Genomic DNA, 57,671 nt, shown 5'->3' with positions numbered 1-57,671 from the left:
AGGAGCAGGGCGTGCATCGCCGTGACGGTCGGGGTGCGGGCGGTCATATGGGCGACAGCCGTACCCAATGAGATACGGGAGGTGTGGGCGGCGATCCAGGCCAGCGGGGTGAAGGCATCCGATCCCCAACAGGTGGGGCCCCAGCTGTCGGAGGTCCACACCGAGTCATAGCCGAGCCCCTCGGCTTCTCTCGCCAGGTTGGCGAAGTCGACAGGAGACGCGTCTCCTACGTAGCCGAGTATGAGACCGAGGCGCATGGCACTCCTTCCACAGCGAAAGCGTCTCGGGAGTGTGTCGCATGGCTACCTGCGACACAACGGCACCTACGCGCCGGTGACCGGATCCCGCCTTGCGAAGTTCGATCGGGCGCCGGAGCGGAACGATGCCGGGTCCTGCGTTGCTGCGGCCTCCTGCTGCTCGGCTTGCGCCTCAGGGAGATCCACAGTTTCGCCGGGATCAGCCTGTCGGCATGTCCCTGTGCGGAAAGTGCAGCGGCGTGGAGTCAGATTGGGATGGTGGTCACGTGAGGTGGTGGGGGCGCCCCAAGTGAGGAGGACAGAGCCGTTACCTCCGGATCAGCCGTCGGTGCCAGCCCGTCTGCCTCGGCCGTCTATTCCGATGTCCTCGGGCAGGTATTCGCTGTGGGCGCAGTGCGCGGTGCTCCGTTGCCGCCCTCGCCGACGCCTTCAGGGAGCGTGATGGAGAGGTTGTTGGCAGGGGGGGCCGCCCCTGCCCGCCGGTGCCTGCGGCTTCCTCCAGCGGATCAGTAATTGTCGAAGGACACTGCCTGCGGGGCGTTCACCCATCCGCTTTGGTTCCTCTGCGCCATACCGCGCACTCGCTGGGACTTGCCGGTGCAGTCCTCCTTCTCCCAGACGATCAGTGTGACCCTGGTCTGGTTCCTCACCCGGATGACCTCGTCCTTGACCGGGTCCTACTTCGCCGGGAACGGGATGCAGGTCTTGGCGGGCTTGTCGTTGTTGATCGAGCCGATCTGGTCGTTGCCCCACATCCCGAAGGTCTCGTAAACCATGTACCCCCTACCCGCTGACGGCAGGAGCGCCGGAGCCACACCCAGAAGGAGGAGGAAGGCAGACGGCAATGCCAGCAGTGGGAGGATGTGGCCGATGATCCGGGCGGCCGCCGACTTCGAAACCCCGAACAGCAAGGCCAGCTGGCGTATCGTCAAGTTGGTGCGTCAGTAGGCCGCGACCAGAAGAATGCGGTCCGCAAGCGGCAGCGGTGGGAGACCAGGTCGTGGAAGGTGCGGGCCAGGTCACAGACCCTGGCGATGTCCGGGCAGGCGAGCCGGACTTGAAGGAGCCGTTCTTCGTCCTTCGGGCGTAGGTCTTCCCGTCGGCACATGATCCACGAGGTGATTTTCCGAGGGCTGGGAACGTCGGCGCGGACGGGTTCGGCGGTGCCGTCACCAAGGGCGGCGAAGTGCTTGCGGATGGCTTGGACGCTGCCGCGGTAACCCTGCGCGCGGACCTCTGCAAGTACCTGAGGTGCAGTGATACTGCCGCCGGTGTTGGTGAACCGTGCGGTGGCGTATGCCTTGAACGGGGCGAGGGCGCCGCTGGGGCGGCGATCGCGGGCGGAGGCCAGGAGGATGTCGAGGTTGGTGTCGCGGAAGCGGCGCACGGTCTTTCGGTCCAGGTGGAGTCGGCGGGCGATGGCGCTGATGGTCCAGCCTGCTCTCACGAGTCGCTGGACGTCGGCGTGACGCTGACGGGTCCGCTCGATGATCTGGGTGCGGGGCAGCTCGGCGGGCGGCAACTCGGTGATCGTGACGAGCGCCGCGGCCGGCACCTCGGTCTCCTCCTCCGCGTGTTTCCGCAGGCAGGAACGGTGTTGATGGCATGTCTTCTCCACGGCCGCACCGAGGTTCTGCAGCAGGTGCCACCGGTCGGCGACCTCCAGAACGTCCGGCGCGGCCTCCTTGATCGCCTTGCTATAAGCGGTGGCACGGTCTCTGCAGATGACCTCGGCGCCGGGATGCGTGGTGAGCCAGGTGGCAAAGGTGTCCGCCTCGCGGTCGGGCAGGACGTCGAAGACACGGCCGGATTCGACGTCGACCAGCAGCGTGCCGTACCGCTTTCCCTTCCGGAACGCGAAGTCGTCGACACCCAGCACATGTGGCGCCCGCTCGGGGACGGCAGGCTCCGTGAGCAGGCCCAACAGCCGGGACCGTCCCGCCTTCAACTGCAGCCGTCGGCACAACCGTTGACCGGGGCGCCCACCGAGCTCGATAGAGACCGTGTGCTGCCACTGCTTCAGCCCGAGGCTGGGACGACGGTACTGCTCGCTGAGTTGGGCGACCTGTTCGACGAACGTCCGTCGCGGGCACCGGTCGCGGTCGCAGAAGAACCGCCGGACCCGTAACCGTATGGCCAGGCCCCGCCCGTTCACCGGCAGCCCGGCCAGCCCCCGTTCGTAGGAGGAATGCACCCTCGGCGCCCGCGATCGGCACCCCGGACACCGCGGTGGCGGACCGCATGCGACTGCCTCGACGACCAAACCCTCGGCGGACTCAGTGACGCGCGTCAACCGAACATCGAGACCGGAGAACAGAACATCAGCGGGCGATTCGACCCCCATGCGCAGGATGTCCCCCGGAGGAACGTTCCGGCGTGCCGCACCAAGTCCGGATGAGTAGTGACAAGCTGTCGGCGCCCTGGACGCGACGGCCTACCCCACACCTTCGTCCCGTCGCGCCAGCTACGCCAGGGCGTGAAGCCATCCAGGTGACGCGCCCTTAAGTGCCTGACGCTGTCGGGGATCTTGGAATGCGGAGTTGTCGAACGGGATCGGCAGGCCGAAGGGGCGGCCCGTCCTTCCTGGTCAGAGCAGTGGCGGGGTAGGGGGAAGGGCGGGCGGGAAGTTGCTGGCGGGACGGTGACGGTTAGACGAACGCATCGTTCGTGTCCCCTGTTGCCGGTGTGGTGGAAGTGGTCGGGGCGTCGATGGGGTTCACCCGTTCGTGGTGGCCGTGCCGGGAACCATGGGTTCGGCGAGTTGCGCGGGTGGGACGGTTGGCGCCTGCGACTTCGGAGGTCCGAGATGTGGGGGCGTTCGCGAGTAGCTGTGACCTGCGGCAAGTCGGAACTGTGGAGATCGCTTCCCACCCGGCGAGTGATCGTTCCCCGTTCGGATCGTCGATCAGCCCTGCCGGGGTGCCCGCACTGGTCGGGTGGCCAGGACATTCAGGGCGGGCGCACTATAAATCAGCCGGGTGGCGGACGTGAGGTGGCCGGGGAAGTAGAAGTGCTGGCGTAGGGACAGCTCACCGCCCACGATTTCGTCCTGCGGTTCGGCCACGGGTGTCTGGGGAGGGTTTCTGTCGATCTCGATTGCCAACGGCAACGGGGCACCGTCCGGACGGTGCCCCAACTGCCAGCCAGGTCCGACGAGTTCATGACCGCTGGCGGCATCGGCTCGGGCTTCCATCGCACTGATGACACCGTGCGGTCCCTGGACCGCGCCCACGTGCCAGACCGTGAGCCTCTTCCAACCTGAGGTTGATGCCCGCGAGTTGGACACCGCTGCACCACGACAAAGCTCCTGGTAGACGGGTTCTCGACCAAGATCACCCATGTCCGCCAGGAGCTTCACGTGCTTGTCTACCCGTCCTCGATCGATCTGTCGAGCCGCACCTTGCGGTTCCTGGCCGGACAACTGTCAGCCCGGCAGGCAGAGACCGGGACACGGTGGCGGCGCCTGTCGGCCGGGCGCCAGGCCCTCCTCGCGCTGGCTCACCTGCGGTGCGGTGATACCTACGCCCAACTCGCTGCAGGGTTCGGTATCGGGATCGCGACCGTGTTCCGCTATGCACGCGAAGCGGTCGACGTCCTGGCCGCTCTTGCGCCGTCCTCGTCCAGGTAGACCGACGTCACCATCACGCCCTCGGCCCCCTCGCCGGCCTCTGGGGGGACGGCGCACATCCGGACCTCCGAACCGCTCCCTGAACGGGCCTGCTTCCGGGCCAGCGTGGCAGCCAGGAGCGGTGCCGCATCGCACCTCACCACCCCGTACTCAGGATCGGCCTGGTCTCCTGGGCGGCCGTGGTGTCGGGCGAGGTGAAGACAATCCGTGCCCCGTATGCGTCGTGGCCGGGTTGTACGCCGAGCGAACGGGGCCTGGGGTACAACGGCATGGCGATCGCCCCGGTGCGCAGAGCGCCGAAGCAAAGGACCGCGAAGGTCGCGGAGTAGGGCAGCCGTAGTCCTACCCGGTCGCCGGGACGCACGCCGTGGGCGAGCAGCCCACCGGCGGCCCGAGCGCTCAACTCGTCCAGTTCAGCACAGGTCAGGGCTCTGTCCGTACCCCGCACCGCCAGGTGCTGCGGGTGCCGCCAGGCTGTCTCCACCAGGGTGGTGGCGAGGTTGCTCACGTCGATGTCCCTTCCCTTGCCGGGGGATGCCGGGATGCGCGCCGCCCCCTGCGTCCGGCGCTGGAACGACTCTGCCCTGCCCGGAGCGTTCCTCTGGCACTTTGCGGGCAAGATCGGTAGCCCCGGCGGAACAGATACGTATGGGCCGGAATCACCTACGTGCACGTACGGCCGGCGAGTCGGACGGTCGAACCGGCAGCCAGTTTGAGGGATAGTCAGTTCTGAGCAGGGTCTTTCCAAATGTCCGCGACTACGAACGCCTGCCCAACACCCTGAACTTCATCCGAGCTGGGTGAGCAGGACCTCCTCGATTCCGGGCCGGTGCCCGGCGGTGCCGCGATCGGTGGCGAGCCGTGCCGCCGCCCGTGCCGCGATGGCTTCGCCCTCAGGGGCATCGATGGTGTCGTCCTTGAGCGCGGCCAGGATCTCCCGCCATGCGGTCAACACCTCCTCCTCGGTCCGGGCGCAGGCCAGAGGACCGCCGCCTCGCCGGGACCGCCGCAAGACACGGTGCAGGCACGCTCGTGGGTGACGCGGAGGCAGGCTCGGGTGAGCATGGCGGCGTCCATGCCATAGTGGGGCCGGTCGAGGAAGAACCTCGGCTCGGACGCGTGGTGGGCGGCGGTGGTCGTCTCGTCGATCGGTGTTCTGGTGGCCGGGGCGGTGTCGTGCAGCGCGCGATGGCTGAGTGTGATGTCCCGGGTTCCGGGCGACGCGTCGTCGGTGCGGATCACGACGGCCGGGTCGTGATCGGCGCGGTCGACCACGTCGGTGTGCTGCGGCCAGAACATCACCTGGTCGCGGAAGTCGTCACCGACCTGGACGAGTGCCGTGTCGCTCGGCCTGGTCTCCTGGGCGGCCGTGGTGTCGGGCGAGGTGAAGACAATCCGTGCCCCGTATGCGTCGTGGCCGGGTTGTACGCCGAGCGAACGGGGCCTGGGGTACAACGGCATGGCGATCGCCCCGGTGCGCAGAGCGCCGAAGCAAAGGACCGCGAAGGTCGCGGAGTAGGGCAGCCGTAGTCCTACCCGGTCGCCGGGACGCACGCCGTGGGCGAGCAGCCCACCGGCGGCCCGAGCGCTCAACTCGTCCAGTTCAGCACAGGTCAGGGCTCTGTCCGTACCCCGCACCGCCAGGTGCTGCGGGTGCCGCCAGGCTGTCTCCACCAGGGTGGTGGCGAGGTTGCTCACGTCGATGTCCCTTCCCTTGCCGGGGGATGCCGGGATGCGCGCCGCCCCCTGCGTCCGGCGCTGGAACGACTCTGCCCTGCCCGGAGCGGTCCTCTGGCACTTTGCGGGCAAGATCGGTAGCCCCGGCGGAACAGATACGTATGGGCCGGAATCACCTACGTGCACGTACGGCCGGCGAGGAGGGCCCCTGCCTCTGCGGCCGGACGCGCGCCCACGGCGCTATGCGACCGGGTCCTGCCAACTCCGCTATCCGCAGGGACTGCAAGGAGCTGCGGCATCTGTTCTCGATACGCGCGGGGGCCGGTGAAATCGAACGCGGCACATGCCGTCCCCGGGTCGTGGGATTCTCTTGGTGACGCAGAGGGAGGGCATTGTGACGCAGTGGACATGGGCTCGGTCCGGTACACGGAATGAGACCACCGGATTCATTGGCCGGGCGGCCGAGCTGGAGGCCGTACGGAAGGCGGTGACACAGGCCCGTCTGGTCACGCTCACCGGCCCCGGTGGGGTCGGCAAGACCCGCGTCGCGGTGCGGGCGGCGCATCAGTCGTCGGTCGATTTCCCGGACGGCGTGAGCATCGCCGAGCTCAGCGGTCTGCGGGATGCGGAGTTCCTGCCCAACACGGTGGCCATCGCCGTCGGTCTGCCCGAGATCGCGTCACGAGCGCCGATGGACCAGCTCATCGACCATTTCGCGGACAGGCAGGCGCTGCTGGTGCTGGACACCTGCGAGCATCTCGTGGATGCGATGGCCGTGTTCGTCGACATCCTTCTGGGGCATTCCTCCAGGCTGGTGTTCCTGCTGACCAGCAGGCAGCCGGTGGCGCTGCCCGGCGAGTGCGTGCTGCCGATCGCGCCGATGCCCAGCCCGGAAGCGGACGCCGACGAGCACAGTAATGACGCCTTGGCCCTGTTCGTCTCCCGGGCCAAGGCGTCATTGCCGTCTTTCGAACTGACCACCGAGAACCGGTCCGAGGTCATCGCGCTCTGCCGCCGCCTGGACGGCATTCCGCTCGCCATCGAACTGGCCGCCGTGCGGTTGCGGACCATGCCCCTGGAGCAGATCCTGAGCCGGCTCGACGACCGCTTCCGGCTGCTGGCCGGCGTGCGAACGGCCCAGGCTCGCCACCACACCCTGCGCACCACCATCGAATGGAGCCACGGTCTGTGCTCATCGATGGAGCGGGAACTGTGGGCACGGCTCTCGGTCTTCGCTGGCGGCTTCACTCTGGCGGCCGTCGAACAAGTGGGCGTCGGTGGGGAGTTGGCGGACTGTGATGTGCTCGACCTGCTCGGGGCGCTGGTGGACAAGTCGGTGGTGCAGCGGGTCGAGGGCGACGTCGAGTACCGCTACCGGGTGCTGGACACGATCCGCGAGTACGGCGCCGAGCAACTCGAGAACAGCGGCCGTACCAAGGAGTACGCACGACGTCACCGGGACTTCTTCCTGCACATGGCCCAGCGGGCGGGCGAGGAGTGGATGGGCGACCAGCAGGTCGAGTGGGGCAACCGGCTCGCCGCCGACTTCGACAACTTCCGCCTCGCCCTGGAGTTTGCCGTCGCCCACCCCGGTGACCAGTCCGCGCTGCGGCTGGTGAACGGCCTGTGGGGACTGTGGCTGGGCAAGAGCCGGCTGACCGAGGCCCGGCGCTGGATCGACAAGGCCCTGACGGCCGAGCCGGAGCCGACCGTCGAACAAGGCATCGCCATGTACCACGGCGCCTACTACGGGCTGCTGCAGGCCGACCGGCAGGCGCAGGAGATGGTCCGGCGCTGCCGAGCTGTGGCCGAGTCCCTGGACGACGACTTCCTGCGCGCCCGCGCCCTGTACGTCGAGACCTACGAGATGCTCATGTGGAGCCGGGACATCGAGCGCACCCTGGCATCGTACGAGGAGTGCCGTGGGCTCCTCACGGCGTCGGGCGACCTGTTCCCCCTGGCGGCCGGCTACATCAACACCGCGGTGTTCCACGCCGCGCACGGCGACCCGTCAAGGGCCCTGCGGGAGGCGGATGAGTGCCTGCGGAACCTGTCCCACATCCCCCGTGAGCGCTGGGTGCGCAACTACATGACGGTCACCCAGGTGTTGGCGCTGTGGGCGGACGGCAAGCCGGATGAGAGCCGTGAGCTGGGACGCAAGGTGCTGCCCTCCGCCCTCGCCCAGGGGGAGACGATGAGTCTGGCCGCCACGGTGGAATTCCTGGCCTGGGGCGCCTGCAGCGCGGATGAACACGAGTACGCCGCGACACTGCTCGGCGGCGCCACGGCGCTGTGGCGCCAGGTTGGCGCCGTCCTGTGGGGCGTACGGGCACTGAACACACAGCGCACCGAGAGGGAGAACGCCCTGATGCTCAGCCTGGGGGCGGAACGCTTCACCCAGGCATACACATACGGAACGAAGCTGGCGATGTCGAACCTGGTCGACATCGCCTGCGGGAACGTGTGTGCCGCAGACGACACCCCGCAGCCACCCGCCGGCGACAGCAGCCCCCTGGGCCCGCTCACCCCGCGAGAGCGGGAGGTCGCCGGACTGGTCGGCGAGGGGCTCACCAACCGGCAGATCGCCGAGCGTCTCGTCATCTCCAAGCGCACCGCCGACACCCACGTCGAACACATCCTGAACAAGCTCGGCGTGACCTCCCGCACTCAGATCGCCGCGGCAGTCGCGCCCGACAAGCCGGTTCAGACATGACACCCAAGTACGGTGTGTCGCACCCTGCGAAGAGCGAGGTCATGGGAGCCGGTCCGAGCCGTCTCCAGAACCGGACTCCGCCACGGAGCACCTCCTTTGGGCGCGCGAATCATGCACCCAATGCACGACACTCCGCAAAGGACCAGGTCACGTCCTCATGAGGTAGATCGGTGGGCGTACCCCGCCTCTGCAGGTCTGCAGCGCCGCGCCGTTCATGCAGTAGATGCAATTCCCCGGGGTTGCGCTTCGACCTCCCACTGCACCGGGCGGGCAGGGGGCGAAGCCGTAGCGATCGGCGAAGACCAGACACCGTGGGTCGGCCCGGAACTCCTATCTCTGTCCCAGGTCTTACGCGTGTCGATTTCGGGTACGTCTCCGCTGCGCAGAGAGGACATCGGCGCACGTCTTGGGATGAGACAAGCTTCGCAGGATGAGACCGGCAAGTCGGGCCTCCCGGGCGGCCCATGGAGTGCCTCCGCACCTGTTGTCCCTCAAGTCACGCCCTGTCACAGGTGCATGTTGGAATCAAACAGGCTTCACGGATGAAAACGACCTCTAAGACGCCATTTCAGTTGGCGGGATCTCGCGGCAGTCTGGGGTGATGGCGGTGTCACTCCGGGACCGTCTGCCTGAGGCCCTCCGCGAGGGAGCTGACGGCCGGCCCGGTGCGTTTGCCGAGCTGGGCTACGGCCCCTTCCCGCTGCTCGCCTTCGCGAGTTCGCGAGAGATGGCGTGTTCATCCTGTCCGCGCACGGCCTGCTCCAGACTGTGGTCGTCGCGCTGCGAGAACCGCTCGCCCTTGGCGAAGTCGTCCTCGCTCAGCACCTGGCCGCACCACTCCCCTCGCCCCGCCACATGGTCGTCGAACGGCACGGCCGCGCCCTCGCCGAGGACAATCCACTGGTCGGCGTCCCAGCGCAGGGCGAGGACGTAGGTGTGACCGGTCTCCAGCCGGGGCGCCTCCGGGGCGGTGCCCTTGATCCGCTTGCCGTTGCGGTACACCGACCAGCCCGGGGCGGTCATGTCGAACTCGGTGCCCAGCTCATGCCGAGGGGTGGCAGCGGACCACAGCACCTTCTCCTTCCGGAACGTCACCGCCCGGTCGACCGTGTACCGCACCGCCCCCTTGGCGACGTCCTGCCTGTTGCTCTCCCGCTCGGAGGCCGGCACCGCCACCACCACGTGGTCCGCGCCCGCTTTCCAGTCCGCCGCGGTCTGGGAGGGGTAGGGGTCGTCGGCCGTACCGCAGCCCACCACAGTGCGCAGCCCCTCCCGGCCGAACAGCACACTCGCGGTGATACCGACCGCGGCCAACACAGCCACAGCGGGTCTGCCAGACAACAGGGGACGGACCGTGAACCTCAACTCAAGACTCCCGTTCTCGAACAGCATCGGGCCATTCAGTGCCTACACATGCATTGATCACTTTCCTCGCCGGTTGGTTCCGAGCGAGCTGCCACGAGGGGCGACCTGCGCAGACGAGGCAGCGCGGGGAAGCAGGAGGCGGGCGCCTGACGGCAGCGATCGGGCCCGACAAGGGCCTTGGCGAACAGCCCGTGTGCGAATCGCAGCAGGGGACGCCCTTTCAGTTGGTGAGTCTGCGGTGGCATATGAGGGTCGAAGCAATGGCTGTGAACGCGAGGAAGTGTTCCGGCACCCGCTCGTAGCGGCGATGAAGACGTCGGCAGCCTGACAACCAGGACACGGTTCGCTCTACGACCCAGCGGTGTCGTCCCAGTCGTTGCGATGACTCGATGCCCTTACGGGCGAGGCGGTGCCGAATGCCGCGGGAGGCCAGCCAGCGCCGCAGGTGCGGGTAGTCGTAGCCCTTGTCTCCGTGCAGCTTCCCGGGCCGGCGGCGTCGGGGGCCGCGACGTGAGCGGATGGGCGGGATTCCGCGGACCAGCGGAATGAGGGCCTGGCTGTCGTGGAGGTTCGCGGCGGAGATGCCGATGGACAGAGGCAGCCCGCTGCGGTCAACGATGAGGTGGATTTTCGATCCGCTCTTGCCGCGGTCGGTCGGATTCGGTCCCGTCAGCCGCCCCCTTTGAGGGCCCGGACGCTGACGGAGTCGATCGCGCATCGCGACCAGTCCAGCACGCCCTGAGCCCCGAGTTCGTCCAGGACCAAGCGATGAAGCTTGGCCCACACCCTGGCCTCGGTCCACACGGTGAACCGGCGAAAGGCCGTCACCCCCGACAGACCGAAGCCAGGCGGCAACTGATTCCAGGTGCACCCCGAGGTGGCCACGAAGGTGATCGCGGCCAGCACCTCGCGGTCTCCTCGGCGACGATGCCCTCCACCTTGCGGCCGTTCCGGGGCCGGCGGGACCACGCGCTGGAACAACTCCCACAGATCATCCGGCGCCATCCGTTCGACAAGCCCAGCAGCCATCACCCCAGACTGCCGCGAGATCCCGCCAACTGAAATGGCGTCTAACTGAGTGTTTGGTCCGGTGATTGGTGTTTGGTTCCGGGTTCAGGTTCCGCGCCAGTTGGGGGTGGTTTCGCCGGTGAGGCGGCGGGCCATGAGGTCGATCATCGCGAGGTGGATCATGGCTTCGGAGCGGTGCGGGTGTCGCTCGTAGTCGCGGGCGAGTCTGCGGTGGTGCATGAGCCAGCCGATGCTGCGCTCGATGGTCCAGCGGCGCGGAATGATGGCGAACCCGCGGGCGCCCGGCGGGCGTTGGACGGGCTGGACATCGATGCCCAGGCGGGCGCCGTGCTCGATGGCGGTGGTGCGGTACCCGGTGTCCACCCATGCCGTGGTCACCCGGGGGTGGGCGGCGGCGATGCGGGACAGCAGGGTCCGGCCGGCCGCGGTGTCGGACACGCTGGCCGCGGTGACCAGCACGGTCAGCAGCAGGCCCAGCGTGTCGCAGCCCAGGTGGCGCTTGCGGCCGATGATCCGTTTCCCGGCGTCCGTGCCCTGGTCGGCCAGGGGCACGTTGGCGGAGGTCTTGACGGTCTGGGAGTCCAGCACGCAGGCCGACGGCTCGCCGTCGCGGCCCTCGGCTTGGCGCACGAGCCTGCGCAGCAGCCCGGTGAGCTGCGTGAAGACGCCGTCCTGCTGCCACCGTGCGAAGTAGCCGTAGACCGTCGGGTGGGGCGGGAAGTCGCGCGGCAGGTAGCGCCAGGGGATCCCGGTGCGGTCCACATAGAGGATGGCGTTCATGATCTGCCGCAGGTCGTGTTCGGGCGGGCGCCCGATGTCCAGGGCGTACTGGCGGCGTTGGACCCGCCAGGCCGTGAGGACGGGTTCGATCAGTGCCCAGCGGGCGTCGGAGAGGTCGCTGGGGTAGCCGTGCTGCCCGGTCATGTCTTGGATGTACTGCGGGATGGCCGCCCTGGCCAGCGGTCAAAAGAGGGCGGGCCAGGGCGCGTTGGAACGAGACAGGAGGAGTTCGGGCGAAACAAGCCTCTGCTGTCACCGGCTAGACGGGCACCTCACCGCTCACGCCAGCCCCAGAACATCAGGGCCAGAGAACCGCACCAGGTCGCCAAGAAACAGGACCAAACACTCAGTACGAGGTCGTTTTCATCCGTGAAGCCTGTTTGATCCCAACATGCACCTGTGACAGGGCGTGACTTGAGGGACAACAGGTGCGGAGGCACTCCATGGGCCGCCCGGGAGGCCCGACTTGCCGGTCTCATCCTGCGAAGCTTGTCTCATCCCAAGACGTGCGCCGATGTCCTCTCTGCGCAGCGGAGACGTACCCGAAATCGACACGCGTGAGACCTGGGACGAGTTAAGAGATACATGAGGCGGCGCAAACTAGCTGAAAACGACCTCTAAATAGAACCTGGCGCCCAGAGGCGTCGGCCTTCCATCCGCAAGCCGCTCCTGTGCCGAGGGTTGGGAGCATGTAGCAACTTCACCTGCCTGACCTGCCGCGGCCACTTTTCGGGCAGACCGCCCGTGCCGGGACCGCCCTCGCCCAGGCGACGTCCCACAAGCGACCTCCCAACCTGACCCGGCTGCTCCGCGATACGGCCTTCCGCAGGCGGCCCCGCCCCGCGGAGCGTGGTCGGCTGAGGAAGCTGCCCGCGTACAACGGGACTCCGCGGCTGGTCTGCCTCAAGCCGAAGGTCCACGCGGTCCCCAGCGTCGTGGTCGGGGCGACCACCGTAGTGTCGGCGGTACACCGATGGGGATGTCGGTGGCTCCCTCGTGCACAGCGCGTTCGGCCTCGTCCGCGTCAGCACCGGCGAAGACCAGGATGTCCCCGGCGACCAGTCGTACGCTTTCCCACACGGCGACTGGAAGAGCCGGGCCCGCGTTCGGGATGCCACGGACGACATCGAGGGTCCACCTGGTCACGTTTCGGCGTACGGCGCGACTTGCAGGGGCGGCTGCCAGCGCTCCCAGGACCCCGGACAGTCCTCGCACCGTGTGGGCGACTGCCTGTCTGTCATCCGTGTGCAAGGACGAGGCACCGCGGATGAGGGTGAGGCAGCTGTTGCCGAGCAGGTCCAGGTATTTCGTGGACGCGATCTCCTGATTGATGGGTTCGCGCCGGCCCCGCCAAAGGGGGGTGCGCCGAGCGACGGCGATGGTGTCGTCCCGTGTTCCGCCGAGGTCGTTCAGCAGCGTGTAGACGGGACGCAGCTCTTCCCACCGCTGAGCGTCGCGGCCCTTTTCCGACTCGTCCAGTGCCCGCGCCGTCAGTTCCAGTGCGCGGCCCAGCCCCTTCAGCGTGACGGCCTCGGCGCGTCTCAGCAGGGCAATCGGGTGCGGCGGGAAGAGAAGCTGGCTGAACACAAGCGCCACGCCGGCCCCGAGCAGCGCGTCCTGTACGCGATCGATGCCTGCCCGCTGTCCAGCCGCGACGGAGATCACCGCACCCACGGCTGCCTGGGCCATTGTGATGCGCTCTCCGTCGACGAGGAGCGCGACGGTGAGCGCGCACAGGACAGCCACGCCGACAGACGGAGCCCCATGGCCGAGGACGTGGAAGGCCAGTTGCCCAACGACGACGCCCGCGATGACCCCGGACAGGACCCGTACGGCGTTGGTGCCCCGCCCTCCGACGGGCGCGTTGAGCGCGACGAGGGTGGCGATCGGGGCGAAGAGGGGGATGTGATGGTCGAAGACGTTCCTGGCGATCCACCAGGAGAGCGCGGCGGCCGCGGCCTGCTGGAGCACAGGCCACAGGTTGTCCCTGAGGCGTAGCCACGCTTCGTGCATCGTCCTCATCGGCCGTCGGGTGGGACGCCAGGGGCATCCCGTGCGAGCTCTCGAAGCCTCGCCTTGCAAGGCGGTCGGCGCATCCACTGCGCGCCCGGGTGACGCAATCCGTTCACTCGGGTGGCACCGCATGCGCCGGACGCTCCCTAGTCGTCGTCGAACAGGCGGTGGCCCAACTCGTGCCAGCTTTGCAAGCCCGGAAGCCGGTCGGCGGCCTCCGGGCCCCAACTTCCCATCGTGTACGGCAGAGGCGGCTCGTCCGGGTCGAGCACCGGCTCCACGATCCGCCAGCACTCCAGGATGGCGGGGAAGAAGGCAAAACATTCGGGATCGCCTTCGATGGCCCCGTGGAGGATGTTCTCGTACGGGAGTTCCTGCCGTCCCAACACCCGCGCGAAGTCGACACCGATGGGGACGGTCATCGGCCCGGTGTTCGTCTCGGGCTTGCTCAGCATCAGGTCCGCCCTGATCCCGGTGTCGCCGTCGATGCGGAAGCGGATGAGGTTCGGTGGCGTCTGCGTGTTGTCGCCGCCGAAGAGTTCCAGGGGCGGTTTGCGCAGCTCCACCACGACCTCAGTGGCGGTGACGGCCAATGCCTTCCCACTGCGGAGGTGGAAAGGCACGCCTGACCAGCGCCAGTTGTCGATGAACATACGGGTCGCGAAGTAGGTCTCGGTCGTGGAGTCCGGCTCAACACCTTCGACGTGCCGATAGCCCTCGTACTGGCCACGAACGGTGTCGGCGAGGTCCATCGTGCGGGTCGCGTGCAGTACCCGCCACTTCTCCAGACCCTGTGCCCGGGCGTTGTCGGCGCTCGGCGGGTCCATCGCCAGGAAGGCAAGGACCTGAAGCAGGTGGTTCTGGACCACGTCACGCAGGCAGCCCACGTCGTCGTAGAAGGAGCCTCGGTCGGCGACGTCGAAGTCCTCGGCAAGGGTGATCTGGACGTTGTCCACGTAAGCGCGGTGCCAGATCGGCGCCAGCAGCGTGTTGGCGAACCGGGAGACCATCAGGCTCTCGACCGCACGGTTGCCCAGGAAGTGGTCGACGCGCAGAAGGTGGTCGTCGTCGAAGTGGGTGCTCAGTTCGTCCTGCAGCTTCCGGGCGGAGTCGAGGTCGTCTCCGAACGGCTTCTCCACCACCAGGCGGGCGTTGCGGTTCAGGCCCGCCCCGGCCAGTGAGGCGGCGACCCTGGTGAACAGCGACGGTGGGATTGCCAGGTAGTGCGTCACGAACTCGCGCCCTGTCACAGCATCGCGCAGCCGGGCGAAGGTGGCGTCGTCGGCGAAGTCTCCGGTGACGATGGACAGGCCCGCTGCGAACCGGGCGAAGACCGCCTCGTCGATGTCCGTGCCCGCGGCGATGACCGCCTCTCTCGCGTGCTCGCGCAGCGCGTCGTCGTCCCAGTCGGTGGCCGCCACCCCGATGACGGGCACGGTCAGCTTGCCGGACTCGGTGAGCCGGTACAGCGCCGGCAGCAGCATCTTCCGGGCGAGGTCGCCGGTGATGCCGAAGAGCACCAGAGCGTCGGAGCGTTCGAGGACAGGAGGGCTGAGGGGGTTATCGCTCATCGTGAGCGCCTTTCTCGGGAGTCACGCGGGTTGGCCGCCGGTGTCCATAGGCCGACGCAGACGCTTGTCGGCCGACCGCGATGGGGCTCGGTCTCAGGAGGCCTTCGTGCGCTGCTGGTCGGGCTTGTGCCCGAACCGGGCCTGCAGGGCCGCCTCGATCTGGTCGGGGTCTCGATCACGGGTCTCGGGCAGGTAGCGGCTCACGAAGAAGAACGCCAGCACGCACACCCCGGCGAAGATCCAGAAGGTCTCGCCCTGGCCGATGGCAGCTGCCAAGGGCAGGAAGGCGAGGCTGACGACGAAGTTTGCTACCCAGTTGACCGCTGTGGCCACGCTCGATCCCTCGGCACGGACGGACGGCGGGAAGATCTCGCCGAGCAGCGTCCAGAACACCGGCCCGAGACCGCCCGCGTACGCGGCGATGTAGATGACCATGAACAGCAGTGTCAGCACCGAGTTCATGCCGACCACGAACGCGAGCCCCAGCATGAAGATCGAGACCGCCATGAGGGCCAGCGAGACGAGAACCATAATGCGGCGGCCCGCCCGGTCGACCAGGCGGATCGCCACCAGCGTCATGACCAGGTTGATCAAGCCGATGAACACGGAGTAGAAGATGGAGTTCGACGCGTTCAGACCGGTCTGCTGAATAATGGTCGGAGCGTAATAGATGATCGTGTTGATGCCGCCCAACTGCTGTACGGCGGCAAGCGTGAGCCCGACTACGAGAGCCGGACGCACGTCGGGGGTGAGAAGTCTCCTGGCCCCGTGGTCAGCCGCCCTGGAGTTGCGTGTCTGCTTCTCGCGCTCCGCGGCGATCCGGTGCTGGGCCCGCGTGATCAGTTCGTCCGCCGTGGCCTCGTCGGTGACCGAGGCGATTCCCTTGCGCGCCCTGTCGACCTGATCATGGGAGATGAGCCACTGCGGTGATTCGGGAAGAAACCAGAGGGTGGCCGCCACCATGAGGGCGGCCGGAACCGCGCCGACGGCGAACATGGCCCGCCACATCTCGCTGCTCGAGAAGGCGAGATTAACCAGGTAGGCGATCAGGATACCGAGGGTGATCATCAGCTGGTTCATCGTGAGCAGACGCCCGCGGATCTTCGTCGGTGAGATCTCGGACAGATAGACCGGCACCGTCGCCGACGCCGCTCCGACTGCGAGGCCGAGGATGACACGGCCCGCCATGAGCACCGCGTATCCGTTCGCCGCGCACGCGATCGCCGTACCGATGATGAACACCGCGCCGATCGCGCCCAGAGCCCTACGCCGGCCGACTCTCTCGGACAGGCGGCCGGCCGAGGTGGCGCCGATCACCGCGCCGATGAGCAACACGCTGACCACGCTTCCCTGCTCGAAGGAGTTCAGATGGAAGTCCTCCTTGATGTAGAGCAGGGCGCCCGAAACGACCCCCGTGTCGAAGCCGAAGAGGAAGCCGCCCAGAGCGATCGCGGCCGCCCAGTAGGTGATCTTCCGCTGCCCCTCCGGGGAGACCTCGGTGAGTGGTCCGTGGGTGCCCGGTTCTTTGGAGAAGCCCTGAACCATGTCATTTCCTCATGTCTCGCTCATGCCTCGCTGTTCTGTCCGGTCAACGTCACCACCCTTCGGGAGTTCTAGGCATAAAAGCGAAGCAATCGGGTGGTTCACGAGGCGGAGGTGATCGCGACGAATGGGGGGCGACCGTAAGTGGCTCGGCACCGCCTTCGAACAGGCGCCTTCCAGCGCAGGGGCGAGGGGCACAGTGGGCCCTGACGACAGGAGCGCCCGCCGATGAAGAGGAACATGACCACCAGCTGGCCGATCACGGAACTCGCGTGACTTCACAACCGTGAGCGGAGGCCGGGTGGCCGCCCCGCGCCGGTCCTTCCCCCTCGTGAGCCATGCTCGCGGCGGGGCAACGACCGCTCAGCCACGCCACCATGGCTCGCGCACGTACAGGCTCTCCTCGCCCTTGCACCCCAGACCGTTGGAGATCTCCTCCGCGTCCAGGTTCCAGCCCACGACGCCGTTCCCCTTGCGGCCCAGCTCGATCAGGCGGTTGCTCTCGGCGCGTGTGCCCTCGGTGACCTGGCAGCGGACGATCGAGGTCCACGCCTGCCCGTCCACCGCAGAGACGAAAGACAGGACCGGGAGCGCGATGGTGGTCAGGCCCAGTGCCACCCACTGTTCGAGAGCCGCTGCCCGGCGGAGCCAGGGCGACGGCCGGTAGTCTCCGTCCCGGCGTGATCCGGCCGTCGGCGGCCGCCCAGGACGGTGTCCGTGCGGCCGCCGTCTGCCGGTGCGGTACTCCACCACGACGCCCTTGCGCAGCGCGTAGGCGGCAAGCCCGGTACCCAGTCCCCACAAGGGGCCGAAGAAGCACGCGTCCACCACCCCCACCGCGACCGGGTTGACGACGGTCAGCGCCGCCCGCTGGAGCGCCCGCAGGACGCCGCCTCCCACCGGGACCGCGCCACGCGCCGCGAACAGGGCGAACACGACCCGGGAGACGACGACGGCCAGCACGGAGGCGAGAAGTGGGTCGGTGAGCACCATGCCGATCAGGACGTCTGGCCAGTTCGCGGGTTCCATGCCGACGAACACATCCCGGGCCGCGCCCCCGCCCCCGACCGTATAGGCGACCTTCGTCACCGGAACCGCGACGGCTAGAGCCAGCAGGACCGTGTGGCCGGGGCCGCCCCTGCGGTCGACCGACCGGGCCGACTCCTCCTCTCCCCGATCGGTGCTCCTGCCGCCACCCGTCTCCGCCTTCTCCTCCACGGCGCCTACAGGTAGTGGTGCACGACGGTTGGCCTGCCCGGGGCCAGGTCGGTGAGAATGCGGCTCGCCGCGACGACCTCCCGTACCGGCAGATCCGCCGGCGGCGCCAGCGCGTGCTCGAACAGCTGGAGGCGGGCCGGACGCGTCCACGCGCCCTTCACCATCAGGTCGGTGATCTGTGCCCTGCCGAGTTCGCAGATACGCGGCTTCCCGTCGTAGCCGGGCAGCTCCCGCTCCAGGAATGTCATGATGCCGCAATCCGTGTGGCCATCCGACATGATGTCGACCCCGTTCTGCAGAAGCGGCATGGAGCAGTGCGTGTTGAGCACCCGCTCGGAGTGCTCAACCCGGTCGATGAACTGACTGGTCGGGTACGAGGAGGAGTTGCCGGCCAGGAACGCGTCTGGTGCCGCGACCCGGTCCAGCCGGCCCAAGATCTCCTTCTTGAGGTCCAGGCGCTCAGGTACCGCCTCGGCGACCAGCCAGGCATCCACAAGCGCCCTCTCCAGGCCGCCGTGACCGAGCCCCGACCCGGTGAGCCACCCTCGATGCCGGTGGGGAGTGTGAAGGCCATGCGTTTTCCTGCTTCCCGGACGACAAAGCACCGCCGCGAAATCACCGTGCCCGCTCAGCAGCCTCCACTGCTCCCCCCACACCGGCCACCGGCGCTACTCCAGCCGGGCAGCTCCGAAGTACTCCACGATCCGGTCGCCCTCCATCACCAGACACCTGGACCGCGATCTCGACGGTGCACAGCCGGTGGGCGACCACCACCGCCGTGCAGCACCGTGTCGGTGCGCTGCACCGCCCGCTCGTCTAGTGGTGGACTCGGCCCGCGAGCGGCTAAATACTCCAGCCGTGGATCGCTGGTGCGACCTCCGACCGGCCGTGCCTACGGGTGCGTGTCCGTGTTCGCGATGACCTCGTCGAGGCGGTCCAGAGCGGCCTGCAGGTCGTCGACCTTGGCCTGGATGCGGTCGCGCTCGGCGCGCAGCATGGCTCGTTGCTCGGCGTCGGTGTGCCCGGTGTCCCTACATGGAAGGAGTTCCGCGATCCTTCGGCTGGTCAGACCAGCGGCGAACATCTGCTGGAAGAAGCGCACCAGGGTGACGGTGTCCTGCCGGTAGAGGCGCTGGCCGGATGGGCTGCGCTCCGCGCTGAGCAGCCCCTGCTGCTCGTAGTAGCGCACGGCGCGTACCGAGACGCCAGCACCCCGCGCCACCTCGCCGATGCGGACCAGCCGCTCGGCCGCGGCCTCCGTGACGGTCATGGTGATTCCTCTCACCCCGGTCCTGACGGCCAGCACTTGCCTCTGACGCCAACGTCAGGTTTTAGCGTACCGGGCATGGACATCAACAACTCAGTTGCCCTTGTCACCGGAGCCAACCGCGGCCTGGGCCGCGCCTTCGCCCAGCGCCTGCTCGAACGCGGCGCCCGCACGGTCTACGCGACGGCTCGCCGGCCCGAGACCGTGGACCTGCCCGGGGTCGACGTGCTACCCCTCGACATCGCCGACCCCGCATCCGTGAAGGCCGCCGCCGAGGCCGCCCCGGACATCACGCTGCTCATCAACAACGCGGGGATCCAGACGGGGACCGACCTGGTGACCGGTTCACTGGACGCGGTACGGCACGAGCTGGAGACCAACGTGTTCGGCCACTTGGGAATGATCCGGGAGTTCGCGCCGACGCTCGCCAGGAACGGAGGGGGCGCGATCATAAACGTCCTCTCCGCCATGTCATGGTTCGGGGTCAACGGCGCCAATGCCTACCACCTGACCAAGGCCGCCGCCTGGGCCATGACCAACGGCGTCCGCCTGGAACTCGCCGAGCAGGGCACGCTCGTGACAGCGGTGCACCTCGGCCTGGCCGACACCGACATGGCCGCAGGCTGGCCCGTGGCCAAGATTGCCCCGTCGGACCTGGCCGACGCGGCGCTCGACGGCGTCGAGGCGGGCTCCGCCGAGGTCCTCGCCGACCAATGGAGTCGGGACGTCAAGTCCCGACTGCCGCTGACGCCGGAAGAATTCAACGCCGCGATGGACCGCGCCCTGGCGGCGCTAACGGCGGCCTGAGGGCCCTCGGGGTGCGCTGACTTCGGTCGGATGCTCCCTACGGTCAGTCAATTGATACTCCGTCCGCAGTTGTGGATTTTCATGTTGTGGCCTCGCGTCGGCGGTAGTGGCAGTCGTGGGCGCGGCCTGGTGTCGGCGACGCCATAGAGACCAGCGCAGGCGTTGGTCGCGTTGGTCGTTCGGGTATGCGGCGGGCAGGGCGAATAGTCGCTGTATTTCGTTGCAGGTGAGGGGGATGAGTCCGGTGGGGGCGGGGTGTTTGCGGTGCTCGTCGGCGCGGATGACGGCCAGGAAGGCATGGGCGAGCATCGCGAGGGTCACCCAGCGCAGCCAGGGGGTGTGGCGGCGGACCTGGTGCTCGTCCAGGCCGGCGAGGCCCTTGCCGGCCTGGAAGGTCTCCTCGATCCGCCAGCGGGTTCCGGCGACGCGGACCAGGGCGGGCAGCGGGACTGGCCGCGGGCTGAAGCAGCGGTAAAAGGCCACCTCGCCGGTGGTGCGGTTGCGGCGGATCAGCAGCTGGCAGGTGCCCGCCGAGTGGGCGGGGACCAGGTCGACGGCGGCCCAGTCGTAACAGCGTGGGCCTTTTGCGCCGGCGCCCGCGGACAGCTGCTGCCAGCCGCGCCGGGGCACCTTGCGCATCAGCACGTCGACACGGAACTTGCCAGCAGGGGTGTGTACTTCGGTGCGGCAGGAGACGGCCATAACGTATCCCGTCCCGTGCATAGCGATCATCGACAGCAGGGCCGGATTGCCGCCGTAGACCTCGTCGCCGGTGACCCAGTCGGCCGTGTGACCGCCGGCCCAGAACCTCTCGAGCATCGCGGCAGCGAGCTGCGTCTTGGTGGCGAATCGCACCTCGTCAGGTTCCAGGCCCGCCCCGCGGCACCGCTCGGGATCGTCGGTCCATACTCTGGGCAGGTACAACTCACGGTCGACGGCGGCGTGTCCGCGCGGCGTGGCATGGACAAGATGGACCGCGGCCTGGGAGTTCTCGATCCGCCCGGCGGTGCCGGTGTGCTGGCGCTGCACCCCGACGGTCGCGTTCCCCTTCTTCACGTCGCCAGTCTCGTCGACGACGAGGACGGCCTGCTCGGCACCGAGGCGATCGACAACGTACTCGCGCAGATCATCGCGGACTGCGTCCGCGTCCCACCTGGCCCGTTCCAACAGATGCTGCATGCCATCCGGCGTGGCCTCACCGGCCCACTCCGCGATCGTCCAGCAGTTCTTGCGGGGCAGATCAGCCAGCAGTCCGCGAACGAACTTCCCCACCCGACGCCGTGGTTCAGAACGGGCGAACCGCCCGGCTATGCGCTCCATCAGCCCCTCGAACTCCTCGTCCCAACGGGCAGGGCCTGCGCTGTGACCTGCGGCCACCGTCTGATCTTCCGTCTTCACACACGATGATCACCGGTGGCCGCACCCGTCGGCACCGCCTCACCCTCCAAGATCCACAACTACGGCTGGAGTACTAATCCGTGTGGTTCTGTCCCGGCTCTCGGGTGACTCGTTCGGGCAGCTGTTCCCCCTCGAATGCAGCACATCACTCTCGCGTGACGTTCGTTAGGTGGGCGTGACAGAGCAAAACGATTTTGAAGAAACGATCCTTCCCTCAGTGTTCGGCGGTGACGTGTTGACGGGGGATGGAGGGCGGGTCCGTATGCACTCGGGTCTGCTTGACGATTCCCTGAACGCGATCGTCAGTTCCAGAACGGGATACCTGAGGGCGGGTCAAGGCATTCATGGTGGCGTCTTGGCCGCAACTGCGGTGATGTCCGGGTCTCGTGCGCTCTACCTAACGTCCTGAAAGAGGGCACGGAGAATATTCAGATGGACAGGTTCAACAATGAGGGTTACTTCGACACTGAGCCCTACGTTCCGTGGGCGGGAGAGGATCCGCTGAGTCAGTACGACAGCATCCCTGTCCCGGCCCAGCAGTCCTGGGACAACGCGCCGCCGGCCACGGTTGCGGACAGCTGGAACCCGGACGAAGAGCTGGCGGCCATGCTGTCCCCATCTCCGGCACCGGCACCGGCACCGCACCCTCAGCCATTTCCCGACGCGTTGGGCGGACCGCTCGGAAGAAGTGACCGGCGGCGAATGCAGAAGAAGCCACACTTCCTGGCCGGTCGACGCATCACCCAGGCCACGATCCTGATTTCTGCGATCTGCGTGTGCGCGGCGTTGCTGCTGGGCTGGTCGGTCGTCTACACCTACGGGCAACTCCGTGCGGTGGCCGAGGTCATGCTGCCCGACACAGTGGCGCGATGGTGGCCGCTCGCGGTGTACGGGCCGTGGTTCGTGGCAGCTCTCTCCATTCTGCGGGCCACGGTGCAACACCGATGCGCGCGTCGCTCCTGGGCTGTCCTCCTCACGGCCTCGGCCATGGCCGCAGCCCTGTGCGTCGGCTACTCCTCACGCTCGCTCATGGCATTCGTGATGTTCGGAATCCCGCCCCTCACTGCCCTGGTGTGCTTCTGGGAACTCATTGGCCAGGTCTCCTCCAAGCGCTGGCCCCGGCAAGGAGCGCATGCGCAGCGGAGTCCCCGCGCATGAGGAACTCCGTCGCCTGACTGGTCAGGTGAGCGATTCACTGGCCCGGTGCTCCATGCAGGCCCGCGGTCTCCGAGCCCGCGGGTCCCTGCGTCTTTCGTCGAGCGAGGCGGTGACCCGTAGCCCGCACAAGGTGCCGTCGGGCTGTATCGCGGAGTGCGGAGGTGGCAGCCAACTGCGTTCCTCACGCGGCCGATTACAAAAGCTGGACTTGTGTACAGCAAAATAACCCTTCTAGATGGTTCAGCCGGAGGCAAACACAGGTGAATCAGGACACTGTCCCCACCACGAGTCGGAGCGCGAATGTGCTCCTCAGGCGCGCACGCGCCGAACTCCTGGCGGCAGCGGGGCACCGGGCCGCCCCGCCCTCCTGCGGCGCGCCCCGCACCGCCGCGCAGAACCCAGGTGAGGCGGCCGTGCCGCGGACGCGGGAAAAGGCGATCCTGCACGCCGAGGCCGAGGCCGGGCGCATGCCCGCGGACGCGTTCGACGCGCTGTACGTGCGGGCCGGTGGCCCACTGGTGTACCAGGTGATGCTCCTGACCGGCAGCAGACGGCTCGCTTTCGAGGCGGTGGACGCTGCCTTCCACCGCGCCTGGGAACACTGGCCCGAGGTTGCCGCCGACCCGGACCCGGCCGGCTGGGTCCGGGCGAAAGCACACGACTACGCGCTCGCCCCCTGGCACCGGTTCCGCCCTGCAATTCAAGCGGACGCCGCGACCGCGGGCGACACCGCCTGGCAGGCATTCCTCGGCCTGCCAGGGCACCACCGCCGTGTTCTGATGCTGTGTCAGGGCCTTGGCCTGGACACCACGCAAGCGGGCGTCGAGATGGAGGCCACCACCAGCGCCACGAGAAGCCGACTCATGCGCGCCTGCGCCGCCCTGTCGCGGCACCTGCCCGCACCAGACGATCCCGGCACACCGGGCAACTGGCTGAAGGACCGCACGACGGCGGCGTCCACCGCGACGCTGCCGCGGGCCCACTCCGTTCGGCAGGCAAGTGAACGGCTCACACGCCTGCAGACGCGCCTGGCCTTCGCCCTGACCGCGACGCTCGCCGCGCTCATCGCCATCACCTGCGCCACCACCTGAGACGGAAACCACTCCACCCCATCGCAGCCGGTCGCCACGGCCTCGGGTTGGACGCGAAGGGCGCCCTTCCCGAGTGATCGCCTGATGGTCATCGAGTAGGCCGACGTCGGCTCGGCCGGGATGGTGGAGGCGCGGACACCATGGCTCAACGACCGCCGCCTCGACGAGGCCACCGGCGAGCACAAGCGTTCTCCCCGGCGATCCAGCCACCCGGCCTTCGCAGCGGCGATCTCGGTCGCGGCGGCGTACTTGTCGGCGCCGTGGACGTGCAGGACGTGGCGCTCCATCGCCATGCACCCCCTGGGCACGCCAAGGCGCCGACCATCCGGGAGACACTCCCCGTCACGGCTTCCGTGACAGCGGTCAACAGGGCGGCCCGGTCGGGTAAGTGCCTGAACGGTGCCGAGGGTGAGACGCCTGCCCTGCGAGCCACTCGCAGCTGACTACCGCCTCGGCGCCCGCCTCCTCCAGCAGCTGGACGGCGTTCCCGACCAACGTATCCGGCAAGTTCCGTGGCGGTAGGGCCGGTTGGCCACACGGTTACTCACACAGCCAGTCGTACCACACCTTGACACGCGAACCGAAAGCCAATGTAATCAGCGCTCACAACTAATGTGTGCACTGATCACATTGGAGCTTCATGGATCTGCGTCGCGGCGGCTGGGCCCGAGAGGTCGAGGCCGAACTCCGCCCGAGTCAGGGGACAGTCCCTGAGGGTCTGACAGGGACGCTGTACCGCAACGGAGCGGGCACCCATCTGTCCGACTACATCATCGATGGAGACGGCCTCGTCAGCGCCGTGACGTTCACTCCCGGCAGCCCGGTGCGCGTCCGTTCCCGCTATGTCAGGACCCCCTCCTGCCAAGCGTCCCTGAACGCCCGCGGAAACGACGCGCCCCCGGTCCGCCTTGCCGGAGCCAACGCATCGGGCGGCCGGCTCCGCAACCTGCTGCTGCGCCCGGCCGCTTCCCAGGCCAGCACCTCGGTGGCGATGATCGACGGCAGGCTGCTCGCGCTCTGGGAAGGTGACATGCCCTGGGAGTTGGCGCCCGACACGCTCGAGACCCTCGGCCGCTGCGACCTCGACCGCGCCCTTGCGACGTCAGGCCCCGTCGGCCGCCGACTCGGCAGCCCCTACTCGGCCCACCCGTGCTGGGACCCCGGCACCGCGGAGCTGTGGAACTTCGGCTGCGTCTACGGCCCAACCCCCCGTCTGAAGATCTACCGCACCAGGCGGGGCGGACCGACCGAACAGGTGCGTTCGACCCGGCTGCCCCGCCGTTACATGGTCCACGACTTCGCGATGACCGCCACCCATCTCGTCTTCTGCCTCGGTCCTGTCATCCTCGACCTGCCCAGCGTCGCATCCGGCCGCCTCCCGGCCTTCCAGGCCATGCGCTGGCATGTCGACGAGCCCACCCGCATCCTGCTCGTTCCCCGCGCGGGAGGCCCGTTCCGCGTCGTCGAAACCGATCCGTGGTTCCAGTGGCACTTCGCAGGCGCCTACGACGACGGCGACGACATCGTGTTCGACCTGGTCCGCTTCCGGTCGTGGACCGTCATGCACGAGGCTCTCTCCAGCCTGAGCCACCTCACCGATCCCTCGTGCTTCCCCATCGGCCGTCTCTGGCGCTACCGCGTCGGCACCTCCGGCACGGTCGAGGCCCATCAACTCCACGGGCTGCCCCTCGAGTTCCCCACCATCGACCCGCGCCGCTCCACCACCGACCATCGCAACGTGTACGGCGCCGCCAGTGGCAACGCCACAGCTCGGCGGTCACTCGCTACGACACCGAGCTCGGCGAGGCCGACCTCTACGACTACGGCCCCGGCCACCTGGTCAGCGAGCCCATCTTCGTCCCTCGCAACCGGGACCGGCTCGACGAGCAGGGCTGGCTCATCGCCTACGAAACCCATCTCACCGCAGGGGGCACGAACATCGTCGTCTTCAACGCCCAGTCCGTCGCGGACGGCCCTGTCTGTACCCTCCCCGTCCCCGAAAGCCTCGGCTACACCTTCCATGGCCAGTGGAGCCACTCGTGATCGCGGAGCGCGACGCCGACGGCCGGATCACGTCCTTCGGGCGCAAGGGGCTGGTGTTCGACGTCGTCGACCAGGGCCCATTTGACGGGGACATCGTGGTGCTCCTGCACGGGTTTCCCCAGCGGGCGAGCTGCTGGGACCGAATCGCACCGCTGCTGCACACCTCGGGATACCGCACGCTCGCACCCGACCAGCGCGGGTACTCGCTGCGGGCCCGGCCTCGCGGCAGGCTCGCCTATCGCCTGTCCGAACTCAGCAAGGACGCCCTCGCGCTCATCGAGGCGGCCGAACCCGGCGACCGCAAGGTGCATGTCGTGGGGCACGACTGGGGTGCCGCGATCTCCTGGACGCTCGCCGCCACCCGCCCGGACGCCGTGTCCACCATGACCGCCCTGTCCGTCCCGCACCCCGCCGCCTTCATGCGATCCCTCTTCACCAGCCGTCAGTTCCTGATGTCCTGGTACATGTTCGCCATCCAGATCCCCTGGCTCCCCGAGCTGATCCTCCGCCGCGTCGACCCGGCGGCGGGGTCGTCGCACGCCGTGGCCGGACGGATGGCCGCCGGCCAGAGCGAGGCCAACCTGATCAGGGACGCCGACTTCCTGCTGAACTCCGGTGCCCTCACCCCGGCCCTCCACTGGTACCGGGCCATGCCGTTCAACCCGCCGGGCCGCCTGGCCAAGGTCACCGTCCCGACCCTGTTCATCCCGAGCGACAGTGACCCCGCACTGGGCCGTACCGGCGCCGAGCTCACACGCCGGTACGTGACCGGCCCGTACACCTCACACACTCTGACCGGAATCGGGCACTGGATTCCGGAACAGGCCGCCGACGAAGTGGTCGCGCTCCTCCGCATTCACCTCGCCCGCTGAACCAAAGGCCCAGGCCGTCTGCAGACTGTCGCCGCCCCGCACGGGTGACGGAGGGCTACACGAAGGACCGCGAGGGCGAGGCGAAGGATCCTGGCCCAGGCACCGAGAAGTTTCGGGACCTCGGTGACTCGCCGGGCCCGGCGGGGGGCTTCGTCAACGAGTCCGCCCAACTGGCCTGTCATCAGGGGCCGTACGAGTACGAGGTGAGCGGCTCGTCGAATTCGGACGGTGTAGGGGAGTACGAGGAGTTCGACAAGAAGTGGGCTCGCCATCGTTCATGGTAGTGCTCTGGCTTACTACCGTCTCCGTTTCGTACACGCGGTGGTGGCGCTGGCCACCCCGGCTTAGAGCGAGCAGTACAGCTCGACCGAGTTCAGTTCGATGATGGGCTACAACGTGCACATCCTCTTCGACGGCTTCTGCAGTGCGGATGATCCGTCGCCCTGCCTTGGGCAGTACCTGCGAACCAGCGGGAAAGTTTCCTCGTGTACGCCGTGGCTGGCTGCAACCAGGACTGCACATGGAAGCTGTACGCGTTCTGGGATGCCCCGTGCGCAAGCTGCTCTGCGTGGTGGTGCAAGTCGCTAGGGCCATGACACAAACAGAGGGACAGGGGACGCGAAAAGCAGGGCGGATCCATTGCGAGTACGCGCCATGCGGTCCCACAGCAGGGCGGCCTCAGGCCGGCGGGCGACTCAGCCAGGCCCTTGCCTTCGAGGCGGAGGTCAGCGCGCGGTGGGGGGGGGGGGGGGGGGCCACATCGGTCGAACAGCGCCGCCAGCGGAGGGAGTTCGGATCGGAAGCCCACTCCGCATCCCACGATGCTTTCAACCAAGAGCAAGGTCATACTGATGCGCGACAGCACAGGGTGAAGCGTGCGGCGCAGGGAGTACGGGGAGGACGGGGCGGGCGTGCCGGAGCGTATTGGTGTGTACGCCGTGGAGCGGGAGTTGGGCGCCGGCGGGATGGGCACCGTCTATTTGGCCCGCTCGCGCGGCGGGCGCTTGGTGGCCGTCAAGGTGGCGCGCCCCGAACTCGCGGCTGACCCGCATTTCCGGGCGCGGTTCCGTGCCGAGGTCGCGGCCGCCCACAGGGTGGGCGGCTTCCACACGGCGCAGGTCGTGAACGCGGATCCTGAGGCGCAGGAGCCCTGGCTGGCCACGGCGTACATCCCCGGCCCCACCCTGGCTGGTCTCCTCGGGGCCGAAGGGCCGATGGACTCAGAGCGGCTGCGGCAATTGGGAGCTGCCTTTGCCGAGGCGCTGGCGGCGATTCACGGTTGCGGTCTGGTGCACCGCGACCTGAAACCCGGGAACATCATCATGGCCTCCGACGGCCCGAGAGTCCTGGACTTCGGCATCGCTCGGGCTATGGAGTCGATCCGCCTGACCTCCACCGGAGTGGCCTTCGGAACGCCGGGATTCCTGGCACCCGAGCAGGCGCAGGGCGCGGAAGTCGGCGGTGCAGCCGATGTGTTCGCGCTGGGTGCCGTGCTGGTCGCGGCGGCGGGCGGCAGTGCCTTCGGAAGGGGCACCCGATGGGCCTGATGTACCGCGCGGTGCACGAGCCGGCGGACCTTTCCGCAGTGCCCTAGAGCCTGTGGCCGGTGCTCGCTGCCTGCCTGGCCAAAGACCCCGCCCAAAGACCCACGGCGGAACGCCTGTTGGACCTGTTCGCCCCGAACTCGGCGACGTACTCACCCACCGCGGTCGCACTGCAGCAGTCGGCCGGCGCGGTCCCCGCCCACCAAGCACCGACCGAGGCCGCGCACCCGCAACCCCAGCCGGCACAGGCCAGCGACGCGGCAGCCGACGGCATCGCTTTCACGGCGACGGACTCCAAGGGCGGCATCCTGATCGACGCCGGGGGAGTCTCCCTCGAATCCGACGTCCAGAGCCTCCAGTTCACCTGGGGCGAGATCAGCACCGTCGACTACTCGGTCGAGTCCCGCAGATTCCTCAAGGTGACCATTCGACTCCGCGACGGAACGACCCACCAGCACCTGATCAAGGCACACAGGACCACCCGCCTCCACGAGTGGTTGGAGGATCTCCCCCTGATCTTGGAGTGCTTCAAGTAAGCGCACAGCAGTGGAGCGGCCCTCGCCCTTCAGGGCAGTGAAGACATTCATGTAAGCGCTGATCACATGGGCCCTCCGTCCAGGTGTCAAGGTGTGGTACGACTGGCTGCATGAAGACCCAGGCAGCGGGACGGCACTACCACCACGGCTCCTTGCCGGAGACGTTGGTCGCGCATGCCGTCGAGCTGTTGGACGAGGGCGGCACGGAGGCGGTGACCGTCCGAGAGGTGGCCCGCAGGGCGGGTGTCTCCCCCTCGGCACCCTTCAGGCACTTTCCCGACCGGGGGGCTCTCCTGACAACGGTCGCAGAGGCCGTGGCGGTGGACTTCGGTGTGATCCAGATGGCGGCGGTCAACGCGGCTGACACCGTCCCTTTCCGGGCCTTGGGCACCGCGTTCGTGCAGTACGCGTTGGACCACCCGCACCGGTTCGCGCTCCTGCGCGGCGCCCTCTTCGGCGCGGATCGCACGCCCGCCCTGGAGGAGGGGCATCGCGCCTTCACCGACGGCATCATCGAGGTGGTCACCGCCGGGCAGCAACGCGGCGAACTGCGGCAAGGCGATCCGGAACTGATCAGGATCGCCGCTCAAGCTCTGGTCTACGGCCTCTCCCAGATGTTCGTGGACGAATACCTCGACGCCTCGCGAGCCGATGCACTGATCAACCAGGTCATCGACCTATTCGGCCTGGGCGTCCTCGCACCCGAAAGCGATCAGCGCGAAGTGGCCTAACATGCTGGGCGATTCCCGCCGGCGCGATGAACATGTACGCTCGCCGGCACCACCAGGCGCGGGCCCGCCCTCCGGCTCGTCCTTTCCCGCACCTGCCAGCGCAGCAGCGCGTTGACGACCTCCCGCATCTCGTACCGGCCCTGATGGGCGCTGACCGAGGGGTGCCCACCCTTCCACGCGCGGATCACCGGCTCGACCAAGCCCACTGCTCATGCTGGGTCGGTCTTGTAGGACTTGCGCTCGCTTTGCTCGATCAGCCATGGAACCGGGGCGGCAACGGCGTTGTGTGACTTCCGGATAGCCGTTCGCACTCCGCAGCATCGTGCCAGCAGTGCACCCCGCCTTAATGAAATAGGCCGGGGTGCGCATTCGGATGACAACGGGGGGCGCGCCATGCACGCAATGCCTCACTCAGTGCGGCATGCGCCCCCGTCAAGTGCGGCGCCTCGGGTGCGAACCGAGCAAGGATAGGGCAAGGATGAGACGCGTGGAGAAAAACGATTCTGCGGGCGGTTGCAGTGATCCGCCCCGCCAGGTGGGTGCCGATTCTGCGCTTTTCACAGGCCATGCTGGGCGGCGGCCTCTCCCCAGCCTGTGGTCCGCCTGCCGGGCGACGGCCCCGGAAGGTGCTGCAAGTACTTGGAAGTCTCAGCCGGAGCCTGTCCGCCCGGCAGAAGGTGATGAAGTCATCCCGCACTGGCATCGCACAGCAGCACCCTTCGATCACAACGGCCAGCAGGGGGCAGATACCCCCACCTACGACACGCTGGTGGAGGAGTGGCGCGCACGAGGACGTGAAGTTCCCGATCCCCGGCTAGCTGCCTCGAACCGGATGCGGACCGACCCGCACGACTTCTTCGGTCGTGCATGACGCGCTCGGCAGCGTGGCAGATCACGCTGCAGAGGCGGAAGCGTTGGCTGTGCCGCACCAGATTCAGGGAATCGCGGTTGTGCGGACCTCACCCGCGCACGTCGGTGTGCCTATTCATCTCCCGGCCAAGCGCCGCTTCACCTCGCCATCGAGCGGGGGCGTCTTCGACATGTGGATCTCCTAGTGATCAGAGACCCAGGTGTCAACGATGATCGTCAGTTTTAGACCGACAGACGGCCTTGGGGAACTTCGTATCTTCTTCTGCTGGGCTTCTTTGCGTGGGGCTGGGCGGATGTGGGCAGGGCGGCATGCTGCGCCGTCTGCCGGTGACCTGCTGCTGGGCGGCACCGCTGGCGCAGCGGCTGCGAGAGCAAGGGCCAGGGGAGACGATGGTTGTCACAGCGTCGCCTGTCGGGGTATGTGAACTGCGTACTGCTGTCACCATGCCGACGGCTCGGAGAAACGGCTGGCCATGGACGAGGGCAGACTCCAGGACGATCTTGGTCCTGCAGGGGGGGCGCAGCTGAGTGGCGCACCACGCGGCGGGCTGCTGGACGTGCTGGGCGTGGCGGCGATCGTGCTGGATGCGGACGGGCGGATCGTGTTCTGGAGTCCGCAGGCTGAAGCGTTGACGGGCTACTGCGCCGGGGAGGCGCTCGGTCGGTACGCCGCTCAACTTCTGGTAGCCGACGAGCACGTGGAACTTGTGCTGCGGTTGTTCGCCGAGGTGATGGGCGGTGAGGGGAGCTGGGCGGGCACCTTTCCCGTGCGGCACAAGGACGGCCGGACGCGGCTGCTGGAGTTCCGCAATATGCGGCTGGAGGACGATCTCGGCGATCTGTATGCGCTGGGGCTGGCCACGGACCAGGCGCTCCTTCGGCGCGTGGAACGGGACCTCGCGCTGTCAGTACGGCTGGTGGACCAGTCACCGATCGGCTTGGCCCTCATGGATACCGATCTGCGGTATGTGATGGTCAACCCGGCGCTCGAGCGGATCAACGGCCTGCCCGCTGATGAGCATCTCGGCCGGCGCGTGGGGCATGTGCTGCCGTTCCTGGATGCCGACAGGGTGGAGTCCGCCATGCGCCAGGTCCTGGTCACCGGAACGCCGCTGCTCGACCGATACACCGTCGCCCGCAGCCCTGCCGACCCGGACACCGAGCATGCCTGGTCCGTGTCCTTCTACCGTCTAGAGGACTCTGGCGGACAGGTGCTGGGGGTGGCGACCTCGGTGGTGGATGTCACCGACCGGCACCGGGCAGACACGGACGCGGACCGGGCTCGACACCGTCTCGCCGTTGTCGCCGACGCTTCCGTGCGCATCGGGACCACCCTGGACCTGGAGCAGACCGCCCGTGAGCTGGCCGATGTCGCGGTGCCCGAACTCGCCGACATGGCCGCCGTGGATATCCTCGACTCCGCTCTGGCCGGCCACCGCACCCCTGCCTCCACCAGCGGACCGGCGGTGTTCAGAGCCCTAGCGGTCGCTACCGCCTACCCCACCGACGCCGCCACGGCGGCTGACCCACCGGGCCAGGTGGCCCGCTACGACGCCGATCGCCTGGTGACCCGATGTGTGAACACCAGCCGGCCGGTCATGGTGCCCCACACGGACGAGGAGGACCTGTCTCTCATCGCCCGCGACCCCAGGGCCGCGGCTCTGCTGGCCCGGGCAGGGGTCCACTCCTACCTGGCCGTCCCCCTGATCGCCCGTGGCGAAGTCCTCGGCGCCCTGGATCTCGTGCGGGCCCGCAACCCTCTGGCCTTCACCGATGACGACGCCACTCTGGCCGGTGAACTGGCCGCCCGCGCCGCCGTGTGCATCGACAACGCCCGCTGGTACCAGCAGCAGCGCGATACCGCACTCACCCTCCAGCGCAGCCTCCTGCCCCAACCACCGCCGCACCTGTTCGGCCTCGAGGTCGCCTCCCGCTACCAGCCAGCCAGTGCGGCCATCGAAGTCGGCGGCGACTGGTACGACATCCTCCCCCTCACCGGGGACCGGACCGCGCTCGTGGTCGGCGACGTCATGGGCAGCGGCATCAACGCCGCCACCGCCATGGGACGGCTGCGCACCGCCACCCAGACGCTCGCCGGGCTGAACCTGGAGCCCGCAGAGGTACTGCGCAACCTGGACCGGATCACCGCTTCTCTGGACCCCTACATAGCCACTTGCACCTACGTGCTCTACGACCCCCACCGCGCGCAGTGCCACATCTCCACCGCCGGACACCTGCCCCCCGTCCGCATGCGGCCCGGACATCCGCCCGAACTCCTCGACCTGCCCACCGGCGCCCCGCTGGGCGTCGGCGGCGTGCCCTTCCGTACCACCGCCGTCGACCTCGACCCCGGCGACCAGATCCTGCTCTACACCGACGGTCTGGTCGAGACCCGTGATGAGGACATCGACGCTCGCCTGGACGTCCTCGTCGGCCTCCTCGAGGGCCCTCACCGTAACCTCGAATACACCTGTGACCACCTGCTGGCCGCACTGCGGCATCCCGGCGACCACGACGACGTCGCCCTCCTCATCGCCCGCGTCCGCCGATGAGCCTCCCCACTGTGACCCGTGCTGTCCAACCTCGACGTGGTTCTCCGATGGCCGTGTCTGTGAGTCCACTCAAACAGCGCCACGGTGCAAGGACAGAGCGCCATATCGACGCTCCCGCAAGGCCGCTCTGGCCGGACAGTCGTTCGCCAACCGTGACGACATCGACCAGGCCACGGCCCTGGCGACCAACGAGCTCAACTCACGTGGCAAACCCTGGATCTGGGGCAGACCAGCACCACCAACTCGCCGACTACGGCGCCGATATGTGTACACCGCTCAAGGAATCCAGTACTAGCCCTGTGCCTCGCGGACCAATCGGCGGAACAGGGAAAGGAACACGCCCCGCTCCTCGGCGGTGAGAGGCGCGAGGAGCTGATCACTGACGGCCACCACTGCGGGCGCCAGGCTGGTGTCCAGTTCACGGCCGCTGTCGGTGATGCGGACGAGCTTGCGGCGCCGGTCGTTGCCGTCCCGGGTGATGTCGACCAGGCCGCGCCGCCGTAGCCGGTCCAGCAAGGGAGCCGCGGTCGACTTGTCCAGGTGGGCGAGCGCACCAAGCGTGCCCTGGTCCATGGCGCCGCGCGCATGCAGCAGGCTGAGGACGGTGAACTGGGGGCCGGTCAGATCTTGATGGACCTGCTCGTGCCACAGGCGCGTGTGCGCCTGATTCAGCTGGCGGGCAAGGGGGCCGAGCCCGCCGATCGCGGCGAGCGGGACGGACGGGTCCTCGTTCTCCTGGGACATGGTGCGCTGCCGATCCTCCGAATTTGATTAGGACGTACACGTACTATACCGTCGCCACATTAGGGCGTGTACGTACTAACTGTGCGTGACAGCGTGGAAGGAGGGCGACATGAAGCTCATCGTGGCGATGACAGGCGCGACAGGCGCCCCCATCGGGGTGCGCCTGCTGGAGGCGCTGAGAGACCTGGAAGTGGAGACGCACCTGGTCGTCAGCCGCTGGGCGCGGGCCACGCTCGCGCAGGAGACCCGGCGCTCGGTGCGCGAGGTGCAGGCGCTCGCAACGGTGTGCCACAGCCCCGGCGACCAGGGCGCCTCGATCTCGAGCGGCTCGTTCCGAGTGGACGGCTTGGTCGTCGTGCCGTGCAGCATGAAGACGCTCGCCTCGATCCGTACGGGCTACGGAGAAGGCCTGATCGGGCGCACGGCAGACGTGTTGCTCAAGGAGCGGCGCCGTCTGGTCCTGGTGGCCAGGGAGACCCCACTGTCGGCCGTGCACCTGGAGAACATGCTGGAGCTGACGCGCATGGGCGCCGTCATCATGCCGCCGGTGCCCGCGTTCTACAACCAGCCGGAGACCATCGACGACATCGTCGAGTACCTCGTCGCGCGCATCCTCGACCAGTTCGACCTGGACATGCCCACCGCTAAGCGCTGGCAGGGCATGCAGGCTGCGCGGCGTGACAGTGCCGTGCACCCCGAAGGCCGGACCGAGCACGGGCCTGCGGTCCGCGTGGCTGAGACGGACGGGGCCCCGGATGGCCCCGCCTCCCACCCCGCCGACCATGACCCGCACGTGACATCAGCGCGCTGGGTCGCAACCGCCTCCTGACCCGGCACCTGGCCGGCCGGTCTACCGGCTCTCCGTCCCTTCGGCTGGTCCCGTTCCTTCTGCTCGACCCATTTCTCTCCGACCCCGGTGCGCCTGCCCCTCGGCGAACCGGCCAGCCAACTCCCGTCCAAAGAACAGGTTTTGCCATGACACAACGCGGCAGCGCGCTCAACTTCCGGGACTTCGTCGAGGAGTTGCTCGCCATCGGTGACGCGGTCGACATCCGCAAGCCGGTCAGCCCCACACTCGAGGCCGGTGCCGTCACCCGCCGCGTCTACGAGACCAATAGCCCCGCCCCGCTGTTCAGCAACCTCACCGAGGGCGATTCCGGATTCCGCATCCTGGGCGCACCCGCGGGCCTGAGCAGCGCCAAGGACGGGACCTACGGGCGTCTCGCGGCGCACTTCGGCCTGCCGCGCGAAACGACGCCGCGCGAGCTGCTGGAACACCTCATCGCCGCCCTGCACTCCGAGCCGGTTTCTCCCCGTGTGGTGGACAGCGGACCCTGCAAGCAGAACATCCTGACCGGCGACGACGTCGACCTGGAGCGCTTCCCGATCCTGCTGCTGCACGAGCAGGACGGCGGCCGCTACTTCGGTACCTACGGCTTCCACGTAGTACGCAGCCCCGACGGATCGTGGACGAGCTGGTCGGTCGCCCGCACCATGCTCAACAGCCGCAACACCCTGGTCGGCCCGGCCATGCCACAGCAGCACATTGGCATGATCCACGAGATGTGGCGCGAGAAGGGCGAGCGCACGCCCTGGGCGATGGTGCTGGGTGCCCCGCCCGCGGCACTGGCAGCCGCCGGCATGCCGCTGCCCTCGTACGTCAGCGAGGACGGCTACGTCGGAACGCTGACCGGCAGCCCGGTCGAAGTGGTCCGCACAGAGACGGGCGGCCTACACGTGCCGGCCAACTCCGAGATCGTGCTGGAGGGTTGGATCAGCCACGACGAGACCGCGCCGGAGGGCCCGATGGGCGAGTACCACGGCTACTCCTTCGCCGGCAGCAAGCCCCAGCCCGTCTTCCACGTCGAGACGGTGACGTACCGCGACAATCCCATCCTCCCCATCTGCGTGGCGGGCCTGCCGCCGGAGGAGAACCACACCATCTGGGGCACGATGATCTCGGCCGCGAGCCTTGACGTGCTGCGCACCGGCGGCCTGCCGGTCTCCATGGCCTGGTGCTCGTACGAGGCCGCGACCTGCTGGATCGTCGTCGCCATCGACATCGAACGCCTCGCCCGGACGAAGATGACCGAGCGAGAGCTTGCCGACACCGTGGCCGATGTCCTGTTCGGCTCCCACGCCGGCTGGCTGGTGCCCAAGGTGCTCCTGATCGCCGACGACATCGACATCACCGACATCGACCAGGTCACCTGGGCCATGGCGACGCGCTACCACCCGGGCACCGGCGAATACGTCTACCCTGAGACGCCCGGCATCCCGATGGTTCCCTACCTCACCGAGGCGGAGGTACGCACGGGCAAGGGCGGCAAGTCCGTCACGAGCTGCCTGCTACCCGAGCAGTTCAAGGGCGTCACCCCGGGCATCACGGCCTGCTTCCGCAACTCCTACCCGGACGACGTGCGCCACCGCGTCCTCGACAACTGGAGCGACTACGGCTTCCCCGAGGCCGACTAAGAGGTCCCAACAGAAGTGTTGGACGTGACGATGGGTGATGAGGCAGGCGGCGAGGCCGAGGAAGCCTTCGTAGATGTCGTCGCTTCGTTCCTGGCGAATGCGGAGGCATCGGAAGCTGCAGCCAGGCAATCAGGCGCTCGACGACCTGTTGCAGGCAGGCACATTCGTTACGTGCCCGCATCCGGCGTGTCCGGGGCAGGGCCGAGTTCGTCAGCTGCTCCACTACGAGCGGTCAGTGGCCTGTTCGGGTGCCCGGAGGTGTTCGAGCAAGGTGGGGAAGGTGCCCACGGCGTCGAGTGCCATGGCGAGTTCAGCGACGATCTTCGGGGCGTCCAGGGGGCCACGCAGGAACTCCTCCAGTCGGTGCATGCGGTAGCGCACCGTGTTCTGGTGGCAGTGCAGAGCTCGCCCCGCCTCGGCCGCTGACCCGTGTGCATCCAGCCACGCCCTGGCGGTCGCGAGGAGCGTGGTGCGGTCGTCCTCAGGTAGGGAGAGAACGCCACCCAGGATGCGGTTGACGGCGCGTTGCGTGGATTCCAGGTTGTTCATCACCAGTTCCGTCAGTGGTGTGTCGTCGAGCTGGCGTACTGCCGCCGAGCCAGGAAGCAGTGACTCCAGTGCGACTTGCGCGTACCGCAATGCGCGGACTGTCTGGTCAAGCCGGTCATAGACCGGGCTTACGCCTACGCGGCCTGCCGCCACGCCACGTACGGCCTCCAGGACCAGTTCCAGCCGCTGCCGTCGCGGGCAGGAGAGCACCCCCGTCTCGGAGCCTGGCTGCGCGCGCCACGCTGATCCGACATCGAGGGACCGCAGCCGCCTGTCCAGCCCCGGCAGCGGTGGATCATCGGCGGCTCGGCCCTCAGCTGTCACCACTAGAAACGTTCCCTGGAACGGGAAGTCGAGCATGCGCGCGACCTCCCAGACGGTGTCGCTTTTCGAGGAAGGTCCGTCGATCAACTCGGCGACGAGGGCGGCTCGGCGTCGGTCGGTCTCCACCATCCGTTCGGCGAGAGTCTCACGGTAGGCGTCGGTGAGCGCCGAGGAATACGTGTCGGAAAGCTCCCAGATGTGCGTCGCCGCCGCCAAGAGCGCGTCGGGGGTGCCTCCACCCACCCTCTTTGCCTCGTTGAGCAGTTGGTCCCAGAAGTAGCGGAAGTTGAGCCGATAGGCGCGCAAGATCTCCGGCAACGGCGCATCCTGCAGGGCGCGTTTGTGACCAGTCGTGGTTGGCCGGACAGGTCGACGGTTGCCGAGGTGGGGTCGGCTAGGTGTTCGAGGATGAAGCCGAGGTTGTGGCGCATGGACGCGTGCAGGTCCTCCGGTCGGACGACCATGGTCCGGTAGAACTCGATGTTCTCGTAGGTCAGTTGAGCCATCGCCGCAGCGATGGTGTCGACCCTGCCAATCAGGGTCTTGGCGAGTTCGGACACCAGGGGGCCAGTCGCTGTCACGTGCACATGGCGAGCCTACGGCAGCGCCCGTCGTGGACCTCTCCCAACGTCCCAATCCCTCTGAGGTAGTTGTCGGCGAGGGCAGAAAACCCTGTCGGTGCGGACATAGGGCCTACCAGGCACCTGCTGTGGTGATCGTCACGTCGAAACAAGTCCCCACCCATGAAAGTGAACTGACGTGAGCAATCTCGCCACCGCCTTGTCGAGAGCAGCCGAGCGATACCCGCAGCAACCGGCGGTGTGGGTCGACGAGAATGTCTTGACCTACGCCGAACTGGACGAGCTCAGTGCACGGGTGGCCGGCGGGCTGCTCGCCCATGGCGTCCGCCACGGTGACCGAGTGGGGATGAGGCTGCCCGATCTCCCCGCCTTTCCCGTCCTCTACTTCGGTGCGCTGCGAGCCGGGGCGATTGTCATGCCGGTGTACTCACCGTCCTCAGCGCTCGCGGTACGCCCCTGCAGTGCCGCTTACGGTGCGCGACTTGTCTTCAGCTCCCACCACACGAATAGGACCAGGGAAGCCGAGGTGTGCGACGCGACGCACGTCACCGTCGGTCCTGATTTTCTGGGTCAGGTTGCCTTCTGGCCCCAGCATTCTGGCGTTGTGCACCGCTCCGACAGCGACCCGGCCGTGATGACCTGCTCGAGAGATGCGGCGGGAAGCCCGCAGATCACCGCACTCACACACGGCGCATTGCGCGTGAATGCGGTCGCGACCGCCCCGGCGCGGTTCTATGAGGGGGCCGGCGCCAACGCCTTGGGGGATCTGCCGGCGTTCTCCTTCGCCGGGCTGACGCACTGCCTCAAAGCGGTGATCCTCGCCGGAACGTGCCTGCACGTAGGACCAGCATCCGTCCCGTCGACTCCAGTGAACGAGCGGCAGACAGCGGTCGACTCCCCCGCCCCTCGTCATGGCGCTGGCCCGGCCTACGCCTTGGCCGGGGAAGCAGCCCGCTCCACGCGGGCGGTCACGCACCTCGTCGATGGCAGCCGACACGGCAATACCGTAGGAGGGAACGTTTGATGAATGAGGCTGCCCTTGAGCCTGTCGCGATCCTGTGCGACCTGGGAAAGGAGCGTCCGCCCGTCAACACCCTCGACGACGCAGTCCAGCGGAGCGCGCAGCTGCGGTGCTGGGCCCAGACGCTCCTGCCGAAGGCACGGGAAGTCCTACCCAGGCTCTCGCAAGAGGGCGGAGAGAGCCAGCGGAAGGCAATCACCCACATCATCGGCTGGGCTCTGGGGCTCCTCGACCGCACCAACCCGTCGACGCTCCACGAGGCGAAGTGGCATGTCGACAACCTCACCACCTGCTGCCGCCTGTTGGCCAACATCGTTGTGACCGTGGGCGAGGGCCGTCTCCTGTGCTCCTGATGCAACGACTACGGTGACGATCCACTCCTCATCCAAGTGATCGAGGTCGGCCAGGGTCCGGGGAGCTCCCTCTTCGGATGCATCGCCTGTCGCACGCGGTACGGACTCACACCGCCTGACGGTCTGCCGGACTTGCTGCCACGCGTACCGAGTGGCGACTAGGTCGTTTCTGATGGCTCTTGGACGGTGCCGTGGAGCCAGATGACGATCGCGGTGACGGTGGGGGTGCCGTTGAAGATGTAGTCGCGTTCGTCGTAGCGGGTGGCCACGGCGCGGAATTGCTTCCGCTTGTGCACGCACCGCTCGACTGGGTTGCGGCGGCGGTACTGGGTCTTGTCGAAGGCCGTGGTCCGGTCACCGCAACGTCCGCGGCTTCTACGGTGGGCACGCTAATCGTCGGGTTGCGCGATGGTGGTCTTGGTGCCGCGTCGTCGCAGGTAGGCGCGCTTGCCGCGACTGGATCCTTGTCGCCGCATACCCGGTCCGGTCGGCTGAGCGGGCAGCCCGCAGCACCCCGGCGCCGAATGTACGCCCTCAAGCACCCGCCTCTCCTCGATCTCGGAAAGGCGAGCGCGATGGCGTGGCCATCGCTGGGGTAGCTGTGTTGATCGACCTGTGCAGTCGCTTTCGCATCTCCTATCTCTCGAGAAGACAGGCAAGGGGAGGGGGGCTCGTATCGATGCGCTCCATCTGGCGAGTTATGCCAGATGAGCGCGAAGTCACATGTCCACACCGACCAGCCACCTACCGCCTGGTGGCTAGCGGCCAGTCACAGGGTCCACCCGAAGACAGCCCAGGCCAGGGCTGGTCCGAGGACGATCGAGCATAGTCCGTACGTCAGCAGGTGCCGGAAGAGACGTTCGCGGTGCTCGGGGGCAGCGGCCCCGAGAAGGAGCCCGCCGGTGATACCGAGGGGGTTCACGTCGACGAGCACCGCGGAGAGTGCGACGGCGACGATCGCGCCGACGGGTGACAGGCCGGCGGCCACCAGGGGGGCGATGAGCGGCACGGCGGTGGCGATGACAGCGATCGAGGAGGCGAAGAACGAGGTCAGGCCGACGATGAAACAGATGGCGAGCAGGGACAGAACCGGTGAACCGGCGACGCTGAGCAATGCTGTGATCTTCTCGAATGCGCCGAGGTGCTCCATGAGCCCGACGTAGGTGAGCAGACCTGCGATGAGGAGGACGATCTCCCACGGCAGGTGGCGGATGAGTGCTGAGGGCTCGACGCGTAGCAGGAGTTGGAGGGCGAACGCGAGAGTCAGCCCGAGCAGGCCGAGGTTCAGCTTGAACGCCACTCCGCCACCGATCAGTGTGGCCAGTGCAGCGGCCGAACTCCACAGGGCCAGGCGGCTGGGCGCGGAGGGCCCGTCCCCTGTGTCGATCGCGGCTTCCCGGGCCGGTGCGGGCTCGACGAGGACCGCAGAGCCCGTGCCTGCCGTTCGTTCGCTCTTCGTCGTCGTGGCGTGAGGGCCATCGGTGGGGCCGGTTCCGCCGTGGCCTGCCGCAGCGGCGTGACGCGCTGTCCGGATGGATCGCCGTGCCACGAGCATCGCGGCGCAGCACAGCGTCAGACCGGTACCGGTCACTGCCAGGAAAGGCGCTAGGGATGTGTGAGCCGGCACTTCGATGCCTGCCTTGGCCATAAGTTGTGGGGTGGTCGCGCCGAAAACGGCAATCGGGGAGAACAGCCCACACATGATGCCGTTGAGCATGCTCAGGCAGAGCAGCAGGGGCGGTAGTCCGCGTTGGGCCGCGACACCGAGCGCGATCGGGGCCAGGATCGCGATGGCCGCCGCAGGAAAGGTCCCGATCGCGGTGATGAGCACGCCGACGGCGAACAACAGCAGCGGGATCACCGCGACGCGGTCCCCGATCGGGCGCAGCGCTCGGGTCAGAAGCCACTCGGTGGTGCCGGTCGCCTGGATGACCGCGAAGAGCGCGGTGATCCCGACGATCAGGATGACGAAGTCGACGGGGAAGAATCCGAACAGCTCCTCGGCGCCGACCTCGGCGAAGGTCGCGACGAGGAGAGCCGCAGGCAGAGCGGCGAGGGCCAAGCTGAAACGCGGCACGAAGGAGCCGAGGAACAGCAGGGCGAGTACCACGATCGAGAGCAGTGCGGGATCCATGTGTCCTGCCATTCGGCGTCGCTGGGAGCGGAGAGGGAGGGGCGGGCCGGTCAGACCACGCTGTCGGCGCGCAGGTCGGCGAGTTCCTGCGGACTCAGCCCGAGCAGCCCCTCGTAGACCTCGCTGTTGTGCTCACCGAGTGCGGGGCCGGTGGTGCGGATCTGACCGGGGGTCTTCGACAGGAAGGGAATGGGTGCCGGCATGGGAAGTGGCCCGAAGTCGGCGTCGTCGACGGTGAGTAGGGTGCCGCGTTCCCGGTAGTGCGGGTCGGCGGCGATGTCGGCGATGTTCATCAGGGGGGAGGCGGGGATGCCCGCGTCGTTGAGGAGCTTGGCGAGATCGTCTGCGTCGTACGTCGCGACCCAGTCGGCGATCTGCGCGTACAACTGCTCGGCGTACTGGGCCCGGACGGCACGCGTGGTGTACTCGGGTGCGTCGGCGAGTTCAGGCCTGCCCATGAGCGCCGCGAGCTTGCGGAACAGCGAGTCCGTGCCCGCGTGGAGGGAGAGGCGGCGCCCGTCAGAGGTGGTGAAGTCGCTGGCGGGGACGATCTTCGGATTGCGGTTGCCGAGGCGTTCGCGGACGTTGCCCGTGATCGTGTACGAGGTCAGGGCGTCCTCGGAGGCACGGAACCCGGCTTCGTAGAGCGCGAGGTCGATGACCTGACCCCCGCCCTGCGCGGTGTCACGGTGGTACAGAGCGGTGACGACGGAGAACGCGCCCAGGTAGGCGGCCATGTAGTCGATGGTGGAATACCCGCTGCGCACAGGCTGGCGGTCCGCATCCCCCGTGACATAGGTGAGCCCCGCGAAGGCGCTGGCGATGCGGTCGAAGGAGCCGCGGTCCTGGTAGGGGCCGGTCAGGCCGTACCCGGTGATGTAGACGAGGATTGTGTCCGGAGCAAGAGTGGACAGGGAGTCCGGGTCCAGACCCCACTTCTTGAGGGTCGGGGGGCGGTAGTTGGTGATCACCACGTCGAAGCGCGGAACAAGGTCCCGCACGAGTCGTTGGCCCGCCTCGGTGCGCAGGTCCAGGGTCACCGACTTCTTGTTTCGAGCCTCCTGCGCCCAGAACGCGGAGCGGGCGCCGTCCGCTGTGCCACGGGTGAAGTCACCCCGGCCCGGCTCCTCGACCTTGATCACCTCGGCGCCGAAGTCGCCGAGGAAGGTCGCCGTGACAGGCGCGGCGAGCACGGTGGACAGGTCGAGGACGCGTATGCCTGCCAGTGGAAGTGTCGACATGGGGAACCCTTTCGCACGCTATTCACGTTTCGTTATTAACGAAACGTTGCTAGCGGGACCTTAGGGTGGACCCCGCGGCGCGGCAAGAGTCTGTGCCGAGAAGATTCGATGCTGAGACGGGCAAGGTGCAGGGCATGAGCGAGACCGGCAAGGCGCGTCGCCGTCGGCGCACCCGCGAGGAGACCGAAGCGGACCTGCTGGCTGCCGCACGGCGGCTCCTCGCACGGGACGGGGTACTCGCGGGCGTCAACCTCCGTGAGGTGGCAGCCGAGGCCGGGGTCAATCACGGGCAGATCTATCAGTACTTCGGCTCCCGCCAGGCCCTGCTCCGCGCTGCGGCGGCGGACCTGGTGGAGCGACAGGCAGCCGACCAGGACGAACACTGGGAACTGCCGTTTCGCGAAAGACGCATGGACATGCTCCGTCACCGCCTGGAAGAACCCGAGCTGGTCAAACTCGAATCTCTGTTGGCCCTGGACGGCGACGAAGCCTTCAGCCCGTTCCCCCGCTTCGCACGGACCCTTCAGAGTCTGGAGCGTGACAAGACCGACGGCTCGCTCCCCGAGGACGCGGACGGGGTGGCAGCCCACGTCATGACAGCCGCAGCACTGACGGGCTACGCCGTCTTCCGCGAGGCATACGCCCGAGATGCAGGCATCCCCGTCGAAGAGCTCGACGAGCGCGCCGCCCGCGCCTTCGAGCGGATGGTGGCCGGACTCACCGAACCGCTGCCGGCGCACCCGCCCCAGCACTGAACCGAATTGGGTTCAACAGAGGGAACTGTTGGCTCGGACTTGCCCGACCGATCATGCGACCACTCCGCTCCTTGACCGTTGATACGGGCAATGAGGTACGAACGATCGAGACTAGGGCCCAGCGTTAGAGCCGCGGGGGCGCTCAGGCCACGACGTTCACGGCCCCCGCGTCGTATGCGATACCTCCGCCAACCACGGTGGCCCCGACAGTCAAGTCCGCGATGCGGTCCGGGGCCACCCCCAGCAGGTCGTCGCTGAGGACCGCGAAGTCGGCGAGGTTGCCGCGGGACAGTGTGCCCTTGACGCGTTCCTCGTGGACGGCGTGGGCCGAGCCGACCGTGTAGGCGTACAGGGCCTCTTCGGCAGTGACCGCCTCGTGCGAGGCGATCTGCGCGCCCGACGCCGTGCGGCGGTTGACCATGTCGTGGATGCTAAGCAGCGGGTCGGAGGCGACCACAGGTGCGTCCGACGAGCCCGGCAGCACTACGCCCGCGTCCAGGAACGACCGCATGCGGTAGGCGAGTTGGCTGCGGAGCGGGCCGAGCGCCGCGAGGAGCTCCCCGTCAACAAGATGGCCCAACCGAACCGTCCCTGCTCCTGGCCAGTACAGATGCGAGAGGACCTGGCCACCCTAACGATCGAGTCACGCCCGAGAGAACAACTAGAACCGCTTTCTAAAACAATGATCCAGTTCGACTACCATGGCCGTCGTTGCGCAGCCCCGCCGTCGGCGAGGTGCGCAACGATCTGCAGGCCGAACGACCCGCACCAACAGCGTTTGAAGGCGGGCAATCAGACGGGGGTACGTACCATGGCGTCCAGCGCAGAAGCGGCGAAGAAGGGTTCCGCATGGGGATGCGTGATACCGCTGGTGACCGTGCTCCTCGCGTTCGGCATCTGGGTGGGATCCGTGGGCGTCGATATGATCACTGACACACCCCCCGCGCTGTGTGGCGGCAGCGAAATGGACGAGGGCGACACCTGCAACGAGTACTCGCGCCACTCTGGCGACAAGCTCGGCGAATTCGACGCCGCGGAGTCTCAGAATTCGCAGGACTCGAGCAAGGACTTCTTCGGCTGGATCGTCGTGGTGTTCGGCGGAGCCGTGGCCCTGACTGGCGTGGGAGTCCTGGTCGGCGCCATCACCTACCGGCCGCGGCCTTCACCAACCTCTGTGTGACACTGCGCCGCCCAGATTCGACCAGCACCCCTTTTGCCCGCGTCCCTGCCGGTGACCAACGCTCCAACTCCGACCGAATGTGGTCGTCGGCAAAGGCACCGCCGACCGTTCGAGCGTGGATGGAAGTGCCCGGCTGCGGGCCGAGCAGATCCACCGGACAGCCGCTTGCTGATCTTTCGGTGGGTTGGCGGGTGGCTACGCCAGCGAGTGCGAGGCGGGGCGTGGCTGCGCGACAGCGACAACAGCTTCAGCCCGTTCACTAGCTGTGAACCTGGCGGCGGACACCGCCACCTGGAGCAGGCGATAGGCGTTGAGGGGAGGTGAGCATCTCAACCACCCACCCGAGGACTACCCCAGTCATCACGGATGAAGGCCACTTGGGTCCTGATTCTGATGGGTCGTTCAGCGACCTCCTGGTCCGTTTATCCACAACCTCTGACGAAACGTCACTGCACATCGAGCCCCTCGGTGAAGCTGATCACTTCAGCACCGGGCCTTTGAGAGTCATACTCGCTGCAGCCGTCCAACACGGCTACTCCACGGCCTGGAGAAGGCTACTGGCGGCCGGACAGTGAACTACTCGCCCGCCCCGAGGCCGGGCCTGCGCGAGGCGCACGGTCGTGCTTTGCCCTCAGAGGGTGCAGCACCAACCAGATGACGGTCGTGGAACGGGAACCAGCCGCGCACGGATTCCGGACGTCGGCGGCAACGCTCCCTGTTCAGGATTCGACGTAGCGCGCGACGAACGCCCTCTCGGCTTCGGTGAGGCGTCGAGGCTGGCCGGAGCCGAGGTCGTACGCGGCGATCATGGTCGTGCCCTCGGCGTACAACAGCTTGGCATCTCGGATCTCATAGGCCAGTTCGAAGGAAACCGCTCTGCTCTGCGTCACCCGGACGTGCACGTCGACCGGGGCTTCGCGGTAGTGCAATGGGGCGCGGAATTCGATAGCGGCACGGCTCACGACGAACGCGTTCTGAAGGCCAGCCTCGCCAGCCGCCAAACCCTCCCGGAACATGCGTGTGCGTGCCTCCTCCATGTACCGGAGATACATGGAGTTGTTGATGTGCCCGTACGCGTCTGCGTCGGCCCAGCGCAGCGGGCAGGGGTAGGTGTACTTGTGCACGAGAGTGTTCCTTCTACTGGTGGAGAGGCTGCGGCAGGGGTGGTGGCCACGCCAGCCGCAGCGAATCCGGCGCATCGCCCTTACGGAGTCTGGCGGGGGTTCCGTGGCGGTTTTGCCCTACGGGTTCGACCGATCACCATCGGGTGACGGCAGCTCCGCACGGATTTCGCGAAGAAGACTCAACCATGCATCCGCCTCAGTGAAGTAGCGGGCAATCGACGTGGCAGCACCTTCTGGATTTGTCGGCAACGAAGCCCGGACTACGGCCCTCACCTCGGCTCGGATCTGACCTTCAAGATCGTCCCAGGAAAGTCGCGCGAGCACCGTGTTCGAAGGTCAGACTCTGCGGGCCGATGACCTGAAGCGCGGGCTGCTTCAACGGCTTCGCGTGTTCGGCGAGCCACCTGTAGTGACGGACGGCGGCTGCAGTGCGCTCCGGCTCGGCGTAGTGCTTCGTAAAGTGCTCGCTCACGCGCTCCTCCTCTTCTGCCGGGCGACGACGAAGGTGATAGCGAGCGTGTGGACTGCGGATGGTCAGGCAGAAACTCGTGCAGCGTGGCGGCGACCGCCCCGGGGTTGCCATAGAGGCCGGGCCCGAACTCGTATTTCGGGTTGGTCGCCAGATACTGCGCCACGTGATCATGGCCGTCGAAGGTGAAGGTGTGCTCCTCCTCCTGGACGGCGATCACGTCGAGCGACGTGGCGGCCAGGTCTGCGAGATTGCCGCTGTGAGCAGCGGCGCAGAGGCTTTCGTGCTGGGTCGCGTGAATGTCCAACCCTGCCTCGACGACCAGCTGGTCCATCTCGCGGTAGCTGTCGAGCCCTTTCGTGATGAGCACGGCCAGTCCGCCCGGTGCCAGGACTCGAGCGATCTGCGTGACCACGTCCTGGGGGCGCGGCGAGTGGTACAGGCAGAATGCCGCGACGGCCGCGTCGCATGCACTGGTGCCCAGCGGGAGATCGTGGAAGTCCCCTTCGACGAACTCAACGCGGGTATTGGCCGGATCCTGGATGCGCTCACGCGCCTGCGCGAGCAGGGAGGCGGAAGCATCCAGCCCGATGACGCGTCGCGCGCTCAGGCATTCCCCGAGCACCAACGTGCTCGTGCCGCGACCGCACCCGACGTCGAGCACAAGGCCCAGCGGGTCAGGGCGCTCGTGGTGAGCCTTCAGCAGACCGGCAACGGTTTCCGGGACAGGCCATCCCGACGTCTTCGCCCGCATCAACGCGCTGGATCGGCCAGCCAGCCAGCCGCGACGCGTCGCCGTACAGCTCTTCCTGCCTGGCAGGATCCAGGAACGGGTTGACCTCGCTCATGCCGCGCCCCCCTTCCGGGAGCGCGGAGCGATCAGAACTGCTCGGCCGCGACCTTCCTCAGCCAGCGCCGCGTCTGCCGCCGGTTGCGCAGCAGCACCACTTCGGCCCGGCCGGCGGCGAACTCCTCGATCTTGGCCATCACCCGGGGACGCATCTTGCGCCGGTACGTGGCGACGTATTTGATCACGCCCCAGTGGATGCGGTTGTGCACACCATTGCCCTTGTGCCCGGCCCCATGACGAATCTGTCGAGAGATGGCCCCGTAGAGCGCGGCCACTGTCGACACGTCCATCAGGATCACCGTGTCGCAGGCTTCCAGCCGGACCTGCAGCGTCGAGTTGTAGTTGCCGTGATCACCCACCGCAGCTGCGAGACCAGCTCGTGCTGCAGCTCGGTGAACTTGTCCATGGGGAGCTGGTTTCACTCGTCGTCGTAGAACGCGGCGTCCAGGTGCGTGACCGGGGCGTCGAGGATCGCGCCCAGTTCGCGGGCCACGTGGGATTTGCCGCTGCCTCCGCAGCCGACGGTGGCAACCTTCTTCATGGTGCTCCAGCGTAGAGAGATTCGGGTGTCCGGTGCGGCCTTCCGCCGGGACACGTTCGGATGATCCAGGGGCCATGGCCTGTGGAGCAGTCTGCATCAGGCAGCTCCCCGCTCGGTCGTCGCGGTCCGGACGAGCCCGTGCAGGGCGGATTCCAGGGTGTCGACCTGCTTGCTCAGGCCGAACAGGCGCAGGCGGTCCACGCACGCGACGATCAGGTCGGCGTGCTGCTGGGTGCCGGCGATCTCGCGGAGGTAGGAGAGCCGCTCGATGACCTCGTGGTCGGAGTGCACTATCAGCTCGTCCGGCACGAAGTGCTCGACGAAGTGGATGTCCCGCCGGGGCTAGGGGCAGGCACCCGGCGAGCACGGCTTCGAAGATGCGCTGAGTCACCTGTCCGACGGCGGCGTACCGCTCCGGCAGCATGAGGACTGTGGCCAGGGACCGGCTGTACACGTCGGCTGCGGCCTCGAACGGGAGGCGGCCGAGGAAGCGGACGTGCGGCCACCGGTCGGTCTTCGTCCATTTCCCGGCGACCACGTGCTCGAAGCGGGCGGCGGCCGGCGCGAAGAAGCGGTCGAAGGGCTCGGCACGGTCGTATTGGTTGCCCACGTAACCGAGGTCGAGATCTCGTGGCCGGGCGGCGAGCGCGGCGGGGTCGGCGGAGGCGAGAAGATCATCGACTACAGGGAAGAGGAGGGAGCGTGCTCCTGGGGTCGGCGCCAGGGCGGCCTCACAGACCGCCGTGTGTGCCGTGCGCCGCCACACGCTGTCCGCTCGCAGAGTGCGGTCCTTGTCCCAGATCACTGTGGGGGTCCGGTGCCGCACGGTGTAGCGGTTGATGAGTTGGCCCTGGCGGTGAAGGTCACAACTGTGCCCCTCGGCGCCGCACGTGGTCGTGCTGCGGCCGGGGGTCGCCCAGCGCCACTCCAGGAACAGGACGTCGATGTCGGGGCATCCGCTGTCGAACGTGTACTTGCCGCCGAGGTTGTCTCCGGCTTCGAGGCGGTCCCGGTCGGCCTGCAGGAACACGATGTCGTGCCCGCGGTCGAGGAGGGCGTCGATGAAGGGGCGGCGATGGCCCGGCCCGGCGTGCGGCCGCCTCGCGCTGGAACGGAACACCCCCACGGACGCGGGGGTGTTCCGCCGTGACGTGTGACCGCCCCCTCTGTGTCGCGGTCCTCCCCGCCGACGCGGGGGCGTTCCGTGCGCTATTTCCGATGCGGGGAGTTACGGGCGAGACCGTGGTCTGAAATGACGCTCCCGGAGGCATCTCGACACCTATTCTGACGGCCGTCAAGCGCTTTGTATCGCTGCTTAGAGGATCTGTTGGCCGCGCGGAGTGTGGCAGGTTGCCGGAGAAGTCCGTGGCGCCAAGCGGTCCTGTCCAGCCACATGTACGTGGTGCCCAGTAGGTTCTTCGTCCGCTGCTGGCGCCTCGTTGGCCGCCGGGGCGATGCGTTCTCAGTCGGTGTGGATCGGCGACGGCCCGCGAAGAGTGCGGAACCAGATGCTCTGGCAACGAGTTGCTATACCTGCGCCCTGCTGTGCACCGGCGACCGCGTTCTGCTGACGTCATGCAGGACAACGGAGTGGCGGAGTTCCGCTTCAACGTGTAGCGGCTGACCTATCACCACGTCGCCGATCTGGCAAGCATGCAGGTCAAGGAGGGTCCAGCTCCCCGGAGTTGGATCCTTTGTTTTTTCCCGTGCTGGATAGGTGCTGGGTAATCTGATCCCCCGTCACCTGTCATCACCCCTCGTCACCTGCACCGTGCTGGATTGGTGCTGGATACCGGCGAGGCCCCGGAGGGTCCTGTGGCGGCACCCTTGGGGAAAGGTAAGTGGGCACGGTCGAGCGGCCCGTACGCACTCTTTCTTCACGGCCCCGAAGCCGTTCGCGGAAACAAACCTGTACCCACTCGGCGTTGACGATCTCTGAGCCGAGGAGGGGAAGGTGTCGGGCCTGAAGCTGTTCAACACAAAAAGCGGCGTGACCGAGGTCACGCCGCGTCTTGCTGATGTCGAGGCGGATGTACAGAGCCTTGTCGAGGCGCACATGGAGACGTTGTTGGGCGTCCGGTTTCTGGCGGGCGAGTACAGCACCGGACCGGTACACGGGGGCCGGATCGACTCGCTCGGTCTTGACGAGAACGGATCGCCGGTCATCGTCGAGTACAAGCGGGGCGTCGACGTCGGCGTCATCCACCAGGGCCTGTTCTACCTGGCGTGGCTGATGGACCACCGGGCTGAGTTCGAGCGCTTGGTCCGTGACCGGCTCGGAGCGACGGCCGCAGGCCAGGTCCTGTGGAGCGGGCCGCGCCTGATTTGCATCGCCGGTGACTTCACGCGCTACGACGTACACGCCGTGCGCGAGCACCGGCGCTCGATCGACCTGGTCCGCTACCGACTCTTCGGCAGCGACCTGCTCGGCCTGGAGACCGTGGCGTCCGTGAGCAGCGGCATGCAGGTGGCCCGCCGGACGCGCCGCAAAGCGGTTGCCAGGGCGGCGGCTGACGTCCAGGGTGCGGCGATGGTGGAACTGGCGGGCGCGGTCGACGAGGTCCTCCTCGGGCTCGGGGACGGTGTGAACCGTGTGGAGCGCAAGCAGTACCGGGCGTATCAGCGGCTGCGGAACTTCGCCTGCCTGTGCCCGCCCCAGCGCAGCAAGCTGCTGGTCTACCTCAAGGTCGACCCGAGGAACGTCGACCTGGTACCGGGTTTCACCCGGGACGTGTCGGGTCTCGGTCACCACGGGACGGGTGATCTGGAGGTGCAGCTTCGTACGCCGAGGGACGTGGAGCGGGCGCAGGATCTGTTCCGGGCGAGCTACGCGGCGGCGTGATCGCCTGCCGGCCTCTTGGCCATGGCCGCTTCGTGGCTGCTCTGTGGTCGTGGGGTGATGCCTTTCGACGTGCGGGTGGGGCGTGGCGGTGGACTATCAATGATGCGCGGGATCGCCGGTTTGGCTAACCGGCGATCCCGCGTTATGTTGCCCCGCTCTTGCGTGCCGATGATCAGCGTGAGCGGCCGGCAGCCGCGTTGGCCGTGACCGCAGGGATGGCCGCCGGGCTGGTGAAGAGGCTCGTCTTGGGTCCGGTGCCCGCGGTCTGGGGGCGGCGCAGGCCGGTTTCGTGAGCGAGGGACTCGGAGAGGTCGGCCAGCAGTGAACTCGGGGTGTGCGGGGAGGCGGTGACGGTCCAGGTGGTCCGGTCCGGGTCGGGGCCGGCCCAGATGGTCCAGGTGGCCAGGTTCTGGCCCGGGTGGTGCTGGGCGGTGAAGGCGTCGAAGCGGACGCCTGCGTCCCCGGCGGGGGAAGTCCAGCGGATCCAGCGCCCGTCCACTGTGTGCTTCCAGCCGGCGTCGGAGAGCGGCTGTGTGGCCGCGGTGACCATCTTCTCGTTCACGGGGGCGCCGATGGTGGTGTCCCAGCCGTCGCCGTCGGCGAGGTGGTTCAGCAGCTCCTCCAGCACCGGGGCGGGGGTGGCGCCGGTCGCCGTGAGGACCCACATGCGCTCGGAGACGGGGGTCTCGTAGGCGGCCACGGTCCACGCGGTCTCGTGGGCGGGGGTGTCGTGGACGCGCTCGATGCGCAGGGTCTGGGACTCGTGGATGGCGTGGGTCGTTTCGTCGGACCAGGTCCGCCACTTCTCGAACTCGCCGTGCGATGTGAGGAAGGCGTCGAGGAGGGCGTCGTGGTCGCCGGCATCGGCCAGGTAGAGGGGGACGGTCTCCGGCTCCGGGCGGGAGGGTTCGGACTTGGCCGCGGTCACGTCGAAGACGGAGCGGGCTTCGATGGCGGCGTGTTCGGTGTCGGTCAGGGGCGCCGGGCCGGGTCGCATCTCGGCCGCGTGGACCTTTTCGAAGGCGAGCAGGGCCTGGGCAGGTGAGTCGAAGGTGTCGGCGACCTGGCGCAGGTGGTCCTCGCCGTGCAGGTAGACGGACTTGCCGCCTAGGCCGAGGTAGGTGCCGACCGCGACGGTGGTGTGCCCGTCGCGGGCGTGGGCGTGGATGAGGAGCTGGCCGTGGCGGATGTCATCGTGGATCTTCTGGGCCTCGTTGGAGACCTCGCGGATCTCGCTGCGGCTGCACCAGGGCATCGGGTAGTTCGCCCAGGTCCATTCCTCGTCTATGGCCTCCCGGAGCCGAGGGGTGATCTCGACGGCGACGCCCTCTGCGATCAGGTGTTTGGCGGCGTCCTCGGCCCAGTAGGGCTCCTCATGATCGATTCGGGCCAGGACTAGGACGTTGGTGGCGGCGACGCTCCAGTCGGCAGCCTCCAGAGCCATGAGAGCGACGCGGGCCTGGCTGCCGGTCAGGACGGCCTGCACGGCGCTGGGATGCGTGGGGTGGGTGTCGAGGCGGACGTGGGCATCGATGTCAGGATTCACGTGGGGATGTCGTCTCTTCTGCCGGTGGCCGGGCCTTCGGGTCCGGCCACCGGCGTATGCGGGGTGTTATCGGGTAGCTCGTGTGGCGCGGGCGGTGTGCGCGGCCGTGGTGGTCGGCGGGCCAGCGCGGGCGGGGGGCGCGGGGCGCTGAGGTTGGGTGGGGACCGGTTTGGTGGCGTGCTGCCAGCGGGTGCGGACGGCGGCGATGTCGGCGAGGCAACGGCGGGCGCCGACGACGAGCTGGAAGGGGGTGTTGGCCGGGTCGGCGGCGTACGCCTCGATGCGCCGGCCCGCCTGATCGGCGGTGGCCAGGAGGGAACGCTGCAGGGTGCGCTCGCCCCAGTACTCCAGTGAGCCGGTCGGTTCGGCCAGCAGGCAGAGCACGTCGCTGGGTTTGCTTCCGGTGTCTAGGAGGCCGCGCTGTTGGGCCTCCCACAGGACGGTGACGGGGTCCACGGGCTCGCGGCGCCGCGCGAGGGAGGTCAGGCACTGCCACAGGCTGGCGTGCAGGGGCAGGGTCAGGTCGTCGGGGACCAGCCACCGGACCGAGTCGATGTCGGCAGGGTGGGCGGTGGCGGTCGCTAGCAGTAGCTGCTCCTCCTCGACCGCCTCAATGCGGTCGGGCGCGACGGGTGGCGTCGGGGCCGCGGTGCGGGGCAGCACTCCGGCACGCGGCGGGAAGCGGCTCGCGATGTCGTCCACGATGGCGCCGAGGGTTTCGGCCTCCGTGAGCACCGTCTGGACGGGGTGCGGGAGGGAGGCGTCGTGGACGGTCTGGACGAGGTGTTCGGCGGCTGTCTGCAACCGGCGGCGGGCGTGCTCGGCCTCGACCATGCGTGCGTAGGCCGGTGCGTGCCGAGGCCAGGGACAGACCTGGATGAGGGTGTGCAGGTACGTGGCGGTCAGTCCGCGCGCCTGCTCGCGCCCCGTGGAGAGCACGCGATCGAGCCATGCGGTGCTCTGCGCGTGCTCGGTGAGGTCGGGCGGTGGAAGGGTGCTGATCGTGGCGTACAGGGCGGCGTGCACGGCGGTGGAGAAGGAGTCGGCGGCGATGCCGGTCACGTCGCCGAGATGGTGTGGTTCGAGGAGGAGGGCGCCGAGGAGGGCCTGCTCGACGTGGAACACCGGCTGCGGCGGCGCGATCGCGGCGAGGTCGTCTTCGTCGGGTTCGGGGGCGCGGGACATCAGGCGGCCAAGGTGAAGTCATCCGGATTGAGGGCAACGTCGAGGTGTGGGGCGAGGAGGTGGCCGGCCAGCAGCGGGGGCACGGCGTTGCCGATCTGGGAGAACTGCTGGCCTTTGTTGCCGGCCCAGGGGTAGTTGGCGGGGAACGTCTGCAGGAGGCCGGCCTCGCGGGCGGTGATCCGGATGGGTTCCGGCACCGCTGATATATCCGTGGCCTCCGTCGGTGCCGGGGCTGGTTGGGCGACCCAGGTGCACTCGTTCGCCCGGTGACCGAAGAACAGCGTGCCTGCCGGCTCGGACAGCGGACGGACGGTGGCGTTGGCCTGGTTGTTGCTGCGCAGGGACCAGGACCAGCGGTGCGCCCCGGCGCCTTCGCGGGGGGACGGCCGGACCACACCGTCCGCCCGGGGCGTCCAGGTGCCCCGCTCCCGGGCGTCGGACAGCGCCTTGCGGGAGCCTGATGGGAAGGGTTCGGGCCCGCCGCCCGGTCCGCCGCCCGCGCAGACGGTGGGGACGGGGCGGTCGGTCGCGCCCCATCCCAGGGCCTCGGCCATGCTCACCCAGCAGGCGCGGCCCGGCCCGAACAGCGATTCCGGCTCGGCTACTTGAGCGTGCGTGGGCGTGGGAGGCTGCGCCGTACGGACCCGGGAGGCGAGCAGGATCGCCCGCCTGCGCGTCTGCGGGACGCCGAAGTCGGCGGCATTGAGGATCCCGTACCAGACCGAGAAGCCCCAGGACCGGAGGATGGCCGCGTACTGCTTCCACAGGGGCAGGACGTCCGGCACTTCTTCCATGGCGACCCAGTCGGGCTCACCGACCGCATTGAGGGCGTGGAGGTAGCGCATGGGTTCGGCTGCGAGCAGGGAGCGCTCGTCGCGGCAGGCGGCGAGGAGGCGTTCGCGGGTGTCGCGTCCGGCGGCGAGGTCCTCGACCGCCGTGTGCACCAGCGGCTGGTCGAGCAGGCCGAGGCGTTTGCCGGCCATGCTCCACGCCTGGCACGGAGGCGAGGCGATCACACCTCGGGTGCGGCCGATGAAGGGCCAGGTCGGATACGTCGCCACGTCGGTGCGGATGGTCAACTGGCCAGCAGCCGCACGGGTCCTGCAGGCCCACTCGTCCCATTCCAGGCCGATGTCGCGCACGCCGAGCACGCCCAGGGCTCTGCTCCAGCCGCCCGGCCCCGCGAAGAGGTCGAGTATCACGTGGCCAGCCCGAAGTCGTCCTGTGTCGGCGCGTCGGCGTCGCCGCGGCACGCCCAGGGCGAGCAGCCGTCTATGACGCCGTTCTCCAACTCGTCGGCCTCGTCCGCGCCGATGGGCAGGGCGGCACGTTCGGCGGCGGTGACGTGGTCGATCGGGGCCTGGCTCAGGGGGACGTGGGAGCGGTGCAGGAATGCCTCGCCGAGCAGTCGGTTGCCCGCCGCGTTGGCGCGGGCATTGCCCTGCCGGATGGCCGCGTCGAATTCGACGACGTCCGCCCACTCGGACGGAGAGGAGTCCCTGATATGGCGCCACTGCGCATTTCCGTGGAACGGGCAAGTTATTGAGAATCGAGACAGAGGCGTGACCTTCCTGCTGGATATGGGATCCGTGGCCGTGCGGTTCGAGCACGCCCGGGCTTGCGATGTCGGGCAGGGTTTACTCGGTTGATCTCGGGCCGGGGGATCAGCAGACTGCGGCCCATGACCAGCACCGCGCGGGACCTCGCCCTGGAGCACTTCGCTTGGATCGACGGCCATGCCGATGTTTGGGCGATCTTCCGAGATGCGAAGGCGCTGCGTACTGTCGTCAGCGCGCTTGTGGAGCCGTTCAGGGATGCCCAGGTCACGGCGGTGTGTGGCGTCGAGTCGCGTGGCTTCCTCCTGGGTGGTGCGGCAGCCATCGAGCTTGGAGTCGGCTTCATCCCAGTCCGGAAAGGCGACGGGCTGTTTCCGGGGGAGAAAGTCGAGCGTCAGGCAGCGCCGGACTATCGCCGCCAGCAGCACCGCCTCCGGCTTCAGCGGTCCTCGCTGGGGCCCGGTGACCGGGTGCTCTTGGTCGACGACTGGATCGAGACGGGGAGCCAGGCAGCCTCTGTGAAGTTGATGGTGGCGGAGTGTGGGAGCGACTGGGTGGGCTGCAGCGTTGTCGTGGACCAGCTCGGTGAGGAGCGGCGGGAAGAGCTGGGCCTGGTGCGGTCGCTGTTGTCCTTCACGGAGCTTCCGGCGTATCGGGCTGATCAGTAGGTGTATTTCTGCGACCTCCTTCCGTGGGCAGCGTCTGGGTCAGGTGGGTGAGGGGGACGAAGCCCTCGTCGGTGCCGAGTTCTCTCGGCGTGGGGCCGGCGGGTGTGGGGATGTCCGCGAGCTTCTCGGCGAGTGCGGCTGGCATGTAAGCGGGACGGGCGGGATCATCCGGTCGCGGTGAATGGCGAGACAGAGGGCAGGGATGCGGTCGAGGAGGTCGGCGGCCGACTCGATGAACTGCTGTGGTGATGGACCGATGAGGACGACTCGTCCTGACGTGGCGTCGGCTTCGCGGCGCCGGTTCTCCACGGCGCGGGCGACGGCCGCGGTCAGTTCGGCGCCCGCGTCCTGGGCGGCCTTGGCGATCTGCGCGATCTGTTCGAGGAGCAGCAGATCCACGGACGATGGCTGCGGCGTGTGCTCGGCGAGGTCGAGAAGCAACCGCAGTGCGGTGCGAGCGAGTTCTTGTGCGTCGGTGATCCGTGCGGCCAGCGTTGCCGTGTGGTCGGGAGCGGGGGTGCGCAGAGTCCGGTGCAGGGCGAGGGCGTCAGCTCTGAGCCGTTCGAGGGTCTCGGCTGGTGTGAAGTAGTCAGACACGGGTCTCCGTGATGGTGTTCGGCGTCAGGGCCTGGGCGAACGCGGCAGTCAGTGCGGGGGTCTGCCCGGGATCGGTGGCCAGGGCACGGACGAGCGGGGTGCCGATGACGACGGCGTCCACCAGCGGTGCGACGCGTGCTGCGAGGGCTGGGGTGGAGATCCCCACGCCCGAGACCACGGGCAGCGGACTCGCGGCGCGAAGGCGCTCGGTGAAGTCGGCGAGCGCCGGAATGTCGAGCGGACCGCGGTAGCCGGAGGGAGCCGTGCTTGCGGGCGCGTAGAGCCATCCCGACGCTGCGGCAGTCACATGGGCGAGGCCGGTGTCACCGCTGTGGCGTGGGACGAGGCGTGGGGTGCGAAGGTTTGCGTCCTTCGCTGCGGCCTGCCAGCGCGCTGCCTGGTGGTCGGGCAGGTCGACGACCATCACGCCAGCGGCACCGGCGTCGGCGAAGAGACGGGCCAGGTGTTCGGGGCCGTGCCGGGTGACGGGCTCCCAGTAGGTCATGACGACGGTCGGCCGCAGGCGCGCGGCGTGCTCGACCGTACGGAGGGTGTGGTCGATGACGTTCCCGCGTCGCAGGGCGCGGCGATAGGCGGCCTGGATGACGGGTCCGTCGAGGCCGGCGTCATGGTGGGCGAGGCCGACCTCGAACAGGCAGGCACCTGCCCGCGCGATCTGGTCGAGATGACGGCGCTCGACATGGGACGGGTGTAGCGCGGCAGGAACGAACACGCCCAGCGCGCAACGGGGTTGGGTGAGGAGGTTGTGGAGGGAGTCGGCGGGGGCCAGGAGGTGCCTTTCTCGGCGGGTGGGCGTCGCCGCAGCTCAGCGGCGGCGTGCGGCCGATGAAGCCGGGGAGGCCGCAGGAGCGGCGGCGCTCCGGCCATAAGCGGCGCCCAGGACGGGCGGGGCGTTCTTGGTGGGCCGGCTGTTGAAGGCAGGAGCCACGCGGTCGAGGGCCTCGGCGATCTGCTGGGCCTGGTCGTGGGCGTCAGCGAGCTGTTCGGCGACATCGTCAGGGAACCGGCCCCACTGGGCCGGTACTGGTAGCGCTGGAGGGTCTCGGCGGCGTTGCGCAGCTGCTCGGCGACCTGCCGCAGGACCGCGGTCTGTTGCACCGGGCCGGTCGCGGTGTGCCTGGCCTGCGAGAGCGCGTCCAGGGCCGCAGGCAGCGGCTCGTCGTGCGCGGGAAGACCGTAAAGAGCGGCGTGCAGGGTCTGGGCGTAGACCGTCACGGGTCCACCTCGGGAGCGATGGTCGTACTGGGCCGCCGCTAGGCGGCGCACGCCGAAGTGGACGGTCACGTCACGGGGGAGCGGCACCGGGGTGGATCTGATCGGCGAGGGCACGCGCGAGATCGTGCGCGGTCGGGGTGTCGGAAGACGTGGCAATTCCCATCGGATGGCGGTGATGACGTCTGCGGAAGTGGTCAGCGAGCGCGGCGCCGGGCCGAAGGTGCGGCGCCGGCCGCCCGCTGTGCGGTGGCCGCTGCCTCTCGTGTGGCGGTGAGGTCGCGGGTGATACCGGTGGCGACGTACTGGCAGCCGGTCGCGCTCAGGTCGAGCTGGTGGGCGGCGTTGGTGAGGTGGCCGGTCATCTTCGGGATGGCCTCGCCATGGCGAGCGGTGCGCACGGACGCGCTGTCCGCCGAGTAGCCGGGGAAGGGGGCACCTTCATAGGGGTTGGCGTACAGCGCGCCGGCGAGGTCGGTGCCGGCCAGCGAGGAGGAGACCACGACCGAGGCCAGGCACTCCAGGCTGGCGCGGCTGCCGGCGATGCTGGTGTACGTGCTGGAGTCGAGCGCGCCCAGGCGGACGAGGGTGATGGCTGTCAGGTCCTGGGTCTTGAGCAGGAGCGGGCGGATCTGGCGCAGGGCGTCGGTGCCGGGTGTGTAGGAGACGTCTCGGACGCGTGCGTGCAGGGCCTCGAAGTCACGTGCCAGAATGCGCAGTTGATCTGCCTGATCCGTCAGGTTGAGCGGGGACATGGGGTGGTGTGGCTCCGTGAGGATCGGGTTAGCGGCTTCGGGCGGCCGTCTTCGCTGCGGCGGGCGCGGGCGGGGGTGTTGTGCCGGGCGCTGTGGTGACGGGAGGGCGGCTGAGGGTGGCGGCCAGGGCGGTGGCGCCGGCGACGGTGAGACGGACTCGGTCCTGGAGCGGCCCGCCCACGTAGGCGGAGGGCGCGGACTTCGGGACGCGTTCCGCGAGGCCGTTGGCTTCCAGTGACCGCAGTGTGCCGATGAGTACGCGCTCGTTGCGGTAGTGGACGTACTG

General features: G+C 68.2%; 47 protein-coding genes and 7 pseudogenes (2 of these 54 cut by a window edge). 19 read left to right on the top strand and 35 right to left on the bottom strand.

Annotation, left to right across the window (positions count from 1 at the left end; translation table 11 throughout):
- The 3 pseudogenes from ACIGXX_RS41755 to ACIGXX_RS41745 form a co-directional block, all read right to left on the bottom strand.
- A pseudogene (locus ACIGXX_RS41755) lies at window positions 1-257 on the bottom strand (LLM class flavin-dependent oxidoreductase) (it extends 764 nt beyond the left edge of the window).
- An 842-nt stretch (window positions 258-1,099) separates the two neighbouring features.
- A pseudogene (locus tag ACIGXX_RS41750) lies at window positions 1,100-1,258 on the bottom strand (transposase family protein); the annotation flags it as partial.
- Between the two features lie 35 nt (window positions 1,259-1,293).
- Window positions 1,294-2,601, bottom strand: a pseudogene (locus ACIGXX_RS41745) (ISL3 family transposase); the annotation flags it as partial.
- A 1,014-nt stretch (window positions 2,602-3,615) separates the two neighbouring features.
- Between ACIGXX_RS41745 and ACIGXX_RS41740 the strand changes: the two are divergent.
- Window positions 3,616-3,873, top strand: a pseudogene (locus tag ACIGXX_RS41740) (transposase family protein); the annotation flags it as partial.
- A 148-nt stretch (window positions 3,874-4,021) separates the two neighbouring features.
- Here ACIGXX_RS41740 and ACIGXX_RS41735 read toward each other — a convergent pair.
- The 3 genes from ACIGXX_RS41735 to ACIGXX_RS41725 form a co-directional block, all read right to left on the bottom strand.
- Window positions 4,022-4,393 carry an AMP-binding protein gene (locus ACIGXX_RS41735; protein ID WP_399984132.1) on the bottom strand — a complete coding sequence of 124 codons (372 nt, stop codon included), beginning with the start codon at window positions 4,391-4,393 and terminating at the stop codon, window positions 4,022-4,024.
- A gap of 279 nt (window positions 4,394-4,672) precedes the next feature.
- Window positions 4,673-4,837, bottom strand: coding sequence for a hypothetical protein (locus tag ACIGXX_RS41730; protein WP_399984129.1), 165 nt, complete (start codon window positions 4,835-4,837; stop codon window positions 4,673-4,675).
- Window positions 4,834-5,583, bottom strand: a complete 750-nt coding sequence (locus tag ACIGXX_RS41725) for an AMP-binding protein (protein ID WP_399984126.1) — start codon at window positions 5,581-5,583, stop codon at window positions 4,834-4,836. The genes ACIGXX_RS41730 and ACIGXX_RS41725 overlap by 4 nt, the downstream gene beginning before the upstream one ends.
- 466 nt (window positions 5,584-6,049) lie before the next feature.
- Between ACIGXX_RS41725 and ACIGXX_RS41720 the strand changes: the two genes are divergently transcribed.
- Window positions 6,050-8,275, top strand: coding sequence for an ATP-binding protein (locus ACIGXX_RS41720; protein ID WP_399984123.1), 2,226 nt, complete (start codon window positions 6,050-6,052; stop codon window positions 8,273-8,275).
- A gap of 684 nt (window positions 8,276-8,959) precedes the next feature.
- Here ACIGXX_RS41720 and ACIGXX_RS41715 read toward each other — a convergent pair.
- The 9 genes from ACIGXX_RS41715 to ACIGXX_RS41675 all read right to left on the bottom strand — a co-directional run bounded on the left by ACIGXX_RS41715 (window position 8,960) and on the right by ACIGXX_RS41675 (window position 19,063).
- Window positions 8,960-9,598 carry a hypothetical protein gene (locus ACIGXX_RS41715; RefSeq protein ID WP_399984120.1) on the bottom strand — a complete coding sequence of 213 codons (639 nt, stop codon included), beginning with the start codon at window positions 9,596-9,598 and terminating at the stop codon, window positions 8,960-8,962.
- Window positions 9,599-9,860: 262 nt separating this feature from the next.
- A protein-coding gene (locus ACIGXX_RS41710; RefSeq protein WP_399984117.1) for an IS5 family transposase occupies window positions 9,861-10,669 on the bottom strand; the annotation gives its coding sequence in 2 pieces (ribosomal slippage) (window positions 9,861-10,319 and window positions 10,322-10,669; 807 coding nt in all).
- Window positions 10,670-10,753: 84 nt separating this feature from the next.
- Window positions 10,754-11,593 (bottom strand): IS5 family transposase, encoded by an 840-nt coding sequence (locus ACIGXX_RS41705; protein ID WP_399984114.1) that lies wholly within the window; start codon window positions 11,591-11,593, stop codon window positions 10,754-10,756.
- Window positions 11,594-12,352: 759 nt separating this feature from the next.
- Entirely contained in the window at window positions 12,353-13,420 is a 1,068-nt protein-coding gene (locus ACIGXX_RS41700) for an aromatic acid exporter family protein (RefSeq protein ID WP_399984111.1), read from the bottom strand.
- 188 nt (window positions 13,421-13,608) lie between these two features.
- Window positions 13,609-15,033: a glucose-6-phosphate dehydrogenase gene (gene zwf / locus ACIGXX_RS41695; protein WP_399984108.1), complete on the bottom strand. Its 1,425-nt coding sequence runs from the start codon at window positions 15,031-15,033 to the stop codon at window positions 13,609-13,611.
- Window positions 15,034-15,126: 93 nt separating this feature from the next.
- Window positions 15,127-16,578 (bottom strand): sugar porter family MFS transporter, encoded by a 1,452-nt coding sequence (locus ACIGXX_RS41690; RefSeq protein ID WP_399984105.1) that lies wholly within the window; start codon window positions 16,576-16,578, stop codon window positions 15,127-15,129.
- Window positions 16,579-16,938: 360 nt separating this feature from the next.
- The gene (locus tag ACIGXX_RS41685; RefSeq protein WP_399984101.1) at window positions 16,939-17,793 is read right to left on the bottom strand and encodes a hypothetical protein; all 855 of its coding nucleotides are present in this window, start codon (window positions 17,791-17,793) and stop codon (window positions 16,939-16,941) included.
- Between the two features lie 5 nt (window positions 17,794-17,798).
- A complete protein-coding gene (locus tag ACIGXX_RS41680; protein WP_399984098.1) occupies window positions 17,799-18,287 on the bottom strand; it encodes an acetoacetate decarboxylase family protein in 489 nt (162 codons plus the stop codon).
- 398 nt (window positions 18,288-18,685) lie between these two features.
- The gene (locus ACIGXX_RS41675) at window positions 18,686-19,063 is read right to left on the bottom strand and encodes a MerR family transcriptional regulator (RefSeq protein ID WP_399984096.1); all 378 of its coding nucleotides are present in this window, start codon (window positions 19,061-19,063) and stop codon (window positions 18,686-18,688) included.
- A 75-nt stretch (window positions 19,064-19,138) separates the two neighbouring features.
- On the opposite strand from ACIGXX_RS41675, the gene ACIGXX_RS41670 reads away from it, so the two are divergent.
- Window positions 19,139-19,867, top strand: a complete 729-nt coding sequence (locus ACIGXX_RS41670; RefSeq protein WP_399984093.1) for an SDR family oxidoreductase — start codon at window positions 19,139-19,141, stop codon at window positions 19,865-19,867.
- Between the two features lie 79 nt (window positions 19,868-19,946).
- Here ACIGXX_RS41670 and ACIGXX_RS41665 read toward each other — a convergent pair.
- Window positions 19,947-21,187 (bottom strand): annotated as a pseudogene (locus ACIGXX_RS41665) (IS701 family transposase).
- 510 nt (window positions 21,188-21,697) lie between these two features.
- Here ACIGXX_RS41665 and ACIGXX_RS41660 point away from each other — a divergent pair.
- The 8 genes and pseudogenes from ACIGXX_RS41660 to ACIGXX_RS41625 all read left to right on the top strand — a co-directional run bounded on the left by ACIGXX_RS41660 (window position 21,698) and on the right by ACIGXX_RS41625 (window position 32,662).
- A complete protein-coding gene (locus ACIGXX_RS41660) occupies window positions 21,698-22,423 on the top strand; it encodes a DUF2637 domain-containing protein (RefSeq protein WP_399984090.1) in 726 nt (241 codons plus the stop codon).
- 302 nt (window positions 22,424-22,725) lie between these two features.
- Window positions 22,726-23,514, top strand: coding sequence for a hypothetical protein (locus ACIGXX_RS41655; protein ID WP_399984087.1), 789 nt, complete (start codon window positions 22,726-22,728; stop codon window positions 23,512-23,514).
- Between the two features lie 640 nt (window positions 23,515-24,154).
- A pseudogene (locus ACIGXX_RS41650) lies at window positions 24,155-25,557 on the top strand (carotenoid oxygenase family protein).
- Complete coding sequence (locus ACIGXX_RS41645; protein ID WP_399984084.1) at window positions 25,554-26,429, top strand: alpha/beta fold hydrolase; 876 nt, start codon at window positions 25,554-25,556, stop codon at window positions 26,427-26,429. Before ACIGXX_RS41650 ends, ACIGXX_RS41645 begins: the two are co-directional and overlap by 4 nt.
- 911 nt (window positions 26,430-27,340) lie before the next feature.
- Window positions 27,341-27,976 (top strand): serine/threonine-protein kinase, encoded by a 636-nt coding sequence (locus ACIGXX_RS41640; RefSeq protein ID WP_399984081.1) that lies wholly within the window; start codon window positions 27,341-27,343, stop codon window positions 27,974-27,976.
- A 59-nt stretch (window positions 27,977-28,035) separates the two neighbouring features.
- Window positions 28,036-28,509 carry a hypothetical protein gene (locus ACIGXX_RS41635; RefSeq protein ID WP_399984078.1) on the top strand — a complete coding sequence of 158 codons (474 nt, stop codon included), beginning with the start codon at window positions 28,036-28,038 and terminating at the stop codon, window positions 28,507-28,509.
- A gap of 110 nt (window positions 28,510-28,619) precedes the next feature.
- Complete coding sequence (locus ACIGXX_RS41630; protein ID WP_399984075.1) at window positions 28,620-29,240, top strand: TetR/AcrR family transcriptional regulator; 621 nt, start codon at window positions 28,620-28,622, stop codon at window positions 29,238-29,240.
- Window positions 29,241-30,583: 1,343 nt separating this feature from the next.
- Window positions 30,584-32,662, top strand: a complete 2,079-nt coding sequence (locus ACIGXX_RS41625; RefSeq protein ID WP_399984072.1) for a SpoIIE family protein phosphatase — start codon at window positions 30,584-30,586, stop codon at window positions 32,660-32,662.
- Window positions 32,663-32,953: 291 nt separating this feature from the next.
- Here the strand turns inward: ACIGXX_RS41625 and ACIGXX_RS41620 are convergent, their stop codons facing one another.
- A complete protein-coding gene (locus tag ACIGXX_RS41620; protein ID WP_399984069.1) occupies window positions 32,954-33,406 on the bottom strand; it encodes a MarR family winged helix-turn-helix transcriptional regulator in 453 nt (150 codons plus the stop codon).
- 109 nt (window positions 33,407-33,515) lie between these two features.
- Between ACIGXX_RS41620 and ACIGXX_RS41615 the strand changes: the two genes are divergently transcribed.
- Together ACIGXX_RS41615 and ACIGXX_RS41610 are read left to right on the top strand one after the other, a co-directional pair.
- Window positions 33,516-34,235 (top strand): UbiX family flavin prenyltransferase, encoded by a 720-nt coding sequence (locus ACIGXX_RS41615; RefSeq protein WP_399984066.1) that lies wholly within the window; start codon window positions 33,516-33,518, stop codon window positions 34,233-34,235.
- A gap of 146 nt (window positions 34,236-34,381) precedes the next feature.
- Window positions 34,382-35,881 carry a UbiD family decarboxylase gene (locus tag ACIGXX_RS41610; RefSeq protein ID WP_399984063.1) on the top strand — a complete coding sequence of 500 codons (1,500 nt, stop codon included), beginning with the start codon at window positions 34,382-34,384 and terminating at the stop codon, window positions 35,879-35,881.
- 222 nt (window positions 35,882-36,103) lie between these two features.
- On the opposite strand, the gene ACIGXX_RS41605 is transcribed toward ACIGXX_RS41610, so the two are convergent.
- Window positions 36,104-37,072, bottom strand: coding sequence for a PucR family transcriptional regulator (locus ACIGXX_RS41605; RefSeq protein ID WP_399984060.1), 969 nt, complete (start codon window positions 37,070-37,072; stop codon window positions 36,104-36,106).
- Between the two features lie 441 nt (window positions 37,073-37,513).
- Between ACIGXX_RS41605 and ACIGXX_RS41600 the strand changes: the two genes are divergently transcribed.
- Both ACIGXX_RS41600 and ACIGXX_RS41595 read left to right on the top strand, forming a co-directional pair.
- The gene (locus ACIGXX_RS41600; RefSeq protein ID WP_399984056.1) at window positions 37,514-38,359 is read left to right on the top strand and encodes an AMP-binding protein; all 846 of its coding nucleotides are present in this window, start codon (window positions 37,514-37,516) and stop codon (window positions 38,357-38,359) included.
- Window positions 38,359-38,709 carry a hypothetical protein gene (locus ACIGXX_RS41595; RefSeq protein WP_399984052.1) on the top strand — a complete coding sequence of 117 codons (351 nt, stop codon included), beginning with the start codon at window positions 38,359-38,361 and terminating at the stop codon, window positions 38,707-38,709. Before ACIGXX_RS41600 ends, ACIGXX_RS41595 begins: the two co-directional genes overlap by 1 nt.
- Before the next feature lie 158 nt (window positions 38,710-38,867).
- Here ACIGXX_RS41595 and ACIGXX_RS41590 read toward each other — a convergent pair whose 3' ends face one another.
- The 3 genes from ACIGXX_RS41590 to ACIGXX_RS41580 form a co-directional block, all read right to left on the bottom strand.
- The gene (locus ACIGXX_RS41590; protein WP_399984049.1) at window positions 38,868-39,005 is read right to left on the bottom strand and encodes a hypothetical protein; all 138 of its coding nucleotides are present in this window, start codon (window positions 39,003-39,005) and stop codon (window positions 38,868-38,870) included.
- Between the two features lie 473 nt (window positions 39,006-39,478).
- Window positions 39,479-40,843, bottom strand: coding sequence for an SLC13 family permease (locus tag ACIGXX_RS41585; protein ID WP_399984046.1), 1,365 nt, complete (start codon window positions 40,841-40,843; stop codon window positions 39,479-39,481).
- Between the two features lie 50 nt (window positions 40,844-40,893).
- Window positions 40,894-42,084 (bottom strand): CaiB/BaiF CoA transferase family protein, encoded by a 1,191-nt coding sequence (locus ACIGXX_RS41580; RefSeq protein WP_399984043.1) that lies wholly within the window; start codon window positions 42,082-42,084, stop codon window positions 40,894-40,896.
- Window positions 42,085-42,218: 134 nt separating this feature from the next.
- Here ACIGXX_RS41580 and ACIGXX_RS41575 point away from each other — a divergent pair, with 134 nt between their 5' ends.
- Window positions 42,219-42,839: a TetR family transcriptional regulator gene (locus tag ACIGXX_RS41575; RefSeq protein ID WP_399984040.1), complete on the top strand. Its 621-nt coding sequence runs from the start codon at window positions 42,219-42,221 to the stop codon at window positions 42,837-42,839.
- Between the two features lie 142 nt (window positions 42,840-42,981).
- Here ACIGXX_RS41575 and ACIGXX_RS41570 read toward each other — a convergent pair whose 3' ends face one another.
- On the bottom strand, window positions 42,982-43,419 hold the full coding sequence (locus ACIGXX_RS41570) for an amidohydrolase family protein (RefSeq protein WP_399984038.1): 438 nt from the start codon (window positions 43,417-43,419) through the stop codon (window positions 42,982-42,984).
- Window positions 43,420-43,650: 231 nt separating this feature from the next.
- Between ACIGXX_RS41570 and ACIGXX_RS41565 the strand changes: the two genes are divergently transcribed.
- On the top strand, window positions 43,651-44,019 hold the full coding sequence (locus tag ACIGXX_RS41565) for a hypothetical protein (RefSeq protein ID WP_399984035.1): 369 nt from the start codon (window positions 43,651-43,653) through the stop codon (window positions 44,017-44,019).
- A 719-nt stretch (window positions 44,020-44,738) separates the two neighbouring features.
- On the opposite strand, the gene ACIGXX_RS41560 is transcribed toward ACIGXX_RS41565, so the two are convergent.
- From ACIGXX_RS41560 to ACIGXX_RS41540, 5 genes are all read right to left on the bottom strand, one after another.
- A complete protein-coding gene (locus ACIGXX_RS41560; RefSeq protein ID WP_399984032.1) occupies window positions 44,739-45,143 on the bottom strand; it encodes an acyl-CoA thioesterase in 405 nt (134 codons plus the stop codon).
- Between the two features lie 269 nt (window positions 45,144-45,412).
- On the bottom strand, window positions 45,413-46,366 hold the full coding sequence (locus ACIGXX_RS41555; RefSeq protein ID WP_399984029.1) for a class I SAM-dependent methyltransferase: 954 nt from the start codon (window positions 46,364-46,366) through the stop codon (window positions 45,413-45,415).
- A gap of 125 nt (window positions 46,367-46,491) precedes the next feature.
- Window positions 46,492-46,821: a hypothetical protein gene (locus ACIGXX_RS41550; RefSeq protein ID WP_399984026.1), complete on the bottom strand. Its 330-nt coding sequence runs from the start codon at window positions 46,819-46,821 to the stop codon at window positions 46,492-46,494.
- 59 nt (window positions 46,822-46,880) lie between these two features.
- Window positions 46,881-47,003 carry a hypothetical protein gene (locus ACIGXX_RS41545; protein WP_399984023.1) on the bottom strand — a complete coding sequence of 41 codons (123 nt, stop codon included), beginning with the start codon at window positions 47,001-47,003 and terminating at the stop codon, window positions 46,881-46,883.
- Window positions 47,004-47,099: 96 nt separating this feature from the next.
- Window positions 47,100-47,312, bottom strand: coding sequence for a hypothetical protein (locus ACIGXX_RS41540; protein WP_399984020.1), 213 nt, complete (start codon window positions 47,310-47,312; stop codon window positions 47,100-47,102).
- Between the two features lie 1,645 nt (window positions 47,313-48,957).
- On the opposite strand from ACIGXX_RS41540, the gene ACIGXX_RS41535 reads away from it, so the two are divergent.
- Window positions 48,958-49,845, top strand: coding sequence for a DUF5655 domain-containing protein (locus ACIGXX_RS41535; RefSeq protein WP_399984017.1), 888 nt, complete (start codon window positions 48,958-48,960; stop codon window positions 49,843-49,845).
- A gap of 172 nt (window positions 49,846-50,017) precedes the next feature.
- Here the strand turns inward: ACIGXX_RS41535 and ACIGXX_RS41530 are convergent, their stop codons facing one another.
- From ACIGXX_RS41530 to ACIGXX_RS41515, 4 genes and pseudogenes are all read right to left on the bottom strand, one after another.
- Window positions 50,018-51,391 carry a DUF317 domain-containing protein gene (locus ACIGXX_RS41530; RefSeq protein ID WP_399984014.1) on the bottom strand — a complete coding sequence of 458 codons (1,374 nt, stop codon included), beginning with the start codon at window positions 51,389-51,391 and terminating at the stop codon, window positions 50,018-50,020.
- A 66-nt stretch (window positions 51,392-51,457) separates the two neighbouring features.
- On the bottom strand, window positions 51,458-52,576 hold the full coding sequence (locus ACIGXX_RS41525; RefSeq protein WP_399984011.1) for a DnaB-like helicase N-terminal domain-containing protein: 1,119 nt from the start codon (window positions 52,574-52,576) through the stop codon (window positions 51,458-51,460).
- The gene (locus tag ACIGXX_RS41520) at window positions 52,576-53,778 is read right to left on the bottom strand and encodes a DNA cytosine methyltransferase (RefSeq protein ID WP_399984008.1); all 1,203 of its coding nucleotides are present in this window, start codon (window positions 53,776-53,778) and stop codon (window positions 52,576-52,578) included. Before ACIGXX_RS41520 ends, ACIGXX_RS41525 begins: the two co-directional genes overlap by 1 nt.
- A pseudogene (locus ACIGXX_RS41515) lies at window positions 53,775-54,113 on the bottom strand (hypothetical protein); the annotation flags it as partial. The pseudogene ACIGXX_RS41515 and the gene ACIGXX_RS41520, both read right to left, overlap by 4 nt.
- A 144-nt stretch (window positions 54,114-54,257) precedes the next feature.
- On the opposite strand from ACIGXX_RS41515, the gene ACIGXX_RS41510 reads away from it, so the two are divergent.
- On the top strand, window positions 54,258-54,800 hold the full coding sequence (locus ACIGXX_RS41510; RefSeq protein ID WP_399984005.1) for a phosphoribosyltransferase family protein: 543 nt from the start codon (window positions 54,258-54,260) through the stop codon (window positions 54,798-54,800).
- Window positions 54,801-54,839: 39 nt separating this feature from the next.
- Here ACIGXX_RS41510 and ACIGXX_RS41505 read toward each other — a convergent pair whose 3' ends face one another.
- The 4 genes from ACIGXX_RS41505 to ACIGXX_RS41490 all read right to left on the bottom strand — a co-directional run.
- A complete protein-coding gene (locus ACIGXX_RS41505; RefSeq protein ID WP_399984002.1) occupies window positions 54,840-55,397 on the bottom strand; it encodes a hypothetical protein in 558 nt (185 codons plus the stop codon).
- Window positions 55,390-56,130: a tryptophan synthase subunit alpha gene (gene trpA / locus ACIGXX_RS41500; RefSeq protein ID WP_399983999.1), complete on the bottom strand. Its 741-nt coding sequence runs from the start codon at window positions 56,128-56,130 to the stop codon at window positions 55,390-55,392. The genes ACIGXX_RS41505 and trpA overlap by 8 nt, the downstream gene beginning before the upstream one ends.
- A 697-nt stretch (window positions 56,131-56,827) precedes the next feature.
- On the bottom strand, window positions 56,828-57,385 hold the full coding sequence (locus ACIGXX_RS41495) for a hypothetical protein (protein ID WP_399983995.1): 558 nt from the start codon (window positions 57,383-57,385) through the stop codon (window positions 56,828-56,830).
- A gap of 28 nt (window positions 57,386-57,413) precedes the next feature.
- Window positions 57,414-57,671, bottom strand: the 3' end of a protein-coding gene (locus ACIGXX_RS41490) for a hypothetical protein (protein ID WP_399983992.1). It continues 501 nt past the right edge of the window; the window shows 258 of its 759 coding nt (coding positions 502-759); its start codon lies off the right edge, out of view; it ends in the stop codon at window positions 57,414-57,416.

Source organism: Streptomyces sp. NPDC055243 (genome assembly GCF_044544025.1).
Classification (GTDB): domain Bacteria; phylum Actinomycetota; class Actinomycetes; order Streptomycetales; family Streptomycetaceae; genus Streptomyces.
The sequence above is the reverse complement of the archived record's forward strand: the minus strand, read 5'-3'. Positions and strand labels throughout refer to the sequence as shown.

What these genes read in the sequence shown, in the direction of transcription:
- ACIGXX_RS41620 (WP_399984069.1), bottom strand. Translation starts at nt 33,406, where the DNA reads ATGTCCCAGGAGAACGAGGACCCGTCCGTCCCGCTCGCCGCGATCGGC.
- ACIGXX_RS41670 (WP_399984093.1), top strand. Translation starts at nt 19,139, where the DNA reads ATGGACATCAACAACTCAGTTGCCCTTGTCACCGGAGCCAACCGCGGC.
- ACIGXX_RS41610 (WP_399984063.1), top strand. Translation starts at nt 34,382, where the DNA reads ATGACACAACGCGGCAGCGCGCTCAACTTCCGGGACTTCGTCGAGGAG.
- ACIGXX_RS41705 (WP_399984114.1), bottom strand. Translation starts at nt 11,593, where the DNA reads ATGACCGGGCAGCACGGCTACCCCAGCGACCTCTCCGACGCCCGCTGG.
- ACIGXX_RS41545 (WP_399984023.1), bottom strand. Translation starts at nt 47,003, where the DNA reads ATGAAGAAGGTTGCCACCGTCGGCTGCGGAGGCAGCGGCAAATCCCAC.
- ACIGXX_RS41580 (WP_399984043.1), bottom strand. Translation starts at nt 42,084, where the DNA reads ATGTCGACACTTCCACTGGCAGGCATACGCGTCCTCGACCTGTCCACC.
- ACIGXX_RS41495 (WP_399983995.1), bottom strand. Translation starts at nt 57,385, where the DNA reads ATGTCCCCGCTCAACCTGACGGATCAGGCAGATCAACTGCGCATTCTG.
- ACIGXX_RS41555 (WP_399984029.1), bottom strand. Translation starts at nt 46,366, where the DNA reads ATGCGGGCGAAGACGTCGGGATGGCCTGTCCCGGAAACCGTTGCCGGT.
- ACIGXX_RS41660 (WP_399984090.1), top strand. Translation starts at nt 21,698, where the DNA reads ATGGACAGGTTCAACAATGAGGGTTACTTCGACACTGAGCCCTACGTT.
- ACIGXX_RS41595 (WP_399984052.1), top strand. Translation starts at nt 38,359, where the DNA reads ATGAATGAGGCTGCCCTTGAGCCTGTCGCGATCCTGTGCGACCTGGGA.
- ACIGXX_RS41690 (WP_399984105.1), bottom strand. Translation starts at nt 16,578, where the DNA reads ATGGTTCAGGGCTTCTCCAAAGAACCGGGCACCCACGGACCACTCACC.
- ACIGXX_RS41575 (WP_399984040.1), top strand. Translation starts at nt 42,219, where the DNA reads ATGAGCGAGACCGGCAAGGCGCGTCGCCGTCGGCGCACCCGCGAGGAG.
- ACIGXX_RS41510 (WP_399984005.1), top strand. Translation starts at nt 54,258, where the DNA reads ATGACCAGCACCGCGCGGGACCTCGCCCTGGAGCACTTCGCTTGGATC.
- ACIGXX_RS41630 (WP_399984075.1), top strand. Translation starts at nt 28,620, where the DNA reads ATGAAGACCCAGGCAGCGGGACGGCACTACCACCACGGCTCCTTGCCG.
- ACIGXX_RS41615 (WP_399984066.1), top strand. Translation starts at nt 33,516, where the DNA reads ATGAAGCTCATCGTGGCGATGACAGGCGCGACAGGCGCCCCCATCGGG.
- ACIGXX_RS41585 (WP_399984046.1), bottom strand. Translation starts at nt 40,843, where the DNA reads ATGGATCCCGCACTGCTCTCGATCGTGGTACTCGCCCTGCTGTTCCTC.
- ACIGXX_RS41625 (WP_399984072.1), top strand. Translation starts at nt 30,584, where the DNA reads ATGGACGAGGGCAGACTCCAGGACGATCTTGGTCCTGCAGGGGGGGCG.
- ACIGXX_RS41675 (WP_399984096.1), bottom strand. Translation starts at nt 19,063, where the DNA reads ATGACCGTCACGGAGGCCGCGGCCGAGCGGCTGGTCCGCATCGGCGAG.
- ACIGXX_RS41565 (WP_399984035.1), top strand. Translation starts at nt 43,651, where the DNA reads ATGGCGTCCAGCGCAGAAGCGGCGAAGAAGGGTTCCGCATGGGGATGC.
- zwf (WP_399984108.1), bottom strand. Translation starts at nt 15,033, where the DNA reads ATGAGCGATAACCCCCTCAGCCCTCCTGTCCTCGAACGCTCCGACGCT.
- ACIGXX_RS41525 (WP_399984011.1), bottom strand. Translation starts at nt 52,576, where the DNA reads ATGTCCCGCGCCCCCGAACCCGACGAAGACGACCTCGCCGCGATCGCG.